The 57,671-nt window shown below is 63.2% G+C and carries 45 protein-coding genes, 1 tRNA gene, 2 rRNA genes and 1 pseudogene (2 of these 49 cut by a window edge); 29 read left to right on the top strand and 20 right to left on the bottom strand.

Annotation, left to right across the window (positions count from 1 at the left end; translation table 11 throughout):
• The 3 genes from NKL06_RS21010 to NKL06_RS21000 all read right to left on the bottom strand — a co-directional run.
• Nucleotides 1-403: the beginning of a carbohydrate ABC transporter permease gene (locus NKL06_RS21010; RefSeq protein WP_023692024.1), read on the bottom strand. It extends 503 nt beyond the left edge of the window; only the first 403 of its 906 coding nucleotides appear in the window; the start codon lies at nt 401-403; its stop codon lies beyond the left edge, outside the window.
• A 68-nt stretch (nt 404-471) separates the two neighbouring features.
• Nucleotides 472-1,788: an ABC transporter substrate-binding protein gene (locus NKL06_RS21005; protein ID WP_023669849.1), complete on the bottom strand. Its 1,317-nt coding sequence runs from the start codon at nt 1,786-1,788 to the stop codon at nt 472-474.
• 359 nt (nt 1,789-2,147) lie between these two features.
• A complete protein-coding gene (locus NKL06_RS21000; protein WP_023692026.1) occupies nt 2,148-2,831 on the bottom strand; it encodes a TetR/AcrR family transcriptional regulator in 684 nt (227 codons plus the stop codon).
• Nucleotides 2,832-2,942: 111 nt separating this feature from the next.
• Here NKL06_RS21000 and NKL06_RS20995 point away from each other — a divergent pair, with 111 nt between their 5' ends.
• The 3 genes from NKL06_RS20995 to NKL06_RS20985 are packed head-to-tail and all read left to right on the top strand — an operon-like array spanning nt 2,943 to nt 5,425.
• Complete coding sequence (locus NKL06_RS20995; RefSeq protein WP_023692027.1) at nt 2,943-4,139, top strand: Tm-1-like ATP-binding domain-containing protein; 1,197 nt, start codon at nt 2,943-2,945, stop codon at nt 4,137-4,139.
• A gap of 10 nt (nt 4,140-4,149) precedes the next feature.
• Nucleotides 4,150-5,004, top strand: a complete 855-nt coding sequence (locus NKL06_RS20990; RefSeq protein WP_023692028.1) for a phosphoenolpyruvate hydrolase family protein — start codon at nt 4,150-4,152, stop codon at nt 5,002-5,004.
• Between the two features lie 4 nt (nt 5,005-5,008).
• Complete coding sequence (locus NKL06_RS20985; RefSeq protein ID WP_023669853.1) at nt 5,009-5,425, top strand: cupin domain-containing protein; 417 nt, start codon at nt 5,009-5,011, stop codon at nt 5,423-5,425.
• 170 nt (nt 5,426-5,595) lie between these two features.
• On the opposite strand, the gene NKL06_RS20980 is transcribed toward NKL06_RS20985, so the two are convergent.
• Nucleotides 5,596-6,786, bottom strand: coding sequence for a M24 family metallopeptidase (locus tag NKL06_RS20980; protein ID WP_023692029.1), 1,191 nt, complete (start codon nt 6,784-6,786; stop codon nt 5,596-5,598).
• 363 nt (nt 6,787-7,149) lie between these two features.
• Here NKL06_RS20980 and NKL06_RS20975 point away from each other — a divergent pair, with 363 nt between their 5' ends.
• From NKL06_RS20975 to NKL06_RS20950, 6 genes are all read left to right on the top strand, one after another.
• A complete protein-coding gene (locus NKL06_RS20975) occupies nt 7,150-8,754 on the top strand; it encodes an ABC transporter substrate-binding protein (protein ID WP_031210410.1) in 1,605 nt (534 codons plus the stop codon).
• A 110-nt stretch (nt 8,755-8,864) separates the two neighbouring features.
• Nucleotides 8,865-9,851, top strand: coding sequence for an ABC transporter permease (locus NKL06_RS20970; RefSeq protein WP_023692031.1), 987 nt, complete (start codon nt 8,865-8,867; stop codon nt 9,849-9,851).
• Nucleotides 9,848-10,678, top strand: a complete 831-nt coding sequence (locus NKL06_RS20965) for an ABC transporter permease (RefSeq protein ID WP_023807171.1) — start codon at nt 9,848-9,850, stop codon at nt 10,676-10,678. The genes NKL06_RS20970 and NKL06_RS20965 overlap by 4 nt, the downstream gene beginning before the upstream one ends.
• A complete protein-coding gene (locus tag NKL06_RS20960) occupies nt 10,675-11,685 on the top strand; it encodes an ABC transporter ATP-binding protein (protein WP_023692032.1) in 1,011 nt (336 codons plus the stop codon). Before NKL06_RS20965 ends, NKL06_RS20960 begins: the two co-directional genes overlap by 4 nt.
• Entirely contained in the window at nt 11,682-12,458 is a 777-nt protein-coding gene (locus NKL06_RS20955) for an ATP-binding cassette domain-containing protein (RefSeq protein WP_023692033.1), read from the top strand. The genes NKL06_RS20960 and NKL06_RS20955 overlap by 4 nt, the downstream gene beginning before the upstream one ends.
• 58 nt (nt 12,459-12,516) lie before the next feature.
• A complete protein-coding gene (locus tag NKL06_RS20950) occupies nt 12,517-13,029 on the top strand; it encodes an L-2-amino-thiazoline-4-carboxylic acid hydrolase (protein WP_023692034.1) in 513 nt (170 codons plus the stop codon).
• Between the two features lie 10 nt (nt 13,030-13,039).
• Here the strand turns inward: NKL06_RS20950 and NKL06_RS20945 are convergent, their stop codons facing one another.
• From NKL06_RS20945 to NKL06_RS20925, 5 genes are read right to left on the bottom strand one after another with little or no spacing between them, the layout of a single operon-like run.
• Nucleotides 13,040-13,822 (bottom strand): DeoR/GlpR family DNA-binding transcription regulator, encoded by a 783-nt coding sequence (locus NKL06_RS20945; protein ID WP_023692035.1) that lies wholly within the window; start codon nt 13,820-13,822, stop codon nt 13,040-13,042.
• A 2-nt stretch (nt 13,823-13,824) separates the two neighbouring features.
• A complete protein-coding gene (locus NKL06_RS20940; RefSeq protein WP_023692036.1) occupies nt 13,825-14,628 on the bottom strand; it encodes an HAD-IIB family hydrolase in 804 nt (267 codons plus the stop codon).
• Nucleotides 14,629-14,635: 7 nt separating this feature from the next.
• Nucleotides 14,636-15,928 (bottom strand): iron-containing alcohol dehydrogenase, encoded by a 1,293-nt coding sequence (locus tag NKL06_RS20935; RefSeq protein WP_081725345.1) that lies wholly within the window; start codon nt 15,926-15,928, stop codon nt 14,636-14,638.
• Between the two features lie 14 nt (nt 15,929-15,942).
• Nucleotides 15,943-17,400 (bottom strand): xylulokinase, encoded by a 1,458-nt coding sequence (locus tag NKL06_RS20930; RefSeq protein WP_023692038.1) that lies wholly within the window; start codon nt 17,398-17,400, stop codon nt 15,943-15,945.
• Complete coding sequence (locus NKL06_RS20925; protein ID WP_023692039.1) at nt 17,400-18,077, bottom strand: beta/alpha barrel domain-containing protein; 678 nt, start codon at nt 18,075-18,077, stop codon at nt 17,400-17,402. The genes NKL06_RS20930 and NKL06_RS20925 overlap by 1 nt, the downstream gene beginning before the upstream one ends.
• Before the next feature lie 237 nt (nt 18,078-18,314).
• Between NKL06_RS20925 and NKL06_RS20920 the strand changes: the two genes are divergently transcribed.
• The 5 genes from NKL06_RS20920 to NKL06_RS20900 all read left to right on the top strand — a co-directional run bounded on the left by NKL06_RS20920 (nt 18,315) and on the right by NKL06_RS20900 (nt 22,697).
• Complete coding sequence (locus NKL06_RS20920; protein WP_023692040.1) at nt 18,315-19,628, top strand: ABC transporter substrate-binding protein; 1,314 nt, start codon at nt 18,315-18,317, stop codon at nt 19,626-19,628.
• A gap of 67 nt (nt 19,629-19,695) precedes the next feature.
• Nucleotides 19,696-20,625, top strand: coding sequence for a carbohydrate ABC transporter permease (locus NKL06_RS20915; protein WP_155927090.1), 930 nt, complete (start codon nt 19,696-19,698; stop codon nt 20,623-20,625).
• Between the two features lie 10 nt (nt 20,626-20,635).
• A complete protein-coding gene (locus NKL06_RS20910) occupies nt 20,636-21,469 on the top strand; it encodes a carbohydrate ABC transporter permease (protein WP_352580843.1) in 834 nt (277 codons plus the stop codon).
• A gap of 11 nt (nt 21,470-21,480) precedes the next feature.
• Complete coding sequence (locus NKL06_RS20905) at nt 21,481-22,536, top strand: ABC transporter ATP-binding protein (RefSeq protein ID WP_023692042.1); 1,056 nt, start codon at nt 21,481-21,483, stop codon at nt 22,534-22,536.
• Nucleotides 22,533-22,697, top strand: coding sequence for a hypothetical protein (locus NKL06_RS20900; RefSeq protein WP_023726413.1), 165 nt, complete (start codon nt 22,533-22,535; stop codon nt 22,695-22,697). Before NKL06_RS20905 ends, NKL06_RS20900 begins: the two co-directional genes overlap by 4 nt.
• Nucleotides 22,698-22,719: 22 nt before the next feature.
• On the opposite strand, the gene ggt is transcribed toward NKL06_RS20900, so the two are convergent.
• Genes ggt through NKL06_RS20875 form a run of 5 tightly spaced genes read right to left on the bottom strand, consistent with a single transcriptional unit; the run spans nt 22,720 to nt 29,267 of the window.
• On the bottom strand, nt 22,720-24,306 hold the full coding sequence (gene ggt / locus NKL06_RS20895) for a gamma-glutamyltransferase (protein WP_023692044.1): 1,587 nt from the start codon (nt 24,304-24,306) through the stop codon (nt 22,720-22,722).
• A 35-nt stretch (nt 24,307-24,341) separates the two neighbouring features.
• Nucleotides 24,342-25,643: an NAD(P)/FAD-dependent oxidoreductase gene (locus NKL06_RS20890; RefSeq protein WP_031207726.1), complete on the bottom strand. Its 1,302-nt coding sequence runs from the start codon at nt 25,641-25,643 to the stop codon at nt 24,342-24,344.
• 2 nt (nt 25,644-25,645) lie between these two features.
• The gene (locus NKL06_RS20885; RefSeq protein WP_023692046.1) at nt 25,646-27,028 is read right to left on the bottom strand and encodes a glutamine synthetase family protein; all 1,383 of its coding nucleotides are present in this window, start codon (nt 27,026-27,028) and stop codon (nt 25,646-25,648) included.
• 6 nt (nt 27,029-27,034) lie between these two features.
• Complete coding sequence (locus NKL06_RS20880) at nt 27,035-28,318, bottom strand: glycosyltransferase (protein ID WP_023672942.1); 1,284 nt, start codon at nt 28,316-28,318, stop codon at nt 27,035-27,037.
• Between the two features lie 10 nt (nt 28,319-28,328).
• Complete coding sequence (locus NKL06_RS20875) at nt 28,329-29,267, bottom strand: GntR family transcriptional regulator (RefSeq protein WP_023685712.1); 939 nt, start codon at nt 29,265-29,267, stop codon at nt 28,329-28,331.
• Nucleotides 29,268-29,501: 234 nt separating this feature from the next.
• Between NKL06_RS20875 and NKL06_RS20870 the strand changes: the two genes are divergently transcribed.
• From NKL06_RS20870 to NKL06_RS20830, 9 genes and pseudogenes are all read left to right on the top strand, one after another.
• Entirely contained in the window at nt 29,502-30,566 is a 1,065-nt protein-coding gene (locus tag NKL06_RS20870; RefSeq protein ID WP_023685711.1) for a polyamine ABC transporter substrate-binding protein, read from the top strand.
• Between the two features lie 94 nt (nt 30,567-30,660).
• A complete protein-coding gene (locus tag NKL06_RS20865) occupies nt 30,661-31,503 on the top strand; it encodes an ABC transporter permease (protein WP_023672945.1) in 843 nt (280 codons plus the stop codon).
• Between the two features lie 186 nt (nt 31,504-31,689).
• On the top strand, nt 31,690-32,481 hold the full coding sequence (locus NKL06_RS20860; protein WP_023672946.1) for an ABC transporter permease: 792 nt from the start codon (nt 31,690-31,692) through the stop codon (nt 32,479-32,481).
• Nucleotides 32,478-33,551 (top strand): ABC transporter ATP-binding protein, encoded by a 1,074-nt coding sequence (locus tag NKL06_RS20855; protein WP_023692047.1) that lies wholly within the window; start codon nt 32,478-32,480, stop codon nt 33,549-33,551. Before NKL06_RS20860 ends, NKL06_RS20855 begins: the two co-directional genes overlap by 4 nt.
• Before the next feature lie 9 nt (nt 33,552-33,560).
• Nucleotides 33,561-34,835 (top strand): glycosyltransferase, encoded by a 1,275-nt coding sequence (locus NKL06_RS20850; protein WP_023672948.1) that lies wholly within the window; start codon nt 33,561-33,563, stop codon nt 34,833-34,835.
• Entirely contained in the window at nt 34,832-35,086 is a 255-nt protein-coding gene (locus NKL06_RS20845) for a cupin domain-containing protein (RefSeq protein ID WP_352580839.1), read from the top strand. Before NKL06_RS20850 ends, NKL06_RS20845 begins: the two co-directional genes overlap by 4 nt.
• A gap of 116 nt (nt 35,087-35,202) precedes the next feature.
• Nucleotides 35,203-35,544, top strand: a complete 342-nt coding sequence (locus tag NKL06_RS20840) for a cupin domain-containing protein (RefSeq protein ID WP_023672950.1) — start codon at nt 35,203-35,205, stop codon at nt 35,542-35,544.
• Nucleotides 35,545-35,567: 23 nt separating this feature from the next.
• Nucleotides 35,568-35,911: pseudogene (locus tag NKL06_RS20835) on the top strand (cupin domain-containing protein).
• 20 nt (nt 35,912-35,931) lie between these two features.
• The gene (locus tag NKL06_RS20830; protein ID WP_023692049.1) at nt 35,932-37,440 is read left to right on the top strand and encodes an aldehyde dehydrogenase family protein; all 1,509 of its coding nucleotides are present in this window, start codon (nt 35,932-35,934) and stop codon (nt 37,438-37,440) included.
• A gap of 55 nt (nt 37,441-37,495) precedes the next feature.
• On the opposite strand, the gene NKL06_RS20825 is transcribed toward NKL06_RS20830, so the two are convergent.
• On the bottom strand, nt 37,496-38,044 hold the full coding sequence (locus NKL06_RS20825; RefSeq protein ID WP_031197668.1) for an invasion associated locus B family protein: 549 nt from the start codon (nt 38,042-38,044) through the stop codon (nt 37,496-37,498).
• Between the two features lie 262 nt (nt 38,045-38,306).
• On the opposite strand from NKL06_RS20825, the gene NKL06_RS20820 reads away from it, so the two are divergent.
• From NKL06_RS20820 to NKL06_RS20800, 5 genes are all read left to right on the top strand, one after another.
• Nucleotides 38,307-50,645 carry a hypothetical protein gene (locus NKL06_RS20820; RefSeq protein WP_156939138.1) on the top strand — a complete coding sequence of 4,113 codons (12,339 nt, stop codon included), beginning with the start codon at nt 38,307-38,309 and terminating at the stop codon, nt 50,643-50,645.
• Nucleotides 50,646-50,762: 117 nt separating this feature from the next.
• A complete protein-coding gene (locus NKL06_RS20815; protein ID WP_023672955.1) occupies nt 50,763-51,269 on the top strand; it encodes a phage tail protein in 507 nt (168 codons plus the stop codon).
• Between the two features lie 12 nt (nt 51,270-51,281).
• Nucleotides 51,282-51,803, top strand: coding sequence for a phage tail protein (locus NKL06_RS20810; protein ID WP_023672956.1), 522 nt, complete (start codon nt 51,282-51,284; stop codon nt 51,801-51,803).
• 9 nt (nt 51,804-51,812) lie between these two features.
• The gene (locus NKL06_RS20805; RefSeq protein WP_023686661.1) at nt 51,813-52,340 is read left to right on the top strand and encodes a phage tail protein; all 528 of its coding nucleotides are present in this window, start codon (nt 51,813-51,815) and stop codon (nt 52,338-52,340) included.
• A 10-nt stretch (nt 52,341-52,350) separates the two neighbouring features.
• Nucleotides 52,351-52,878 (top strand): GNAT family N-acetyltransferase, encoded by a 528-nt coding sequence (locus NKL06_RS20800; protein WP_023833000.1) that lies wholly within the window; start codon nt 52,351-52,353, stop codon nt 52,876-52,878.
• Nucleotides 52,879-52,893: 15 nt separating this feature from the next.
• Here NKL06_RS20800 and NKL06_RS20795 read toward each other — a convergent pair whose 3' ends face one another.
• Together NKL06_RS20795 and NKL06_RS20790 are read right to left on the bottom strand one after the other, a co-directional pair.
• A complete protein-coding gene (locus tag NKL06_RS20795; RefSeq protein WP_023672959.1) occupies nt 52,894-53,472 on the bottom strand; it encodes a 2OG-Fe(II) oxygenase in 579 nt (192 codons plus the stop codon).
• A gap of 72 nt (nt 53,473-53,544) precedes the next feature.
• The gene (locus NKL06_RS20790) at nt 53,545-53,814 is read right to left on the bottom strand and encodes a DUF6916 family protein (protein ID WP_023672960.1); all 270 of its coding nucleotides are present in this window, start codon (nt 53,812-53,814) and stop codon (nt 53,545-53,547) included.
• A gap of 238 nt (nt 53,815-54,052) precedes the next feature.
• On the opposite strand from NKL06_RS20790, the gene NKL06_RS20785 reads away from it, so the two are divergent.
• Nucleotides 54,053-54,847, top strand: coding sequence for a SapC family protein (locus NKL06_RS20785; RefSeq protein WP_023685704.1), 795 nt, complete (start codon nt 54,053-54,055; stop codon nt 54,845-54,847).
• Between the two features lie 319 nt (nt 54,848-55,166).
• On the opposite strand, the gene NKL06_RS20780 is transcribed toward NKL06_RS20785, so the two are convergent.
• From NKL06_RS20780 to NKL06_RS20770, 3 genes are all read right to left on the bottom strand, one after another.
• Nucleotides 55,167-55,243, bottom strand: a tRNA-Met gene (locus tag NKL06_RS20780).
• A 257-nt stretch (nt 55,244-55,500) separates the two neighbouring features.
• A 5S ribosomal RNA gene (rrf, locus tag NKL06_RS20775) occupies nt 55,501-55,615 on the bottom strand.
• Between the two features lie 201 nt (nt 55,616-55,816).
• Nucleotides 55,817-57,671 (bottom strand): 23S ribosomal RNA (locus tag NKL06_RS20770); it runs 945 nt beyond the window's last position.

Below are 57,671 nucleotides of genomic sequence, written 5' to 3'. Positions count from 1 at the left end.
CGACGGCCATCGACAGCATCATCGGCAGCAGCAGCAGCGTTGTGATGAGACCCTTGAGGGGAATATCCCGGTTGAGCAGCATGGCCACGCCGAAGCCGACGAGCAGCTGACCCGCGACCGAGATGATGACGTACTTCGCGGTGATGGCGAAGTTGGACCAGACATAGGGATCGTTGAGCAGGTCGCGATAATTCTGCAGCCCGACGAAATTTGCCAGCGCGTTGGTCGACGCGCGGAAATCGGTGAAGGAATAGCCCAGCGAATAGATCAGCGGGAAAATGTTGAAGACGATCAGGAACAGGATCGTCGGGATTATGAAGAGGTTGCGGATCGACATGTCGCTCAAGCCGCGTGCAGCGGCCCGCGAGGAAGTGTCCAGCGTGGTGATCATCGTGGTCGCCAAGACCCTGCTCCCGTTTCGGAAAAAAAGAACGGAGGAGGCACGGATGCCTCCTCCGCGAGAAAAGCTGCTTATTGGCCGCGGCCGTATTTCTTGAACGTCGCGTTCCAGTCGCCTGCGAGCGCGTCCAGCGTTTCCTTGGCGGTGCCTTCGCCGCCGATCATGTAGGGATAGACGCGCTGGTTGAGCTGCTGCAGCAGTTCGGCATATTCCGGCACCGCCCAGAAGTCCTTCACCTTGAACATGGTCTCGTAGAAGGCCTTGTTGTACGGCGTGGCGTTCTGGAATTCCTCCGACTTGAGCACGGCGGCGCTGCAGGTGTAGCCGCCGAGCGCTGCCCACTTCTTCTGGGTCTCGTCCTTGATGAACCATTCAAGGAACTTCGTCGCCTCTTCCTGCTTCTTGGAGTAGGAGACGATGGAGATGCCCTGACCGCCGAGTGCGGCGAACTGATCGCCGTTCGGGCCTGGAGGATTGGCGAAGAAGCCGGTGTTCTTGGCGTTCGGGTTCGACGCCTCGTTGATCAGCGAGGGGAAGAACGCGAAGTAGTTCATGCTCATCGCGGCCAGGTTTTCGGTGATCGCCTGGTTGTCCTCGACGAAGAACGACTTGGCCCAGCCCGGAGGCGTGAACGTGTAGAGTTCCTTGTAGGCGTCGAGTGCGGCGATTGCCTTGTCGGAGTTGATGAAGCCGTCGACCTTGTAGGTCTTGTAGTCACCCAGTTCGCCGCCGAAGGAGAACAGCGCGTTTTCGAAGCCCATCGCCATCGCGTCATAGGAATTGTCGGTGTAGATGGCGATGCCGTATCGCTTCTGATCCGGCCGATAGAAGAACTCCGCGATGTCGCGCAGCGCCTTGAAATCCTTCGGCACGTCGAGATCGTAGCCGTACTTGGCCTTGAAGGCTTCCTTTTCCTTCGGGTCCTCGAACCAGTCCTTGCGATAGGACCAGCCGACAGCGTCGCCTTCGAGCGGGATCGCCCAGTACTTGCTGCTGCCGCCCGGATATTCGGCGTAATATTTCACCGTTGCCGGCGCCATCACTTCGCCAAGCTTGTGCTTGTTGAAGAAGTCGGTCAGGTCGACATAGTGGCCGCCGGTCGAGCCGGCGCCGAGCCATTGCGAGTCGCCGACGACCATATCATAGGCGTCGCCATGGGCGTTGAACTCGGTGAAAGCCTTGGTCTGGAAGTCGGACCAGGGCGTGGTTTCCACCGTGATCTTGACGCCGGTTTCCTTCTCGTACTCGTTGCCGAGTTCCTGCAGATAATTGGCCGGATCCCATTCCGCCCAAAAGATGGTGAGCTCCTTGTCCTGCGCGTAGACGGACGTTCCGCAGGCAAGTACTAAGCCGATACCAGCAAGCAGGCTGGTCATTGTCTTGCGCATAATGATTTCCTCCCTTGTGCGCATTCTACCTTGTCATGCGAGCCGGCGGTGAAGCCGGCCCTGGTAGTTCCTCCCGAGATCGCACCTTTCCGGTTCCAAGCCTCCTCGCTTTGCCGGAAATGGATCGCAGCTCTCACTTTTGATCCGCTTTTTCTGTCCTGATCTGGTATTACCAATTTTGGATAGCCGTCAAGCTCTTTCTTGGATCACCACCGGACCTTGTATAACCGGATTTTTCATGTATCCGACTGTTTTCCCTGAATTTTCCTACTCGTTGATATAGGAGAGCCTTGTTTCGGCACTGCCATCCCGGTTAACATCAATAGTGGGCATCCAAATCTGGTCGAACCAGATTGGCGCTATTTCGCCAATGCCGCTGTCGTGGCCGCATCGATTTCAGCCGTTGATTCCGCCACCGCGGCGCGCACAAGGGCGCCCGCCGCCCATTGCGCGACCGACCGCATGCCGCGGCTATCGAGCCCCCATATATCCTTCAGCACGATCAGCACTTCGACGCCGAACATCATCGACAGCGCCTGCGCCAGGCGCTTGAACTCGCGCGGCGGCAGCCGGCCCTTGAGCGGTGCGATGGCATCCTTCAGCAGCTGGACGCGATGTCCGCGCGTGAATTGCGGCTCGCCGCCCAGCGTGCCCGCCTGCCGCTGCGCCCACTGGTCGAGCGACAGTTTCAGCGCTGCCTTGAAAGTTGCCTCGAAAGCTTCGATGCGCGGCATGGCGGTGTCGAACAATTCGGCAACGCGCCGCCCGGCATCGGTGGACGTCGATTGCCAGGTCAGGATCGGCCCAAGCCCCTCATCAACCACCGCCTGCACCAGGGCTGCCTGGCTGGGGAAATAGCGATAGGCGGTGGCGCGCGACACTTGCGCCGCCTCCGCGACTTCGCTGACAGACGGGGTGACGCCCGCCTGCATCAGCCGCGTCGCCGTCTCCAGCATCAGCCGTTTTGTGCGGGCCCGCGGGCCGCGTTCGGCAGCCTCGTTGGCGTCGTCGTTCCCAGCGGCTTGTTGACGTGAGACTTCCATGTCAATACGATACGCGCGTCTCAAAAAATTGCAATGACCTTTGCCCACCGAAAGGCCGGCAAAGGGCGACAGGCGGCCCGGCGCCGGTCGGCCGGTGACGGGAGAAACGCGATGAAGCGCATCTACGTGGTGGGCACAGCCGACACCAAGGGCGAGGAACTTGCCTTCCTGGCGGATGCTATTGCCGCCACCGGCAGTTCGGTTGCCCGCGTCGACATCGGAACGCGCGGCGCCACCGTGCCGGTCGATATCCCGGCCAGCGAGGTCGCGGCGCATCATCCGGATGGAGCCAGTGGCGTGCTCGGCATCGATGATCGCGGCACGGCAGTGGCCGGCATGGGCGCCGCCTTCACCAGTTTCATTCAGTCGCGCGACGACATATCAGGCGTGATCGGCATTGGCGGCGGCGGCGGCACGTCGATCATCACTGCCGGCATGCGCGCGCTGCCGCTTGGGCTGCCCAAGATCATGGTCTCGACGCTCGCCTCCGGCGACACCGCGCCCTATGTCGACGTCTCCGACATCATCATGATGCCATCGGTCACCGATATGGCGGGACTGAACCGGCTCTCCCGCACGGTGCTGCACAACGCGGCGCAAGCGATCGCCGGCATGGCTGCCAAGCCGGCGCCGACTGCCACCGGCAAGCCGGCACTCGGGCTCACCATGTTCGGCGTCACCACGCCTTGCGTGACCGCCATCGCGGATCAGTTGCGCGCCAACTATGACTGCATGGTCTTCCATGCCACCGGCACCGGCGGCCGCTCGATGGAGAAGCTCGCCGATTCAGGGCTGCTCGCCGGCGTCATCGACATCACCACGACGGAAGTCTGCGACCTGTTGTTCGGCGGCGTGCTGCCGGCGACGGAGGACCGCTTCGGCGCCATCGCCCGCACCAAGCTGCCCTATGTAGGCTCGGTCGGCGCGCTGGACATGGTCAATATCTGGGCGCCGCCGACCATTCCCGAGAAGTTTAGGGGCCGGCTGTTTTACGAGCACAATACCAACGTCACGCTTATGCGCACCACGGCGGATGAATGCCGCGGTATAGGCGAGTGGATCGGCACCAGGCTCGCTCGCTGCGAGGGCCCTGTGCATTTCCTGATCCCCGAAAAAGGTGTCTCGGCACTCGACATCGAGGGCGGCGCCTTCTTCGACGCCGAAGCCGACGCCGTGCTGTTCGGTGCCATCGAGCGCACCATCAGGCCGAGCGCCACACGCCGGGTCACACGCCTGCCGTTGCACATCAACGATCCGGAATTTGCCAAAGCCGCAACCGCGGCCTTCCTCGACATCGCCAGACAGTGAGAGCCAACAAATGCCCGCAATACCGCGCAAAGACATATTGAAGAAGTTCAAGGCGATGATCGCCGACGGCGTGCCCATCGTTGGGGGCGGCGCCGGCACCGGCCTGTCGGCCAAGGCCGAGGAAGCCGGCGGCATCGACCTCATCATCATCTACAATTCCGGCCGCTACCGCATGGCCGGGCGCGGCTCGGCTGCCGGCCTGCTCGCCTATGGCAACGCCAATGAGATCGTCAAGGAAATGGCCTATGAGGTGCTGCCGGTGGTCAAAAAGACGCCGGTGCTGGCCGGTGTCAACGGCACCGATCCCTTCGTCATCATGCCGTTGCTGCTTGCCGAGCTGAAGACGATGGGCTTTTCAGGCGTGCAGAATTTCCCGACCATCGGCCTGTTCGATGGCAGCATGCGCCAGAGTTTTGAGGAAACCGGCATGGGCTTCGGGCTGGAGGTCGACATGATCGCCGAGGCGCACAAGCTCGATCTTCTGACCACGCCCTATGTCTTCAACCCCGACGAGGCGCGCGCCATGACAAAAGCCGGCGCCGACATCGTCGTTGCCCATATGGGGGTGACGACCGGCGGCTCGATCGGAGCCAAGTCGGCCAAGTCGCTCGACGACTGCGTGGTCGAGATCGACGTCATCGCCAACGCGGCGCGCTCGGCGCGCAAGGATGTCATCCTGCTTTGCCATGGCGGGCCGATCTCGATGCCGGACGACGCGAGATACATTCTCGACCGCTGCAAGGGCCTGCATGGCTTTTATGGCGCGAGTTCGATGGAACGGCTGCCGGCTGAAGCCGCGATCGCCAGGCAGACGGCGGATTTCAAGGCCGTCACGCCGCACGACCAGAAGAAAAAGAAGGGATGAGATCATGACCGACAAGAGCAAGGTGTTCGTATACCCGAAGGACGTGAGCGCCTTCGGCTTTGACTGGGGCAAGCTGTCGCTGACGGTGGCGCCTGAAGTGAATGGCGCTGAGCGCTTTTCCGGCGGTGTCGTCGACCTGCCCTCAGGCAAGGGCCATACGCGCCACAACCATCCCGGCGCGGAAGAGATCATCTTCGTCATCTCAGGCAATGGCGAGCAGATGGTCGAGGACGAGGAGGGCAATCCGGTCGTCGCCAAGGTCGGCCCCGGCTGCACCATCTATGTGCCGGAAAGCCGTTTCCATTCGACGCTGAATACCGGCGATGGGCCGATGCAGCTCTTCGTCGTCTATTCGCCGGCCGGACCGGAACTGGTGCTGCGGGAGCTGCCGGATTTCAGGCTGATCCCGGCGGGGAAGTAATCGCGAAGGCCCCCTTCATCCGGCCGCTTCGCGGCCACCTTCTCCCCGAGGGGGAGAAGAGGCAGAAGCCAGCGCCGGCGCAAACTCCTCTCCCCTCGGGGAGAGGTCGGATAGCCCCGAATTGCCCTTCGCAATTCGGATGGCAATCCGGGTGAGGGGGTAGCGCCGAGCTAGGCTATCCCACCTCTATTCCACCCCCGTGCCCGATCCCCAAACATCACATACCCCGCATCCGTCACCGCCAACGTGTCCTCCAACTTGATGAACCCCCGCGTCGGGTGAAGCATGGTCGTCTCCACCGACAGCACCATGTTTGTCTCCAGCGGCTTGGCGGCATAGGTGCCTTCATAGGTCACCGGATGGTTGGTCATCAGGAACGGCGCCTCATGCGTGATCAGGCCCATGCCGTGGGCGAAGAAATCCGTGTAGGGCGCGACCTTGGAGGCCTTCAGCACACCCTCGGCATGCGAAATCATGTCGCCGCCGATGGTGCCTGCCCTCACCTTCGAGAACGCCGCCTGCTGCACCGTCTCGACCTCGGCCAATAGATCCTCAAGCTCGGCATCCGGTTCGCCCAGAATGCCCATGCGGCAGAGATCGCCAATATAGCCGTGATAATTGCCGCCGGAATCGATCGACAGCACTTCGCCCTTTTTCCACGCCTGCGGTGACGCCGCGCGGTTGTGGCTGGCGCCCAACGTCAGCAGGCAATATTCGAAATGCGCGCCGCGATTGGTTTCCTCACGCCGCAGCTGCTCGATGATCTCCGCCTTGGTCGTGCCTTCATGCGCCCACCGGATGGTCGCCAACATGGAATCGGTGATCAGCTCGGAGGCGGTACGCAGCTTTTCCAGCTCGGCGTCCGTCTTGATGGCGCGCATGCTCTCCAGCATGCCGGTCGCGTCGATCAGCCTGGCATCCGGCAACGCCTTGCGGATCAGCGCATAGGCGTCCGACGGCAGGAAGGCCGGCTCGATGCCGAGGCGGGCGCCGGCCTTGCCGATCTTGCTGATGTGCTCGACCGCAAGATTGGCAGCATCGAGCGTGCCCCAGCAGGCGGCATGCAGCGTCCGCGTCCAGAACGGGTTGTTCTGGTGCTCGGCGCCTTCCATGCGGTTGCCGATATAGGCGGCATGACCGGGCCCGCCCTTTTCATAGAGGACGATAGGCAGGTAACGGCTATGGCCGATCGCATCCATGGCGGCAAAGAAGATGAACTTGTAGCCGCCAAGCAGATACTGCGTGTTGTGCTTGGAGGTCGCGAGCAGAACATCGATGCCGGCCTCTTCCATCAGCCGGTCGACCCTCACCTGATCGAACGGGATATTGCTGACGGCGCTCTTGCCCGGGGCGATGTTCATCTTTCTCTCCGTGATATCAGTGGGATCGCCGGCCGTACTGCGTCCAATCCCTTGGCTTCGATCAAATCTGCACCATTTCGTTAACTCTGGTCCAGCCAGAAACAGGTTAAATTGCTTCGGCAGGCTGTCACCACTCGTCATTGCTGCACACTAAGGCAATCTGGTCCTACCAGAATTCCAGAATGAAAGGGCCACCTCTAAAACTGGTCCAGAGGACGAAAATTTCAAAGCCAAGCAAAGATGCGCCAATTCCGTCTCTGGCGAAACCCTTGGCAAGGGCCATAATCGCCGCCAGGATGCTGGCGGGTGCCGCCAGATCCGAGGGGTGCGCCCATCTGGTCGCGGAGAGGACGGAGGTTGATCATGTCGGATATTTCCAGACGCACGCTGCTTGGCGGCTCAGTTTTACTGCTGGCCTCCACCGCCATGCCCACATTCAGCTGGGCGCAGACGCCGAAGAAGGGCGGCCGCCTGGTGCTTGCCGCCGATTCCGAGCCGCGCAACCTCAATCCGGCCATCGTCGCCTCCAACGGCGTCTTCTTCATCTCCAGCAAGATCGTCGAAACGCTGGCCGAAGCCTCGTTCGAAGGCAAGGACGGACTGGAACCCCGCCTTGCGCTCTCCTGGGAAGGTGCTGCCGATGGGCTGTCGGTGACCTTCAAACTGCGCGACGGCGTCAAGTGGCATGACGGCGAGCCGTTCACCTCGGCCGACGTCGCCTTCTCCGCGCTGCAGATCTGGAAGCCGCTGCAAAATCTCGGCCGCACCGTGTTCAAGGATCTGGCCAGCGTCGACACCCCTGACGATCTGACCGCCGTCTTCAAATTCGCCAAGCCAACGCCGTTCCAGCTGATCCGCAACGCGCTGCCGGCGCTGTCAAGCGTGGTGCCGAAGCACATCTACGAGGTCGGCAAGATCGAGGACAACCCGGCCAACAATGCACCCATCGGCACCGGACCGTTCAAGTTCGGCGAATACAAGGCCGGCCAGTATTACAAGCTGACCAGGAATGCGGATTACTGGGCCAAGGACGAGCCGTATCTCGACGAGATCATCTACCAGGTGCTGCCCGACCGCACGTCGGCTGCAGCGGCGCTCGAGGCCGAAGAGATCCAGCTCGCCGCCTTCTCCGCCGTGCCGCTCGCCGATCTCGACCGCATCTCCAAGGTGCCGGGCCTGAAGGTCATCTCCAAGGGCTATGAGGGGCTGACCTATCAGCTTGTCGTCGAGATCAACCATCGCCGCAAGGAACTGGCCGACGTGAAGGTCCGCCAGGCGATCGCGCATGCCATCGACAAGGATTTTGTCGTCAAGACGGTGTTCCTCGGCTATGCCGCTGCCGCCACCGGCCCGGTGCCGAAGAACGACCCGCAATTCTACACCGCCGACGTGCCGACCTATCCCTTCGACGTCGCCAAGGCCAACGCCCTGCTCGATGACGCGGGGTACAAGCGCGCCGATGACGGCAAGCGTTTTGCGCTAAAACTCCTGCCGGCACCCTATTTCAACGAAACCAAACAGTTCGGCGACTATCTGCGCCAGGCGCTGGCGGCAATCGGCATCGACGCCGTGATCGTCAACAACGACTCGGCCGCGCACATCAAGGCCGTCTACACCGACCACGCCTTCGACCTCGCCGTCGGCCCGCCGGTGTTCCGCGGCGACCCGGCGATCTCGACCACCATCCTGGTGCAGAGCGGCATTCCCGACGGCGTGCCGTTCTCCAACCAGGGCGGCTACAAGAACGCCGCGCTCGACGCGCTGATCGCCAAGGCTTCGGAGACGCTGGATACGTCAGCGCGCACCGACCTCTACAAGGAATTCCAGAAACAGGTCGCGGCGGACCTGCCGCTGATCAACGTCGCCGAATGGAGCTTCATCAGCGTCGCGCGCGATACCGTGGGCAACATCGCCAACAACCCGCGATGGGCGGTGTCGAACTGGGCGGACACCTATCTGGAATCGTGACACATTTGCGCGGATGAAAGTTCGCAAAGAAATTGGTGTGAAGGCATGGCGTAGGGCCGCGTTTCGTCACACCGCACCTCTCCCGACTGGCGCAGCGCTATGCCTTTCCCATGACCCGCGCCCTCACCCTCATCCGCCGTCGCCTCGTCGGCAGCATCTTCGTGCTGCTGATCGTCATCATCGGCACATTCCTCCTCCTGGAAGCTGCCCCCGGTGACGCGGTCGACGCCTACATCGTCTCGACCGGCGGCGACGCCGGCATGATCGAATTGCTGCGTCATCGCTGGGGCCTCGACCAGTCCGAGCTGACACGGCTCGCGAACTATCTCTGGGCGCTGCTGCATTTCGACCTCGGCCAGTCCTTTACCTTCTCGCGGCCAATTCGCGATGTTATCCTGGAACGCCTGCCGACGACACTGCTCCTGATGGTGACCGCCACCGCGCTCTCCTTCGGGCTCGGCTCGGCGCTCGGCATCTATGCCGGCGCCAGACCCGGCAGCTTTCGCGACCGCTTCCTGTCGATCGGCTCGCTGGCGCTTTATGCCGTGCCGGGTTTCTGGCTTGGCCTGGTGCTGATCGTCGTCTTTGCCGTCGACCTGCGCTGGCTGCCGATCGGCGGCATCGAGAGCCTGGCCTCGGACAAGACCGGTTTTGACCGCGCCACCGACATCGCCGTCCATCTCATCCTGCCGGTTTCCGCGCTCGGCTTCATCTATCTCGCGCTCTATCTGCGCATGATGCGCGCCGGCATGGCCGAGGCGTGGCGGCAGGATTTTGTGCTCGCCGCCCGCGCCCGGGGGCTGTCACGCCGCCGCATCGTGCTCGCCCATGTCGCCCGCAACGCGCTCTTGCCGCTGGTCACCATGCTCGGCCTGCAATCGGCGCAGATGCTTGGCGGCAGCGTCGTCATCGAGAGCGTCTTTGCCGTGCCCGGCCTCGGCCGGCTGGCGCAGGAAGCGGTCGCCTCGCGCGACACGCCGCTGCTGCTCGGCATCATCCTCACCAGCGCCGTCCTCGTCATTGCCGTCAACCTTGCCGTCGACATTGCCTACGCCTTCCTCGACCCGCGCGTCGGCGCCAGCGAGGCCAGCGCGTGAGCGCGCTGCCGCGGTTCCTGCGCCGGCCGGAAGCGGTCGCCGGCGCGATCATCCTGGCGCTTCTGTTCGCCATGGCGCTGTTTGCGTCGCTGCTCTTCCCCGGCGACCCGCAGGCCATTGCCGGACCAGCACTGCTGCCGCCGTTCCAGGACTGGTCGCTGCCGCTCGGCACCGACCGGCTCGGCCGTGACGTGCTGGCCGAACTGTTCCACGGCGCCCGCACCTCGCTGGCGGTCGGCCTGGGGGCGGCGGCGGCGGCACTCTTCATCGGCGCGGTCGTCGGCACGCTGGCCGGCTTTGCCGGCGGCCTTGTCGACGAGGGGCTGATGCGCATCACCGATGCCTTCCAGACCGTGCCGAGTTTCCTTCTGGCGCTGGCCTTCGTCAGCGTCGTCGGGCCGTCGCTCGGCGTCGTCGTCACGGCAATAGCGCTTGGCGCCTGGACCGGACCGGCGCGTGTAGCGCGCGCCGAAGTGCTGTCGATCCGCGAGCGCGATTACGTCGCCGGCGCTCGCGTCATCGGCATGCATCCGCTTGAGATCGCTTTTCGCGAGGTGTTGCCCAACGCGTTGCCGCCGGTGCTGGCCTTGTCCTCGGTGATCGTGGCGGCCGCGATCCTCACCGAGGCAGCGCTGTCCTTCCTCGGTCTCGGCGACCCCAATCGCGTCACTTGGGGCGGCATGATCGCCGAGGGCCGCACTGTGCTGCGCACCGCGCCCTTTCTGTCGATCGTTCCGGGCATCGCCTTGGTGCTGACTGTGCTTGGCGTCTATCTCACCGGCGAAGGCGTGGTCGAAACGACGGCGGTGCGGAGGAGCCTGTCGTGACCGCACTGGCTGAGATACGCGATCTGTCTGTGCGCTATTTCAGCGATGGCAGCGAGGTAACGGCGCTGAAGGGGGTCAGCCTGGATGTTATTGCCGGCGAGCGGCTGGCGATTATCGGCGAAAGCGGTTCGGGCAAGAGCACGCTGGCGCTGGCGGTGGCTGGACTGCTGCCGGGGTCAACCAAGGTTAAGGGAAGGATCGATTGGTTCCTGAGATCGACAGGAGAGGCAGGCGTCAAGGCACCCCCCTCTGTCCTGCCGGACATCTCCCCCTCAAGGGGGGAGATTAAGCTCTCATCTGCGCTTTCGCCAATCACTGGCATTGCAGGAAGAGCGCTGGCCGCAAAGCTGCCAATCTCCCCCCTTGCGGGGGAGATGTCCGGCAGGACAGAGGGGGGTGTGACGGAACGCCGACCTCTCAAATTAACCGAACCCAGTACGCTCCCCCTTCCCGGTCGCGACATTGGTTTCGTCTTCCAGGACCCCTCCGCCAGCCTCGACCCCGTCATGACCGTCGGCAAACAGATCGCCGAAGTCGCCCGCACCCACCTCGGCCTCGACTGGCCACAAGCTTACGCCAAAGCCAAAACCCTGCTCCAACGTGTCCGGCTGCCCGACCCACAAACCGCCATGCGTGCTTTCCCGCACCAGCTCTCCGGCGGCCAGAAGCAGCGCGTTGCTGTTGCCGCGGCCATTGCAGCCGGTCCGAAACTGCTGATCGCCGATGAGGCGACCAGCGCGCTGGACACCATTGTGCAAGCCGAAATCGTCAGCCTCATTCGGCAACTGGTGGCGGAGGACGGCATGACGCTGCTGTTCATCAGCCACGACATCGCGCTGGCCGCCGAACTCGCAGAGCGTATCGCTGTATTCCGGAACGCCGAACTGATCGAACTCGGCCCGACGGAGCAAATCATAAACGCCCCGCGCCATGCCTATACGCGAACGCTGCTCGACGCCCATCTCGGCCTCGACGCCGATCCGCTGCTACGACGGGCGCCGGCATGAACTTGCTCACCGTCTCCGGTCTTACCAAGCGATACCGTCGTGGCGGCAAGGCCATCGCGGCCGTCGACGGTGTCTCCTTCGCCATCGAACCCGGCGAGACGCTGGCGCTGGCCGGGCCCTCCGGCAGCGGCAAGTCGACGATCGCGCGGCTGGTGCTTAGGTTGATCGAGCCCGACGTCGGCACCGTCCAGTTCGAAGGCGATGACTTTCTGCTCTTGAAGGGTGCGGCCCTGCGCACCAAGCGCGCGCGCCTGCAAATGGTGTTCCAGGATCCGCTCGCCGCGTTCAACCCGCGCGCCACGGTGGCTCGCGTGCTTGACGATCCCTTGCGCATCCATGCCATCGCTTCCCGCGCCGAGAGGCCGGCCCGCATTGCTGCCTTGCTGGATCGCGTCGGGCTGGCAGCCGATCTCGCCCCGCGCGCCATTCACGAAATCTCCGGCGGCCAGCGCCAGCGCGTCGCCATCGCCCGCGCCATTGCGACAAACCCGTCGCTGATCGTGCTCGACGAGGCAGTGTCGGCGCTCGATGTTTCGGTGCGCGGACAGATCCTCGAACTGCTGCTCGACCTGCAAGCCAGGGAACGGATCGCCTATCTCTTCATTTCGCACGATCTCGGCGTGGTCCGTGCGATCGCTCACCGCGTCGTCCTTCTCGACGCCGGGCGGATCGCCGAGAGCGGCGACGCCCGCACCATCATCGACGGGCCGCAATCGGCGGTCGGCAAGGCGCTGGTGGCGGCCGCGCCAAGATTGAACAGGATCCGGCCATGATCCCGCAAAGTGCAAACCCGTTTGCGGACAAGATCATGGTCAAAGGCAAGGACACATCATGACCGATCCCGAAGCAGCCAGAGCCGAAAAACTCTCGCGCGAACTCGATTTCGCCTTCCGCAACCGCGCCGATCTCTACCGCCTGTTTCTCGACGAGCTGACCGGCGAACTCGGCGCGGAAAAGGCCGAGGCGATCATGATCCGCACCATCGAGCAGCGCGGCAAGGAGGTGGCGGCCGCCGCCTTCGCCCGTTTCGGACCTAACGACGCGCCGGCCATCGGCGAGGCATTTTTGGCCGTCAGCCCGGATGGCGGCCTGATGTATCCGACCGATGTCGAGCGCGGGCCGGACCACATCGCCTTCAAGGTGAAGCGTTGTCCGCTGAAGGACGCCTGGGTCGAGGCCGGTGTCGGTGATGAAAAACTCGCCACGCTCTGCCGCATCGCCGGCGCTTTCGACCGTGGTCTGTTCGAGGCAACGGGCGTGCGCTTCGACAATGTCACCTGGACGCCGGGCCACGGCCCCGGCTGCTGCCACATCGCGCTGACCAACAGGGATGCCGCCGGATAGCCAATGCTGATCAGCCGGCGGCAAACACATGCAGCTCCGTGCCCGCCTGTTCGGCAGCAGTGCGCAGGTCGGCCTTCGGTTCGCTGTCGGTGACGATATCGGCAATGTCATCGAGCCCGCAGATGCGTTCGAGACTGCTGCGGCCAAACTTGTCGTGGGTCACCACCAGCACCGTCGACAATGAACGCGATATCATTGCGCGTTTAACGGCTGCGGCGCCCGAGATCATGTCGCTCGGACCATCGGCGCTTATCCCCGATGCCCCGATAATGGCGACGTCGGCATTGTAGCGGCGCAGGAACTCGACGGTGTCTTCGCCAAGCACGCTGCCTTCGCGGCTGTCATAGGTCCCGGGGCAAAGCAGCACGCGGAAGGTCGGATTGGCGCCGGCCACCGAGGCCACGCCGGTGGAATTGGTGATGATGGTCAGGTCGCGCTTCAGCTGCGAAAGGTTGCGCGCCACCTCATAAGTGGTCGAACCGCCATCGATCATCACGATCTGGCCCTTCTGGACCAGGCCCGCTGCGCCGCGGCCGATGCGGGCGCGCTCCTCGACCAGGGTCAGGCCGCGCTCCGAAATCACCGGCTCTGATGTCACCAGCGAGATCGTCGCACCGCCATAGGTGCGGTTGATCAGCCCGGCATCGCCGAGTTCGATGAGATCGCGGCGGATGGTCTCGCCGGCGACGCCGATGCGCCGTGCAAGTTTGGAGATGCGGATGGACGCCGACCGGCGCACTTCCGAAAGGATAAGCGCGTGCCGCTCCTTCTTCGTCAGTCGGCCCTGATCCATGATTATTCCATTCCCTTTGCAGCAATCAGTGCGTCGGCAAGCTCGGCAAACCCTTGCGCGCCGCGCCCGCTTGTGACGAAGGCAGGAGATGCCGGAAGTTCGCCGGCGAAGTCCAGCACATTAGCGACACCGACGCTGTTGGGGAAGAAGCCGAACATTGGCGCATCGTTTGGACTATCGCCGACGAAGACAATGCTGTCCTTGTCGTGGTCTATGTCTATACCAAAACAGTCGCGCAAGAATAGCCGGCTTGTTGACAGTTTGTCGTATTTGCCGAACCAGCCATTGACATGGATGGACGAGATTTTCGCCGCCGCTCCATAGCGCTGAAAGATAGCGACGATCTTCAGCACTTCAGATTTGGGCAGCGGCGCGACATCCTCGCGAAAATCGATCGCCAAATCGGCTTCGCGATAGGCCTGGTCAGCGGCGACCGCCGCACCCGGAATTTCCGCGAGCACGGCGCGTTCGATCTCGCGCAGGCGCGCCGCGTCAGCCTGCCTTTCCCCGGCACTCCTGGCATAGTGACGAACGATGCGCTTGGCAGTGCCGTCATAGCGGAAATAGAAAGCGCCGTTCTCGCCGATCACGCCATCGACCGGCCATTGCCGCGCGATCAGGTCGCACCAGCCGGCAGGGCGGCCGGTCACCGGCGCGACAAGGAAGCCGGCCTGCTTCAGCCGCTCGAGCGCCGCATAGGCTTTTGCCGGCAGCCGTCCCTTGTCGGTCAAGGTGTCGTCGATATCGGTCAGAACGACGGCGATGTTGCGCCGGTCTAGCGCGGTGAAGTCGGCAAGCGGACGCAGCACCCGCTCAGGCTCCCGCCGCAACCGTTTCGAGCGAGGCAGCCGCGACGTCGAGCATGGTGAACCTGTCGCGGATCAGCCGGGCATTGGCGACCGCCTCGTCGTAGAAGCCAGCCGGTATGGCAACCTCCTGCGGCGTGGTCGGCGCGCCGGCGGCGCGCAGTGCTGCCGCGATCTCGCGCGCCGGGCGTGCCACCCGCACCAGCCTTTCACGATGCGAGCGCCATTGCTTGGCCAGCATGGTGTTGATGGCGTTTGCCCGTTCGCGGTCCAGCAGCTTGGGCTTGAATGCCGCCCAGCAGGAACGTCCGAGCGTTTCGCCGAAGATCTCGATGAAGCGTTCTGGCGTATCCGCGGACGGCGCGAGCTGCAGCTCCGGCAGTGCCAGCACGCGCTCCTGCAGCCGCGCCATCGTCAACGTCGTCACCGCTATGTGTTCGCCGTGATGCGCCTCAGGCAATCCCTGGCCCCGCATGTCGATATAGTGGGCGATCAGATGTTCGCCCTGGCTGGCCGGATAAGAGCCGCCGCACAGTGTCATGCCGAGACCGGACATGACCAGCGTGCGCACCAGCACTTCCATCGCCTCAAGGTCGCCGGTCCCGAGTTCGCCGGCCTTGGCGATGAGCGCCTTCTCGTCCTCGGCCAGAAGCATGAACGGCGCCTGCCTGTAGGGCGTGCCGAGCAAAAGATGCGCCATCAGCCAATCGGTCTGCGCGGTCGGCCGCGCCATCGAATCGCCGAAGCCGGCAGCGATCAGCCGGTGCGGCGCTCGCGCCATGACATCGAGATCGAGGAAGACACCGACCGGCAGGCTCGCCGTCAGCGATTTCTTCAGGCCGTCCTCTGTGATTGCCGCAGACACCGAGGTGTAGCCGTTCATCGACGGCGCGGTGCCGAACACCGCATAGGGCTTTTGGGTCAGATGGGCGGCATATTTGGTGATGTCATTGATCGAGCCGGATCCGACCGCGACCAGACCGCTGGCGTCTTTCGTGCGGGCGATCACCGATCGCACGGCGTCCATGTCGGGATGCGGATGGCGCGGCAGGATGATCTTGTCGACATCGATCGAGCCGCGCAGCGCAATGGACACTCTCTCGCCGAGAGCCAGCCTTGTGTCGGGATCCATGACAACGGCGAGCCTGCGGCCGAGCGGCAGCGGCTTGACCAGCGCATCGGCTTCGTCGCCGAGACCGCGCCCTATGACGATGGTCTTCAGCGGCACCGACAGCATTCCCTGGCTATCCGGGTCAGGCAGCGTGCCGGCAATAAGGCGATCGAGCATTTGTCTGGACATAGGATGCAGTCCGGTCAGTCAGCATGAAGCGGGGTCAGGGCATCGAACAAGGTGCGATACCGGCGGTAACTTCTGTCGTAGGCGGCCTTGGCGGAAGGATCAGGGTCGATCGTCTCGATGTGGCCGGCCAGCCTTTCAGCCGCCTGCCGCACTGAGGAGGTAAGGCCGATGGCTGCGGCGGCAAGGATTGCCGCACCGATCGGCGAGGCATCGGCCGCACCCGCGATCTCGACCGGCCTGCCGCTGACATCTGCCCGGATTTGCCCCCACACCCGGCTGCGCGCGCCACCGCCTGAGAGCCGGATGCGCCCGGTTGTTATGCCGAGCTCGTCCAGCCGGTCGACAACGTCGCGCATGGCGAAGGCGCAGCCTTCCAGCACTGCGCGAGCGCAGGCCGCTTTGCCGTGGAAGGATGTCAGGCCGTAGAAAGCGGCACGCGCTTCGGCGATCCAGCGCGGCGCCATGGCACCGGACAAGGCCGGCAGGAACAGCAAATCGTCGCTGCCGGCAACCACCGCCGCCGCCAGTTCCGACATCGCCGCCGGCGAATCGACGCCGAAGGTTGTTAGAAACCACGTCACCGCGCCGCCCGAGAGCCATCCGGGGTTGGAGATGAAATAGCCGTCGCCGAGAAAGCCATGGGTCTCGACCAGGCCGCCGGGGTCGAGGCGAAGCGTGCCGGACACCGCGCCGACCACTTCGGCCGTGCCGAGATTGCAGGCGACGACACCGGGCACGACAACCCCGGCGCCTATGGCGGCCGAAAAATCATCGCCGGTGCCGACCGCCAGCAGCGTGCCCACAGGCAGACCGGTGAGCTCGGCGCCGGCGTGGGTCAAGGCGCCGGCGATCTCAGATGCATCGTCGATGCCGGGCAATTTGGTCGCATCGATGTCGAAGGCCGCCAGCAGATCGCCGGCATAGTTGTGCTCCTTCAGTCCATAGAGCATGGTTGTCGAGGCCAGCGCGTGATCGATGACGGCACGACCGCACAGCGCCGCGACCACGAACGATACCGGTTGATGCCAGAGCGCCACCCGGCGCGCTTCGGGCAGGTTGCGCGCGGCCCAGCGGATTTTCGCCGCCATATGGGTGGCGTCCAGAACGAGACCGGTGCGCTCACGGATGAAGTCCGGATCGATGCCGGCGATCTCTGCGACCGCGCGCCGGTCCATCCAGATGATGCACGGCGCCAGCGCCTCACCGCTGTCGTCGACCGCGACGCAGCCGTCGAGCTGGCCGGCAATGGCAATACCCTTGATATCGGACGGTGCAAGCCCAGCCTTGTCGAGCGCGCCGGCAATCGCCGGCTTGAGCGCGGCGAGCCACAGCGCCGGATTCTGTTCGGCCCAGCCGGGCGCCGGGAAGGCCGGTTGGTACAACACACCGGCCTCGCCACGCAGCTGCAATTCGTCATCGACAACAACCGCCTTCAGGCTTTGTGTGCCGAGATCGATGCCGATGACTGGCATTAGACGCGCTCGCAATCCGCGAGGACATCCCGCAATTGCGAGAGGATAGAACCTTTCGTCGGCGAATAGGAGCCATCGAAAATCGCTGTGCCAATGGTAAAAGCGTTGGCGCCGGCCAGCTTGATCGCCTTGAGCCGATCGGCTGATGCCACGGCGCCGGCGACAATCAGATGCCGCGACGGACCAAGCCCGCGCCGGGCTGCGCGCACCAGTTCGGCCGGGTCGGCCTCGGTGGCGCGATAGGCGAGGATGTCGCATCCCGCACAACCCTTCTCGGCGAAGGCCCGGCAGTCGGCCTCGACGTCCTCGGCCGAGCCGCCGAGCTTGGTTGGATGGCCGACCGGCCGCCCGGGAAAAGGGTAGTATTCGGTGCCGCTCCCCTCCAGCAGCGCCATGATCTCGTCGACCTGAGTACCACCGAGCAGGCGCTGGATGCCGAGATCCCTGGCGATGCGCGCGGAATTAAGGCAGGCCTCAGCCGTCGTCGAGACAACTTCCATGTAAGTGGTGGCGCCTGTCCGGCCAATGGCGACAGCGAGCTTGCGCAGCACATCCGGCGCGACGCCAATATCCTTGAAGCCGACATGCTTCAGGCCGACCGGCTCGATCAAATCGACCAGGTCGAGACAGTCCTCGACCGTGCGATCGTGGCGCGTCAGCATGAAGATGAAGTCCATCCGAAAGGTCCCTCGCCTGGTCGGGAAAGCCGGTTTGCTGCCGGTCTGTTAACACCTCCCAGCCATTTGTTGCAAGGTGCCACATTTTGATTTGCAGTACCACACATTTTATGACAGAACGGGCGCCGGCCCGCCAGGCACGACTTCTAGGGAGAGGGAAGAATGCTCAAGCCGCTGAGACGTACCGCGTCCAGACTGCTCGTCGCAGCCGTATTTGTGTGGCCCCTGACGTGGCAAGTGACACAAGCGGCCGCGTGGGATCTGAAAGAGGCGTCGAAACCCTATAGCGGCCAGACCATCCGCATGGTCGGCGAGGCGCTGCCGCCGCTCGAAGCGCTGAAGAAGATGGCGCCGGAGTTTGAAAAACAGACCGGCATCCATGTCGAAGTCGAGATGTACGAGCACTCGGAAGCCGTCAACAAGGTGCAGCTCGATCTCAACTCGCACCGCGGCCGCTACGACGTCATCATCCAGCCGCATCGCGAACTCGGCAAGTTCGCCACCAACAACCATCTGGTCGAAATCGCCAAGATGATGGCCGACCCGGCTTTGCGCGATCCGAGCTTCGAGCCGGAGAAGCAGCTCTACCAGACCGCCTGGCACGAAATCTCCTGGTATGACGGCAAGGAGTACGGCTTCCCCTTCACAGTGCTCAACATGTTCATGTGGTATCGCTCGGACCTGCTCGCCGATCCCAAGGAGCAGGCAGGCTTCAAGGCCAAGTATGGCAACGACCTCGCTCCCGCCAAGGACTGGAAGCAATACCGCGATATCGCCGAATGGTTCTATCGCCCCGACCAGGGTTTTTACGGCACCGCCCTGCAGGGCAAGCGCCATGAGGCGCTGTGGTATGAGTGGCTCAATTTCCTTTATTCCTTCGGCGGCGACGTGCTCGACGTGAAGAGCGGCTCGGCCTGCGGCCCGGTCATCGTCAACAGCCCCAAGGCCGTCGCCTCGCTCGAATATTACAAGAGCCTGCTGCAATTCTCGCCGCCGGACAGCCTCAACTATTTCTGGGATGATGTCATGGCGCTGATGCAGCAAGCCAAGGTCGCCGAGCTGATTATGTGGAACGACGCAACCTATGCCGTATCGGTCGACACCACGGCCTCCACCGTGGTCGGCAAGGTTGGCTTCGATCTCGTGCCGCAAGGCGACGGCGGCAAGATCGGCCAGGTCGAGGGCTGGACCTATCTGATCCCGGTCTATTCGAAGAACCAGCAGGCCGCCTTCCTCTTCGTCCAGTGGATGATGGGCTATGACCGCCAGCTCGAGCAGCATCTCAATGGCGGCGCTTCAGGTCGGCCCGATGTCTATGCTTCGGCGGAGGTGCAGAAGCTGCCCTATGCCAAGGCTTCGATGGAGGCCAACGAGCATGCGGTGCCGAAGGCGACGCTGCCGCAATCGGCCGAGATGACCGACATACTGGTGCGCGAACTGTCGTCCTACCTTGCCGGCGAAAAGGAGGCGCAGGCCGCCCTCGACACCGCCGCCACCGATATCTCGACATTGCTCGGTTCTTGCGCACCAATGACCTATCCGGCACGATAGGCCTTGAGATGTCGCGCAGAGGCTACCCGCACAAGCGGGTAGCCGTTCTTGTCCGCAGGAAACGCCCGTGACGAACCGCACTCCATCGCCGCGCGGAATGCCGCTTCTCGACCGTGGGGTGGGGCCGCTCTTGATGCTGCCGGCGACACTGCTCGTCGTCGTCTTTTTGGTCGGCCCGTTCTACTACATGGTCTACACCGCGCTGACCGACCTCAGCTTCGCCGACGCCAGCCATGCTGGCGCCTTCGTCGGTTTCGACAATTTCCGCAAGCTGATGCGCAACGACCCATTCTTCTGGGCATCGTTCCTGCTGACGGTGAAATTCGTCGTCATCGCCGTCGGCCTTGAGTTCCTGCTCGGCTTTGCGCTGGCCTTCCTGATCTTCCGCTTCGTCGCCAGCCAGCGGCTTCTCACCACACTGCTGCTCATCCCGATGATGATCGCGCCGGTCGCCGTCGGGCTGATCTGGCGGCTGCTGTTGCAGGGCGATTTCGGCATGCTCACCTTCTACATGCGCAAGGTCGGCCTGCTGGCGCAGAATTCGGCGGTGCTTTCGGCACCCGACCTGGTGTTTCCGACCATCGTCGCCATCGATGTCTGGCAGTGGACGCCTTTCGTCACCCTGATCATGCTCGCCGGGATGATGAGCCTGCCGCGCGCGCCGTTCGAGGCGGCGATGATGGATGGCGCCAAACCGTTTCAGATCTTTCGCGATGTCATGCTGCCGCTGCTGCGGCCCGTCATCGCGCTGGTGTTATTGCTGCGCGGCATCGATGCCTTCAAGGAGTTCGACAAGGTTTTCCTGATGACCGGCGGCGGTCCGGGAACGCTGACCGAACTGGTGTCGATCTACGCCTACCGCGTCAACTTCCGCAACTGGGACCTCGGCTACGGCGCCGCGGTCGCCTTCATGATCTATCTCGTCGTGCTGATCCTGTGCTCGGTCTTCTACAAGGCCGTCTACTGGTCGAGCCGCAAGCAGGTGGGGGCGTTTTGAGGGCGCTGCGATGATCGATCAGTCCACCAACCGCGCCTGGAAAAGCTTTGCCTGGGCGGTGTTGCTCGTCGCCGTCGTGGTGGCGCTGACGCCTTATGTCTGGATGGTGCTGGCGTCGTTCAAGAACCGCGTCGATCTTCTGTCTTCTGTGCCGAAATGGATTTTTTCGCCGACGCTTGCCAGCTATCCCGCCGTCTTCATCGACAAGGAATACTGGCCGCTGGCGATCAATTCGGTGCTGATCTCGGTGTCGTCGACCATACTCTGCATCGTCATCGGCGCGCCAGCGGCCTACGGCTTTGCCCGCTCCAATTTCCCCGGCAAGGAAGACCTGTTCTTCTTCTTCCTGACCACGCGCATGGCACCGCCGATCTCGATCGCCGTGCCGCTGTTCCTGTTCTTCACCTCGCTTGGCCTGATCGACACCATCTACGCCGTGGTGATCGCCCACACCTCCTTCAACCTGTCGCTCGTCGTCTGGATGATGCGCGGCTTCTTCGCCGAAATCCCCAGGGAGATCGACGAAGCCGCGATGATGGACGGCCGCTCGCGGCTCGGCGCATTCTTCCTCGTCGTCGCGCCGCTGGCCGCACCCGGCATCGGCGCCACAGCGGTGCTCTGCTTCATCCTGTCGTGGAACGAGTTCCTCTATGCCTTCATCCTCGTCGCTTTCGACGGGCGGCCGCTGACCGTCGGCATACCGGGGCTGGTGACGCCGCATGGCACGCTCTGGGGACAGGTCGCGGCAGTCGCGATCGTGGCAACGCTGCCGATCGTGCTTTTCACGTTCCTTGTCCAGAAACAGCTCGTCCGCGGCCTCACCTTCGGCGCGGTCAAGGGTTGAAGGGATCTTGTATGGCAATTGTTTTCGACGGCGTCACCAAGGCCTTCCCGGACGGGACGGTGGCGCTGCAGGCGCTCGATCTTGCTTTCGAGCCCGGCGAATTCCTGGTTCTGCTCGGCCCGTCCGGTTCCGGCAAGACGACAGCCTGCCGGCTGCTCGCCGGGCTGGAGCGGCCGACCGCCGGGCGCATCATGGTCGAGGGCCTCGATGTCACCGACCTGCCGCCGCGCCTGCGCGGCATGGGCATGGTGTTCCAGAACTATGCGCTCTACAGCCATAAGAGCGTCTACGAGAACATCGCCTATCCCTTGCGCATCCGAAAGATGCCGGCCGCCGAGCTTGACCGCTGCGTCCGCGCCATGGCCGAGCTGCTCGAAATCACCCGTTACCTCGACCGCCGCCCTTCGCAATTGTCGGGCGGCCAGGCGCAGCGCGTGGCTGTGGCCCGCGCACTCGTCTGGCAGCCGAGCCTCTGTCTGATGGACGAGCCGCTGTCCAATCTCGACGCCTTGTTGCGGCTCCACATGCGCACCGAGCTGAAGCGTCTGCATCGCGAGCTGAAAAAGACCTTCGTCTTCGTCACCCACGACCAGGAAGAGGCGATGACGCTGGCGACCAGGGTCGCGGTGTTGCGCGAAGGCGCACTGATCCAGTACGACGACCCGCGCGAGATCTATCGGCGGCCTGCCAATCGCTTCATCGCCGAATTCATCGGCCGTCCAGCGATGAACACGTTCGATGGCGATGTCCGCGCCGGCGTCTTCCACGCCAGCGGTTTCACTTGCCCGCTTCCGGGAAAGCCTGATGGTCCCATCGTGCTCGGCATTCGCCCGGAGCAGATCCAGCTTGTCGACGCGACTGCCGGCGACGCCATCCTGTTTGCCGTCGACGTCGTCGAACCGGTCGAGCCGGACGTGCTGATCTTCGCCAATAGCGAGGCCAACGCGCTGATCGTCAGGACTGTGAATGACGATCGCGCTTTCGATCCCGGCCAGCCGCTTTATCTACACTTTCCGCCGGCGGCGCTGCACACGTTCGATGCGGTTTCGGGAGCGCGGCTGCCGTGAGCTCGCTACTCGCTTTGGTGCCGCTCGCCGCCGCGGCACTTGTCTGGCGGCTGTTCTACAGCTTCAACCGGTCGCGGCGCTGGTTCTCGATGGGGGAACTCATCTTCTGGGACGCCATTGCACTGGTAATCCTGCAGCTTGTCTGGCTGATCTGGTTCTGAATGCGCATTCCAGTAACGCAGATCAGTAGCCCAGCGCACAACCGTCCTTGCGCGGATCGGAGGCACCGGTGAGCGTGCCCTTTTCCCAATCGATCAGCACCAGTTGGCCGCCGCCATGCGGCTCCTCGGCGATCGAAATCTGATGGCCGCGCTGACGCAGGCCGGCGATCGCCTCAGCCGGAATGCCGCGCTCGGCCAGCACGGCATTGTCCTTGTAGAACACCCGTGGCGCATCCAGTGCCTGCTGCGGGTCCATGCCGAAATCGATCATGTTGGTCAGCAGATGGACATGGCCGAACGGCTGGTAGCCGCCGCCCATCACCCCGAACGGCATCACCACCTTACCCCCTCGCGTCGCCATGCCAGGCATGATGGTGTGCATCGGTCGCTTGCGCGGCGCGATACGATTTGGATGGCCTTCCGTAAGGCGAAAACTGCTGCCGCGATTCTGCAGCACGACGCCTGTCTTGGGACCGACGACGCCGCTGCCGAAGGAACCGAAGGTCGAGTTGATGAAGCTGACCGAATTGCGGTCGCGGTCGACCACGGAGATATAGACGGTGTCGCTGCGCGGCAGCTCAAGCCGCGGCAGATGCGTCATGGCGAGCGCCGGATCGATGGCGGCGCGCAGCCGCTCCGCATAAGCTGCCGACAGCAGTTGTTCGACGGGGACCTGGACGAAATCCTGGTCGCCGATGAAAGTATCGCGGTCCTGGTAGGCAAGCCGGCCGGCTTCGATCTCGAGATGCAGCCGCTGGGCACTGTTCGGCTCCAACGAACCAAGGCTGAAGCCCGAAAGCACATTCAGCATGATCAGCGCCGTCATGCCCTGATTGTTCGGTGGCATCTGATGGATATCGTAGCCGCGATAGGACGTATTCACCGACGTGACGTAGTCGCCCTTGGTTGCAGCGAAATCGTCCAGCGCATGCAGCCCGCCCAGCGCGCCGAGACGCGCCACCAGATCACCGGCGACCTCGCCCTCATAGAAGCCGGCGCGACCTTGCTTCGAGATTATGCGCAAGGTTTCCGCGAGTTCCGGCTGCCGATGCACATCACCGGCCTGTGGTGCCCGGCCGTTCGGCAGGAAGATCCGCGCCGCATGTTCGTCGGCGGCGAGCAGGGCGACCTCGTCAGCCCAATCGAAGGCGACGCGATCATGAACGACATAGCCTTGTTCGGCATAGCGAATGGCCGGAGCCAGCGCGGCGTCGATGCCCTTCCTGCCGTGATCTTCAAGCAGCCGGCACCACGCGTCGATGGCGCCCGGAACGGTGACGGCATGCGGTCCGGTTCCAGGCAGTTCGCCATGGCCCCGCTCCAGAAACCAATCGGCATTTGCAGCAGCAGGCGATCGCCCCGAGCCGTTGAAGGCCAGCACCTCGCCCTCGCCTTTGGGGCTGTAGAGCACAAAACAGTCGCCGCCGATGCCGGTCGATTGCGGCTCGACGACGCCTTGCACCGCCGCAGCGCAGACAGCGGCATCCATGGCATTGCCGCCGGAGCGCAGCATGTCGATGGCGGCCAGCGTCGCCAGCGAATGCGATGTCGCCGCCATCGCTTCTGTCGCGCGAACCGGCGAGCGTCCGGGGAACTGAAAATCACGCATGCAATCCTCCGATGATCCACCCGCCGGTACTAACCTCAATGCTTGATACGGTCGCGCATCGCGTACCACAACATCCCCAGCACATAGAGCGGGCCCCGCAGCGCCGTACCGCCCGGGAACGGCATCGGCGTCAGCGTCGAGAACAGGTCCAGCCGCGAGGCGTCGCCCGTAATCGCTTCGGCCAAGAGCTTGCCCGACAGCGTTGACAGGATGACGCCCTTGCCGGAATAGCCATGCGCGAAATAGACCTCGCCATAGTGCCCGACATGCGGCAGCCGCGACGTGGTCACCGACACCAGGCCGCCCCAGGCATGATCGATGCGGCAGCCCTTCAGTTGCGGGAAGGTGGCCTCCATATGCGGCCGCACGAAGCCGGCAATGTCGGCCGGCGGCGATGGCGTGTAGCGCTCGCCGCCGCCGAACAGCAGCCGACCGTCCGCCGACATGCGGTAGTAGTTGACGACGAAGCGCGTGTCGGACACCGCGACATTGGCCGGGATGACATTGTGTTTGCCCTCCAGCGGTTCGGTGGCGACGATGTAGTTGCCGACCGGCATGATGCGGCTGTTGACGCGCGGCTCCAGCCCATGCAGCAACGCGTCGCCGGCCAGCACGACATGTTTGGCCCTTACCGACCCCTGCGCCGTCGAGACCCGGATCGAAGGCTCGCGCTCCAGCTTCACCGCGACGGAATTTTCGTGGATGACGACACCGGCCGCCACGGCGGCATGGGCAAGGCCGAGCGTGTAGTTCAGCGGATGCATATGGCCGCCGAGCGGCTCATACATCGCGCCATGATAGGGCGTGTCCACCTTGCCGCGTGCCTGCGCCGCCGACAGGATCTCGACGTCGCGGAACTTCATCACGCTCTCGAGGCATTTGGCCTCGTCTTCGAGATCCCTGAGGTCGGAGCCATTAACGGCACCGACGAGATGGCCGGTCAGCCGCAGATCGCAGTCGATGGCGTGGCGCTCGATGATGTCGAGCACCAGGCCCCGCGCCTCGAAGGCGAGGTCGAACAGCGCCTTCGCCCGCTCGGGGCCGTAGAGCTTGACCAGCCCCTTGGCGCCTTTGCGCAGGCCGGGGATCATCTGGCCGCCATTGCGGCCCGACGCGCCCCAGCCGATCTTGCCGCCTTCGAGCAGCACCACCTTCAGGCCGCGCTCGGCGGCATGAAGGGCGGCCGACAGCCCGGTGCAGCCGCCACCGACCACCACCAGATCGGCGCCGACATCTCCCACCAGCGCCGGATGGTCCGGCGCCGGATTGGCGGTGGCGACATAATAGGAATTGCCGATATCGAGGCTCGAATTGAAACCCGTTGAGCCGGAGGCCATGATCACACCTTCAGCAGCAAATGGTCGCGTTCCCAGCTCGTCACCACGCTCTGGAACAGGTCGAGTTCGACGCTCTTGACGCGCAGATAGGTCTGGAAAAAATCCTCGCCGAGCAATGCCCGCACCGGCTCGCAAGCAATGAAACGATCAAGCGCCTCCTCCATCGTTTTCGGCAGCGTGCTTTTGATCTTGTAGGCATTGCCCGAGGCCTCAGCCGAGCGCGCCAGCTTCTGCTCGACGCCGAGATAGCCGGCAAGCAGCGAACCGGCGATCGCCAGATAGGGATTGCAATCCGCTCCCGGCAAGCGGTTCTCTACCCGCCGGGCGGCGCGGCCACCTGCCGGCACGCGCAGGCCGCAAGAGCGGTTGTCATGCGACCATTCGATGTTGGCCGGTGCGCTGTGGTTCGGCCGGATGCGGCGGAACGAGTTCACGTTGGGTGCGAACAGCGGCATGATCTCGGGCACATATCTCTGCAGGCCGCCGATGAAATGGCCGAACATTTCGGTGTCTGCATCATCTCTGTCGGCAAACAGCGCGGCGCCTGTCGTTTCATCGACGACAGACATGTGCAGATGCATCGAGCTGCCAGCCTGCGCGGCGATCGGCTTGGCCATGAAGGTGGCGTGCATGCCGCTCTGCTGCGCTGCCTGGCGCGTCAGCCGCTTGAACAGCAGCACCTGGTCGGCGAGTGGCACCGCGTCGCCGTGCAGCAGATTGATCTCCAGCTGCGCGGTGCCCGATTCATGGATCAGCGTGTCGAGCGGCAGGCCGGCGGCTGCGGCATAATCATAGACGCGCCTTATCACCGGCTCGAATTCTTCCAGCGCCACCATGTCATAGGGATGCTGCGAGCCCTCGGCGCGGCCATTGGCGCCAACCGGTGCCGTCAGCGGCCGGTCGGGATTCGGATTGGGCGCGGTCAGATAGAATTCGACTTCCGGCGCCACCACCGCGCGCCAACCGCGCTTCCGGTAGAGATCGAGCACGGCGCGCAGCACATGTCGTGGCGAGGCCATCCAGGGCTTGCCTTCCATGTGGAAGGCGTCGGCGAAGACATAGGCTTTGCCAGCGCCACCGCCCGGCGCCAGGCACAGCGTCGACATATCAGGCACCATGCGCATATCCGGGTCTTGATAGGCAAAGCCTTCGTCGATCGAACCGGAGTAGCGGCCATCAATGCTGACCAGGAAAGCGCTGCTCGGCAGGTAAAGTGCGCGGTCTTCCAGCGCCTTGAGGAATTTTGCTGTCGGCAGCGCCTTGCCGCGCAGCACGCCATTCATGTCGGGCACCAGGCACTCGACCTCCGTGATGCCGTGCTGGGCGAGCCAGGCCTTGGGATCGTTGCCGGTGAAGAGAGCGGTGTTGGTATTTTTGTCCTGCATTTTGGTTCACGTACCTATGAGAGAGAGTATGGCTTGCGCGGCCACATCCGTTCCAGGGGTCAGCGCCATCTTGGCAGCATTGTCCCTGAGGCGGGCGCGCATCGCATCGTCGGCCAGCAGGCCGAGAATGGCTCTCTCCAATCCCCCTTCGGTCCAGGCGTCGCGGCCGATATGGTCGCCCACGCCCGTCTCTCCCGCGCGTTGCGCATTGTCATGTCCGTCCCAGCAATAGGGCATGATCAGCGACGGCACGCCGAAGCGCAGCGCCTCGCAAAAACTGTTGTTTCCTCCGTGATGAATAAACAGGTCCGACTTCGCCACCACCGAAGGCTGCGGAAACCAGGCGTCGAGATAGACATTGTCCGGCACCGCGCGGTAGGCGTCGCGCAGGCCGCCGGCATTGACGATGAAGCGCGCCGGCAGCCGGTCGAAGACGGCGAGCATGCGTTCGATCAGCCCGACATCCATCGCGCCGAGACTGCCGAAGCTGACATAGACCAGCGGCCCGCCATTGCGCGGAAACACCGGCACCTCGAACGGCCCTTCCGAGCGCACGCAGCCTTCGAGATAAACGAAGCGTTTGGGGTCGAGCGGCTCGGCCCGCTCACGCCGTACGATCGCTGGCGTCAGCAGCAGATTGAGGTCGGGTGATGTCTCGAGGAACAGGCCCTTGGGCAACGGCGCCAGGCCGGCATCCGCGCGAAAACGGTTGAAGCACTCATGCGCGGGTGCGGAGGCCGCGAGATAGCGCGCTTCGAACGCCGCACGTTGCGGGTCGTCGGCACCCATCCCCGAGAGATAGGGCGGCACCTCGGCATCCGGCAGTTCCGTCTCGGCACAGGAGACGACGCGCACCCACGGGCAGCCGGCGGCGGCGATCGCCGGGAACATGATGACGTTGTCGAGCACCACCGCGTCCGGCTTCAGCCGCGCCAGCAATTGGCGCAGCGGCGCCTCGGCGTTGACGGCGGTGTCGACGATCGCTTGCCAGGTCGGCGCGACATAGGTCTCGAGCTGGTCGATCGGGCTCAGCCGGAAATGCGGCAGGTGCCGGCGCACGAAGGCCTGCCAATAGCTCTGGCGGTCGCTGTCGCTCAGCGGCTCATCCGTCGGCAGATGGTATTCCTGGAAGCCATAGTCGGTAAAGACGCCGGAGAAGCCGGCATGGCAGATGAAGACGGGGCGAGCGCCCCGTGCGCGCAATGCCTGTGCGATACCGACGCAATTCAACGCGGCGCCGAAACTGGCTTCGGGAAACAGCGCGATGGTCGGGCTGGCTTTACGCGTCAATTATTCCTCTTCAATCCGGCCGGCTGATCATGCCGAACAGTGCGGGAGCTCCGCGGCTGGCTGCTTGCGGTCGCTGGCTGCGGGAGAGCCGCAGGTGGATGCGAAGCAGATCGGCAGCCACCTCATACTGCCGGCTTTCAAGATAGTCGAGTATGCCCGAGTGTTCGCGCAACGATTGCCGCAGCCGAAACACGTTGACGCCGGAATAGATGCCCGGCAGCCGGCGCAGGCGGAGATGATCGGCCAATGCATCCGACACAAAACGGTTGGCGCAGCCCTCGGCGATCATGCCATGAAAATCCATGTCCAGCCGCTGGAACTCGCGCGTGTCGAATGTCTCGTCCGGCAGCGCTGCAAGCGCTTCCATGCCTTGCCGCAACATTGCTGCCCGCGCCCCGTCCAGCCGAAAGCCTGGCGTCAGGATGGCCGCCGGCTCCAGCACCAGGCGGAACTCGTAGCTTTCGCCTTGCGCCTCCGGATCGTCCGGCGCGCGGCGAAACAACCAGGATTGCCCAGGCGCACGATCCAGAAGATTCTCGTCGGTCAGTTTGTTAAGTGCTTTTAGTACCGTCTTGCGATCAGCGTCGTAGCGTCGCATCAGCCCCGCGATGGTCACCGTCTGGTCCAACCGTCGCGCCGAGCGGTCGCGCAGGATGGCTTCGGCGAGCTCGTCTTCCTCCGCACTGGGTAGTTCGGCGGCAATGGCGGGCTGGGCGGCGAGGTCGACCGTCAGATGATAACCGCTGTCGGCCTCCCAGCGCACCACGCCCCGTTCCGCGAGCAGGCCGAGTGCGGCGCGTACGGGCGTGCGCGAGACATTGCACAGTGAGGCGATCTGCTGTTCGGGCAGGCGGGCGCCAGGCTCGAAGCCACGCTGCCGCGCCACATCCAGGATGCGCTGCGCCAGATCGAGATGGTTGGTGCGAGGTCGTCTGGCTACGGCTTGCATGACTTTTCTCGAATGCGAATGTGGCGCATTGGTCTGGCTGATCGCCGGAACAGGGACAATCGGCCAAATTCCTCCGTCGTTGACAGATTATGGATTGACGTACTTTTTTCTGCAATAGTACTGTCGGCACAATCGGCGAGAAAAGACCGAGGGAACAGGATCAAGGCAGGCGCGCGCGTCGCCGGCCTTGGTCCGGCAAATGATTTCGACGATCAAACCGAATGGGAGACTGCCATGACCGCTACCAGCCTGCGGCGCCGTGCGCTCAATACATCCTCAATCGCTCTCGGTCTCGCCCTGACGCTCTCGGTGCCGGCCGCCGCAGCCGACCTCGTTATTTCGAACTGGGATGGGTACATGGCACCCGACGCCATGGCCGCTTTCAAGACCGCCACCGGCGTTGCCGGCGAAGTGGTGGTGCACGCCACCAATGAAGAGATCATGGGCAAGCTGATTGCCGCCGGCGGCAAGGGCTATGACGTGGTCTTCGTCTCCTCGCCCTTCGCCGAAGTATTAAACAAGCTTGGCCTGACCGAGCCGATCGACCATGCCAAGATCCCCAACCTCGCCAACCTCTATCCCGAAGCGACCAAGCTGCCGCACGATGTCGGCAACGCTTTCTCCGTGCCTTACACCTGGGGCACGACGGGCCTCTGCTACCGCTCTGACCTTGTCAAGACGGCGCCCACGAGCTGGAGCGACCTGCTCGCCCCTTCCGACGAGATGAAGGGCAAGACCACCATGCTGGCGACCGATCGCTGGCTGCTGGCCGCCGGGCAGCTCGACAAGGGCTATTCGGTCAACGAGACCGACCCGGCCAAGATGGCCGAGGTCAAGGACCTCTTGATCTCCGCCAAGAAGACCCTGCTCGCCTATGACGACACCACCTTCTATTCCAAGCTGGTTTCCGGCGAGGCGCTGATGGTGCAGGCCTGGGACGGCTGGTGCAATTACGGCATCGCCGACAAGCCGGAGATCAAATACGTCATCCCTAAAGAAGGTTCGGACCTGTGGGTCGACACGATGGTGGTGATGAAGGCGTCCGAGCACAAGGACGACGCCTTCAAGTTCATCAACTTCATGCTCGACGCCAAGAACCACGCCTGGGCGGCGCAGAACATCGACTACAAGGTGCCGAACAAGCCGGCGATGGAAAGCCTGCCGGCCGACTTCCTGGCCAAATTCCCCAACATGGCGATGCCGGTGGCCGATCTCGTCAAGTTCGAGCAGTTGCGTGACGTCGGCGAAGCCCAGCGCGACTATTCCAAGATCGTCAGCGAGATCAAGGCCGCGCAGTAAGCGGCGCAGACTTCACGGCCGGCAGCACTTCTGCCGCCGGCCCTGAGCGGTACCCGAGAAATTGTCCCAGACCCGACTTCGTTCCTCTCTGCTGATGGCCCCGGCGCTGGTCTGGCTGACCGCGCTGATGGTGGTGCCATGCGCCCTGGTGCTGGCGCTCGCCTTCTTCCGGCGCGGCGTCTATGGCGGCATCGACTACACTTTGACGCTGGAAAATTTCGGGTTGGTCTTCGACCCGCTCTATGCCGGCATCTTCCTCAACTCAGCACGTATCGCCGGCACCGCGACCTTGATTGCGGTGGTGATTGGCTATGCCGCAGCCTATGCGATCGCGGCCGCACCGCGCCGGTGGCAGCCAATTTTCCTGTTCTTCGCCGTGCTGCCGTTCTGGTCCAACTATCTGATCCGCACCTATGCCTGGATCGTGCTGCTGAACCGCGAAGGGCTGATCACCCAGTTGCTGCGCTGGTTCGGCTACACCGGCGAACCGCCCTCGATGCTCTATACCGAAGGCTCGGTCATCGCGGGCCTCGTCTACAACTATCTGCCCTTCGTCATCCTCGCCTGCTACGCGCCGCTGTCGCGCCTCAACCCGGAACTGGCCGAGGCATCGCGCGATCTCGGCGCCTCCGCTGCCACCACTTTCCGACGTGTCATCCTGCCGCTGACCGTGCCCGGCATCGCTGCGGGTGCTGTCTTCGTCTTCGTGCTGTCGATCGGCAATTTCGTCACCCCGGCGCTGCTCGGTGGCGGCCGCTTCCAGATGATCGGCAACCTCGTTTACGACCAGTTCCTGACTGCCAATGACTGGCCGTTCGGCGCAGCGCTCGCCATGGCGCTGATCGCCATCATGCTTCTGGTGCTGATGGCGCAGGCGCTCGCCGCCGACCGCGCTGCGGGGCGTGCGGCTGAGGCAAAGGGTGACGCCGATGGCTGAGCGCTGCGCAATTCTTGCCTTCTCCCCGTTCACCGGGAGAAGGTGCCCCGAAGGGGCGGATGAGGGGCGGCGTCAACCTTTGCGACGCTCAGCGCTGCCCCCCGTCTGCCTGCCGGTATCTTCTACCCGTGAACAGGGAGAAGGACTCTGGTCGTTCGCTTGCCTTCCAATTGTCGGAGGCCGGCGATGACCCATTCCTTCACCCGTACGCTCGGCATGCGGACGATCCTCACCCTCGTCTTCGCCTTCCTCTACATCCCCATCGCCGTGCTGGTGGCGCTGTCCTTCAACGAAGGCGGATTGCCGACGGCATGGTCGGGCTTTTCGCTGAAATGGTATGCCTCGCTGGCCGGCAATTCCGCCATCCTTTCCGCTGCGCTCAACACGCTGATCGTGGCGTTGGTCTCCACGGCCATCGCCACGCTGCTCGGCACGCTGCTGGCCATCGGCATCGAGATGCGCCGGCAATACGGCAGGGGTCTCGAGGCGCTGATCTTCGCACCGATGATCATCCCCGACATCGTCCTGGCGATCGCTCTGCTGTCGTTCTTCTCCATGCTAAACCTGACCATGGGCCTGCACACCATCATCCTCGCCCATGTCGTCTTCAACCTCGCCTTCGTCTGCTCGGTGGTGCGCGCAAGGCTAAAGAGTTTCGACTGGTCGATCGTCGAGGCCTCCGCCGACCTCGGCGCCTCGGCTCTGACCACCTTCCGGCGTGTGACATTGCCGGTCATCGCGCCGGCAGTGATTGCCGGCGCTCTGCTTGCCTTCACGCTCTCGGTCGACGAGTTCATCATCGCCTTCTTCACCGCCGGTGCCGGCCGCGCCTCGACGACGCTGCCTATGCAGATCTACGCCATGATCCGCTTCGGCATCACGCCGGAGATCAACGCGCTGGCGACCATCGTCATGGCGGTATCCATCACCGCGCTGACCCTGTCGCAGCGGCTCAACCGTGGGATCATCGGCCAATGAGCGAACCGCGCACGCTGCTGGCCATTGATAACGTTTCGAAGAAGTTCGGCCGGGTCACCGCCGTCGACGGCATCTCGCTCGACATCCGCGAAAACGAGTTCTTCGCGCTGCTTGGACCCTCCGGCTGCGGCAAGACCACGCTGCTGCGCATGCTGGCCGGCTTCGAGACGCCAACCGACGGCCGCATACTGCTCGATGGCAAAGACATCGCCCGGACCCCGCCCAACAAGCGGCCGGTCAATCTGATGTTCCAGTCCTACGCGCTGTTCCCGCATATGAGCGTGCGCGCCAATGTCTCCTACGGGCTGGAGATGGAGCGCTTGCCGAAAGCTGAAATCCGTTCCCGCGTCGAGGCCATTCTGGCCACCACCGAGCTTGTCCCCTTCGCCGACCGTAAGCCTGAGCAATTGTCGGGTGGCCAGAAGCAGCGCGTCGCGCTCGCCCGCGCGCTGGTCAAACGGCCTCGGTTGCTGCTGCTCGACGAACCGCTGGGCGCGCTGGACAAGAAACTGCGCGGCGCCATGCAGATGGAGCTGAAGCGCCTGCAGCACGAAGTCGGCATCACCTTCGTCATCGTCACCCACGACCAGGAAGAGTCACTCGTCATGGCCGACCGCATGGCGGTGCTCAAGGACGGCCAGCTGCTGCAATGCGACACGCCGCACGTGATCTACGAGCATCCCACCGACCGTTTCGTCGCCGACTTCATCGGCGTGATGAATTTCGTACCGGGCAAGATGTCTGCGGATGGCGTGATCGCCGCGAACGGCGCGCGCATCACCGGCAAGGTTCCCGCCAAGCTCACACCCGGCGCTTCCGCTGTCGCTTCGGTGCGACCCGAGCGCATCCGGCTGTTCCCGTCAGCCGAGACCGCCAACCGCATCGCCGGCACGGTTGAGGCGCTGGCCTATCACGGGCTCGACCTGCAGCTGCATGTCCGCACGCCTCTGTCGCCAAAACCATTTCTGGTGCGCGTCACCGCCGATGCCGCCGACCGCCGGCCGGTCTCGTCGGGCGATCAGGTCGAACTCGGCTGGGACGCCGCCGATGTCAGAATTTTTCAGGAATAGGAGAGCTTGATGGCGCAGAAGACGATCGCGTTTTTTCCCGAAGCGGCCTACGGCCCGGCGCTCAATTCGGTCGGCATCGCGCAAGCCGTCGAGGCGCGCGGCCATAAGGCAGTGTTCCTGTCCGACCCCGGCTTTGTCGATGTCTACAAGGGTTACGGCTTCGAAGCGCATCCGGTGAACCTGTCGGAGCCGATGCCGCCCGAGCAGATGGCGAAATTCTGGGAAGACTTCATCAACGGCCACATCCCGAACTTCCGCAAATCGCCCTACGATCAGGTCGACAATTACGTGAAGGATTGCTGGACCGCGATTGTCGACAGCGCCAAATGGGCGCAGAAGGATTTGCCGCGAGTCCTGGCCGCCATCAAGCCTGATGTCATTTGCGTCGACAATGTCATCCTGTTTCCGGCCATCAAACAGTTCGGCAAGCCTTGGGTGCGCGTCATCTCCTGCTCGGAAAACGAGATCGAGGATGAGGACATCCCGCCGCATCTCTCCGGTTGCGGCGAGAACGACCATGTCGGCCACCAGCGCTATCGCGATCATTTCAATGCGGTGATCAAGCCCATCCACGACGACTTCAACGCCTTCCTCACCGCAAACAATGAAGCGCCATACCCGGTCGGTCAGTTCTTCGAGGCCTCGCCCTATCTCAATCTGCTGCTCTATCCCGAAGCGGCAAAGTTCAAACGCCGCCATCCGCTTGATACGACGAAATTCCAGTATCTCGAAGGCTGCGTGCGGCAGGAAAAGCCATACGCCGTGCCGACCTTCGCCGAGAACAATGACGGGCCGCTGCTCTATGTCTCCTTCGGCAGCCTCGGCGCTGGCGATGTCGATTTGTTGAAGCGCATCATCACAACACTGGGCAAGACCCGTTACCGCGCGCTGGTCAATGTCGGCGGCTACAAGGACCTGTACACGGATGTGCCGGACAACGTCATCGTCGAGAGCTGGTTTCCGCAGCCTTCAGTCATCCCGCAGGTCGATGCCGTCATCCACCATGGCGGCAACAACTCGTTCACGGAGTGCCTCTATTTCGGCAAGCCGGCCATCATCATGCCCTATGTCTGGGACGGCCACGACAACGCCACCCGCGTCCAGGAAACCGGCCACGGCTTCGGCATGCCGCGCTACGACTGGAGCGACGCCCAGTTGGTCAGCAGGATCGAGGCTTGCCTGACCGACCCCAAGATGAAGGCCAAGCTGGCGAAGACCTCGTCGCAGATGCGGGCACAGAACGGACCGGAAAAGGCCGCAGGGTTGCTGGAGAAGTTGCTGTGACCTCCTCCGCCCCGCACCTTTACCAAGCCTCCACCCGCACCGACCTCGTCGACTGGGGCGTCCAGTCCGACGCGCTCGACGGCGCGTCGCACTCGACCGGCAGGCTTGTCCACAAAGGACCCAACAACCAGCCGGAATCCGGCATCTGGGTCTGCACGCCCGGCCGCTGGCGGCTCTCGATTCCGCGCGACGAATTGTGCCATTTCGTCGCCGGCCGCGCGACGTACCGGTCGGATGCTGGGAGGTGGTAGAAGTCGCAGCCGGGACCGTGGTCATGTTCCCTGCCGGCTGGACAGGCGAATGCACCGTGCATGAGACCATGCGCAACGTCTACATGCTGGCTTGAACAGCAACGGAGCTTCCCAATATGCCGACACCGCACTGGCCAAAGGCCTCGACCGTGAAACTGGAGGACTGGGGCGGGGGCAGCAACACGCTTGCCGGCTCGCCGCGCGCCTCGGGCAGGATCCTCTCGCAGAACCCGGACGGCTCAAGCGAATGCGGCCTGTGGTCGTGCACGCCAGGCAGCCGCAAGGTTACCTTTGCCGCCGACGAGTTCTGCCATTTCCTGTCGGGCCGCGGGACCTATGTCCGCGAGAATGGCGAAGAGATCCCGGTCGAGGCCGGCATGCTGGTGTTCTTCCCCGCCGGCTGGGCCGGCACCTCCACCATCACGCAAACACTGACCAAGGCCTTCATGTGCCGCTGAGCACTTTTTTAAAGGAAATCGCCATGACCACGCCCATCATGCAATCCCCACTTGCCATCACCGACCTCGTCGACTGGGGCGTCATCCCGACCATGATCGAGGGCGTGTCCCACACCTCGGGCAAGCTGCTCTACAAGGGCCGGAGGGCCGTTCGGAATGCGGCCTGTGGGTCTGCACCCCCGGCAAATGGCACTGCCATGTCACCCGCGACGAGTTCTGCCACTTCCTCGAGGGCCGCTGCACCTATGTGCACGAATCGGGCGAGGTCATCCAGATCGAGCCGGACACGGCGGCGTTCTTTCCTCAGAATTGGAAAGGCGTCTGCACCGTCCATGAGACCATCAAGAAGGTCTACATGATCCGCTGAGCGGACCTGAAAGGATGACCATGCAATTCTCCGCTGACCGACCGGCTTTCTTCGTCAATCCGGACTACCGGCCGATGACCGGCACGGCAAAACCGGTGATCGATCCGGCGACGCTGGAGACCGTCGGCTCGATCTCCGCCGCAACGGACGGTGAGATCGATGCGGTGCTGTGTGCCGCAACCACGGCACAAGCCGCCTGGAAGAAGCTCGATGCCAAGAGCAGGGCCAAACACCTGCACGCCGTCGCCAACGCTATCGAGGCGGCAGACTTCACCCGCTGCGCAGAGCTGATGGTGCGCGAGATGGGCAAGCCTTATCCCGAAGCGATCGGCGAGATCGCCAATTGCGCACCGATCTTCCGCTACTACGCCGAGATGGCGCGCGACGATGCCGGCAAGATCGCCGGCACGACCCAGGCCGGTTCGTTCCAGTATGCGCGCTACGAGCCGTATGGCGTCTCCGTCCACATCATGCCCTACAACTTCCCGATCCTGCTGATGTGCTGGACCGTTGCGGCCTCGCTTGCCGCCGGCAATGGCTGCATCATCAAGCCGGCCGAAGCCACGACGCTGTCGACACTCGATTACATGACCGTGTTCCGCTCGCTGCCCGAAGGGCTGGTCTCCTGCCTGCCCGGCACGGCCGCCACCGCGCAGGCGCTGATCGCCTCCGAGCGCACCCACGCTGTCGCCTTCACCGGCTCGTTCGCCGCCGGCAAAGCCGTGGCAGTCGCCTGCGCCGAGCGCATGAAGCCTTGCGTCATCGAAGCCGGCGGCAGCGATCCGCTGATCATCAGCGAGCACGCGCCGCTGGAGGTGGCCGCTGCCGGCAGCGTCACCGCAGCCTTCCACCTGACCGGCCAGGTCTGCACCTCGGCCGAACGCTTCTTTGTCGTCGACTCGGTTCACGATCGCTTCGTCGAGCTGTTCGCCGAGGAGACGCGGGCGCTGCGCATCGGCAATGGCATGGACAAGACCGAGATCGGCCCGCTGGTCAGCGAAGCCGCCCGGGCGAAAGTGATGCGGCTGGTCGATGATGCTATCAGCAACGGCGCTATAGCCGTTGCCGGCGGGCGCATTCCGCCGGCGCACAACACTGGCTGGTTCTACGAGCCAACGATCCTGACCGGCGTCACCCCCGATATGGCGATCGTACGCGAAGAGTGTTTCGGACCGGTCGCCGCGATCTGCCGCGTCAAGGATTTCGACGAGGCGATCCGGCTTGCCAATGACAGCCCGTTCGGCCTCGGCGCCTCGGTGTTCACCACCGACCTCGCCGAGGCGCATGAGGCGGCCGAGCGGCTCGAGGCCGGCATGGTCTGGGTCAACAACCCGCTGATCGACAATGACGCCTTGCCCTTCGGCGGCTGGAAGGCATCAGGCCTTGGCCGCGAGCTGGGACGCCAGGGACTCGACGCCTTCCGACGCTCCAAGATGGTCATCATCGACCACAGACCGGCGATCCAGGACTGGTGGTACCCTTACCCCGACAGCTGGTTCCGCGAGACAGGCGGCCGCAAGCACGTGTGAGCCCGGCCAGTCCAAAACGTAAGCTGATGCTTACGCATCTGCCGAGATAGGCCGGCTATTTCAACGCTTGAAGCTTGTCGATCGCGGCAGTGAATCCGGCAAGCGAGACCGGAATGGTCACCGGCTTGCGCGTCACCGACTCCATGCCGATGTTCAGGTTGGTTCCCGATTTCATCGCCTTGACGAGGTCCGCCGACAAAGGGGTCGCGGCATAGGCGCCGTTCTGGTCGCTGGTCTGGATGGCGATGGTCGTCTTCTGCCCCTGGTCGATCTGGTACGAGGCGCCGGAAGGCAGGAACAGCCCGTGCGGCAAGGCCAGCAGCATGGCGAGGTTGCCGTTGCCATTGTCGCGGCGAACCGTAACGGTAAGAACGCGCTGCCCCGTCTTGGCCTCGGTAAGGTTTTGGGAGACCTGGCATTGAAGCTCGGTGCCGGCCGATCCGCTGGCGCAGTTTAGCGCCCACGGATTGCCTTCTGCAGGCTTCGTCTCGGCAGATTTGGTTGACTTCGGCTCTTCGGCAAGCACCGACCCTGCCGACACAACCAGCCATAGCGCGCCGACCCAGGCGGCCCGCCCACAAACGGTTCTCAGCAATGAAGCCACCCGATCCTCGTCGTGTCAGGGTTTCGCCGAGCGCGTTGATACAACAGCCGAGCCTGGCGGGGAAGCCAATACGGTACATGAGCGTCGGCTAAATTACTGTTGCTGGATTACCACAATAAACAACTTTGAAATCTTGTATGTGTAAAGCAAACGATCGATGCTCGCTATACACTGGGATTCGGATAGTATTATCGACGGAGCGTGTACTCGTCGGGGTTCGCAAGGGATGGAGACGACCGAGAAAACTCGGCAGATCAATGACATGGCGACGCACGGAAGAAGGTTCCGGGCGAATACCAAGTATCGCCGGTCAGGTTTTTCCAGACATCTCTGGAAGACGACTGCGCTGTCCACTCTGGCACTTGCCCTTTCCGGCATAGCCGCCCATGCCGGCGACACCGGACTGTGGCAGCCGCAGGTCCGCGCCATCATCGGCGCCAACAACAATGGCGGCAACACGGCGATCGAGGGTTTCCTGCCGCTGAAGCAGAACCTCGAATCCGTTCTCTTTCTCGATGTGCGCTCGAAATACGATTTCGACGACGGCTTCGGCCAGGACGTCGCCCTCGGCGTTCGCCGCATCGTCAATCCGGATCTGATGATCGGCGGCTACGCCTATCTCAACATCCAGAACCACGACAGTCACCAGTTCGTCGCCTCGACGCTCGGCCTCGAGGCCATCACCTCAAAATACGATGCGCACGTAAACGTCTATCTGCCGATCAGCGGCGACCGCAGCACGGCCGGGCAAGAGTCGAGCCTGTCGCTGGTCGGTCATCAGCTGATCGAGCAGATATCGGCCATCGCCCACCGCGATTACGCGGCCTGGGGCATCGAGGGCGAGGTCGGCGTTCAGGTGCCGCTCAACCTGCCCGAGAACCATTCACTGCGTTTCGATGTCGGCGCCTACCATTTCGGCGATCCCGACGGCGACGACGGCAGCATCACCGGCGCCAAGGCCGGCCTGGAATATTCCATCGGCGACGTCATCGGCAAAGGCACGTCGCTGACCTTCACCGGCGAGGTGCGCAACGACAACCGCGATGACACCCAGTTCGCCGGCAGCATCCGGCTGACGGTGCCGCTCAACGCTTTCGACAAGGGCTCGTCTTCGGCCGATGACGGCGCCGAGCCGGTCTATCCGGTCAGCCCCGGCCTGCGCAAACGCGTCAACGAGCGCGTGCGTGGCGATATCGGCGTTCGCATCGAGAGCCAGGACAAAGTTACCGGCACGTCGACGCGGGTGGCGATCAATGCCGCCACCAACACGGCATTCGGCCAGTTCTTCTTTGCCGATGGTGACAACGACGCGCTCGGCCTCGGCACGATCGGCGACCCGACCACGCTCGACAATGCGGTCGCCGGCGCCGGCGCGAACGGCGTCGTCGTCGCGCTCGGCGGCAAGGGCAACATTACGACAGCCGGTGTGACGCTCGCCAACGGCCAGACCGTCATCGGCGGTGGCGGGGGCGTCCAGGCGCGGCTCGTCGACGGCAGCATCGGCACCTACAATTTCGGCGGCTCCAACGGCACCCTCCAGGGCACCAACCCCGCCAACAACGTCCTGACGCTCGCCAATGGCAACACGCTGAGCGGCATCATCATCACCGGCGGCAAGGACGGCATCTTCGGCAACAACATCGCCGGCGCCACGCTGACCAACGTCACGGTCACCGGCACCGGCGGCCACGGCGCCGACTTCACCGGCACCTCGACCGGCGTCAATGGTTCGAACTTCACCGCGACCGGCAACGGCCTCGACGGACTGCATATCGAAGGCGACGGCACCTATAACTTCACCGGCACGACGCTGCTGCAGGGCAACGGCGACGACGGCCTGGATATAACCGGCCACGGCACCTACACTTTCGCCACCCTCAACGCGCTCGACAACAACGATGCCGGCATTACCGTGAAGGGCACCGGGGTCGCCGGCTCGATCACCATCAACGGCGGCCAGGTGTCGGGCAACAAGGCGCTCGGCGACGACGGGGTCGGTGTCTTCATCGATCCGATCACCGCCCATATCGTGCTGGATTCGATCACCCAGACCGGCGGCGCATCGGGCGTCGTGCTCGAGAATCTTTCGGGCAGCTTCACCGTCAACGGCGCGACGACGATCTCGAACACGACCGGACCGGCCATCGCGATCACGGATTCGCCGGCCGCGATCCGCTTCGGCGACATCGACATCACCAATCCCGGCACCGACGGCATGGTGTTTGCGGGCGCCAACACATCAATAATTGCCGGCAACATCGTCATTGCTGGCCTCGGCTCCGGCGTCGGCCTCGATTTCTCCGGCAGCCAGACGAATTTCACCGCGCAGTCGCTCAACATCACTGGCACAGGCGCCGCCGGCTCGATCGGCATCGATCTGTCTTCCCCGAGCGCGGGCGGGGCAACGATCGTCATCACCGATGGCGGCGCGATCGCCAATGTCGACACCGGCGTGCGCTTCGGCATTTCCGGCTCGCCGGCCAATTCGGCCAATGCCCAATTCAGTTTCGGCGGCGGCTCGATTGCCGGCATCACCGCCTCCCTCGACGCGCGGGGGCTCAACCAGACGCTCGGGCTCTATGCTTTCGGCTCGACGACCTTCAGCGGCCCGCAGCTGTTCGACCAGCAGAATGTGATTTTCGTCGGCGGCGTCGGATCATTGGGTGACGGCTCTTCCACGTCTAGTCTGCTTGCGATTAACCAGGCTGACCTTATCACCAACGGCACCGCGATCTTCGTGCTGGTCAATGACGGGACGCCCATCGACGCCTCTGGCGGCTTCTCGCTGAGTGCCGGACAGACAATGGCTTCGTTCGGCAACGGGCGTACTTTCTCGCTCGGCGGCATTCCCGTCAACGTCACCGGTGACAACGTCAAGCATGACCAGGTCGTCTCGGATCCAGGCGGCGCAGCCACGCTGACCAATACCGGCACCGGCGACGCCGTGACGCTGGCCAACAACACGTCGCTGCTCGACTTCAACATCGCCGGTGTGGCGAACGGCAATGGCGTGCATGGCAGCGGCGTCAGCAATGTCACGATGTCGGGGCTGAATGTTTCAGGCGCCAGCCTGAACGGCGTGCTGTTCGATGGCGCCATCAACAATGTTTCCGCCGACAATTTGAACTCAAGCGGCAATACCGGCAGCGGCCTGCTCATCGACAATGGTGGCGGAACTTACAGTTTCACCGGCACGACGACACTCTCGAACAATACCGGCCACGGCCTGTTCATCGTCAGCGGCGGAAACTATGGATTCGAGACGCTCGATGCAAAGGACAATGGCGGCTTAGGCATCTTCGTCAACTCGACGGGCGGCGGAAGCCTGACGACGACCGGCGGCACGGTTTCGGGCAACGGCCTCCAGGCCGTCTATGTCGTCACTTTCGGGCTTATCAACCCGATGGCGCTCAATGTCACGCTGGACATGGTGAGCCAGTCCGGCGGACAGAGTGGAATCGGCCTGGGCAACGTCGGCGGCAATTTCTCCGTTACCGGCACGACGACGACCTCCAACACCCTTTTCGACGGCATTTTCATCACAAACAGCGCCGCCACGGTTGATTTCGGCGGCGCGGCCACCATCACCCAGCCATCGCGCGACGGCATCTCGATCAACAACAGTTCCGGCGCCACCACGTTCGGCACGGTGACGATCAACCAGGCCGGCGTGAACGGGATCCTCCTCAATGGCAATTCCGGCGCGGTAACGTTCGGCGACGCCAGCATCGGCCAGCCGACCCAGAGCGGCATCGACGTCCAGGGCGCCAACGGCACGATCAGCTTCGCCAACATCGACATCACCGGCCTGCCCACAGGCAAGACCGGGCTCGACCTGTCGGGCAGCCAGTCGACCTTCACCGCCACGTCGCTCGACATTGCCGGAGCTGGCACTTCCAAGGGCATCGACCTTTCCGGCACCACCGGCGGCTCGGTGACGATCGGCACCGGTGTGATCTCCGCCGGCACCGGCGTCCAGATGGGCACCAACGGCGCGGCAGGCACCAGCGCAAACACGACCTTCTCGTTCGGCGCCGGTGTCGGCACCAGTTCGATCACCGGGACGACCGCCTCGCTCGACATGCGCGGCCTGCTAGCCGGCAACGGCACCTATGCCTTCAACGCCACCCATCTGGTCGGCCCGCAGCTGTTCGACACCGCCAACGTCATCTTCGTCGGCGCAGCAAACACCGGGACCGGCTCCGGCGCGAGCGTTGGCGACCTTATCAACGCCGACGCCGCCGACGGTCTGACGACCGACGCCAACACCATCTTCGTCCTTGTCAACAACGGCGCTGGAACCATCAACACCGATGCCGACGGCTTCACGCTTGCCGACGGCCAGCAGATCGTCTCCTTCGCCAACGGCAACACCGTCGCTCTCGGCGGGCCGCCGGCCAACGTCACCGGCGCCGAGGTGGTTACTTCGGGCACCCAGGTCGATCCGTTCGGCAATGGCGCCGCCACTCTCAACAACTCGGCCGGCAGCACCATCGATCTCGCCAACGGCAACCGCGTCGCCGACCTCAGCGTCAGCAATGCGGGTTCGGGCTCGGCGATCAACGGATCGAATGTAAACGCGGCCACCATCACCGGGGTGACGATCAGCAGCGCCGTAACCGGCATCGACCTGACCGGCGCAACGGGTGCGATCAACATCACCAACACGACGATGGGCGGCGTCAGCGGCACCGGCCTGCTGGCCAGCAACTTCGGCGGCACCGGCACCTTCAACAATTTGGATATCACCGGCGCCGGTATCGGCGTCAGCGTCACGGGCGGTTCCACGGGCACGCTGACCTTCGACAATGCGAGTTCGATCGCCGGCACGACGGGCACGGCGCTCAGCATTCTTGGAGCAACGCCTAACCTCACCTACAACGGCATCATCAATCAGACGAGTGCCGCGAGCGCGGTCATGATCAGCGGCATGACCGGCGGCTCCGCCACCTTCGCCGGCCAAATCACCGCCAGCACCGGCGCGGCCAACGCCATCGACCTGACCGGCAATGCCGGCGGCACGATCAATTTCACCGGCGGGCTCGACCTCACCACCGATGGCGGCCTTGCCTTCAGCGCCATCAATGGCGGCACGCTCACCGTCACCGGCACCAACACGACCGCATCTGGGCTCGGCCCTGTCGAAAACGGCATCCATCTCGGTGGCGCCGGCGGTTTGACCATCGGCGCAGGCGGCGTCATTTTCCACAGCGTCACCGTCGACGGCTCAGGCGGCGCCGTGCAGACCGGCATCCTCATCGAAAACACCAGCGGCGGCAGCGTCACCTTCGGCGCTGTCGACATCAATCGCGTCAATGGCGACGCCATCCGCCTCACCAACGTGGCCAACGCCGTTACCTTCAATGGCACGACGACGATCGACACGGTTGTTGGCGGTGGCCCCGGCTTCGTGGTGCAAGGCAGCGCCGCGACGGTCAATGTCAACAATCTGGTGACGACGCTGGTTTCGGGCGACGACGTCAGCCTGACCAACAACACCGGCACGATCAACATCGGCGGCACCATCACCGGTTCCGGCACCGGCAACGGCGTCGTGGTTTTTGGCGGCAGCGCCGCGATCACGGTCTCGGCCAACATCTCCAGCTCGGCAACAGCACCAGGCACGGCGGTCAAGATCGACGGCACCATCGGCGGCTCGGCCCAGTTCAGCGGCAGCGTCACGTCGACCGGCACCGGAAATCTGTTCGCCATCGGCTCGACATTGCCCCCGGCAGGCGGTGCGTTCAGCTTCACCGGCCCGACCCTGTCGGCAAGCGGTGGCGGCGGCGCGGTGGTCGGTGGCCTGATCGGCACCGCAACGTTGAATGTTACCACCCCGCTATCGATCACCAATGCCTTGGGCACCGGCCTGTCCGTCTCCGGTGTCGCGAGCACCGCATCGGCAACCTTCGGGGCGGTGACCGTGACGGGCGCCGGCGGCATCGGCATCAACACTGTCGGCAATGCCGGCCCGGTGACCTTCGGCACGACCCAGGTCACGCTGGGCACCACGAGCGGCACTGCCGGCATCAACTTCGCCGGCACCAACAACGATGTCAGCTTCGGCACGACCACCATCGACGATGTCGGCGCCAACCAGACCGGCATCGACTTCAGCGGCTCCTCGACGACGGCCGATTTCGGCCTGACGACGATCACCGGCCTGGGCGACCTGACCTCGCGCGGCATCGACCTGTCGTCGACCACCGGCAACAAGGTCATCACCTTCCTGCAGGGCTCGAAGATCGACAATGTCGGCATCGGCGTCGAATTGTCGTCCGGCCAGACCACGGCGACCTCCGCCAATGCCAACTTCACCTTCGGCGACGGCGATTCGACCGACGGGCTGGAATCCTTCATCATCGCCGCCGCCGGCGGCTTCACCGTCAACACGGTCGGTCTCGATCCGACGCTCGGCAACTACGATTTCGACGACGTGTTCTTCACCGGCAGCGCCAACCTCGCCACCGCGCCCGGTTCGATCACGCTGGTCTCGCAGTCGGGCGGCTTCATCGCCGCCGGCACGACCGGCAATCTCAGCATGGGCGTCAACACCATTTCGCTCGCCGCCGCCGATGCGCTGACCGGCACGCAGAACTTCGCCTTCGTCGGCACGATCAATCTCGGCGCCACCGCCTTCACGCTCGATTCCGGCCAGACGATCACCGGCTTCGGCAACAGCAATGTGGTTTCGACCGGCACGATCCAGCCGGCCAACGTCCAGGGCAATCTTGGCGCCACCGGCGGCAACATCACCGGCGACGAGGCCGTGGTCAGCGGGACGGCCAACCTGATGCAATTGCTCGGCGACAACGCCGTGCGCCACACCGCTTTCGACTTCAGCAGCGCGACCGGTGCCGCCTTCCTCATCGATCAGAGCGCGGTCGGCTTCAGCAATGCCAGCGGCATCACCATCGAAGGCGTGACGATCAGCAACGTCGCCGCTAGTCAGACGGCCATCCAGGTCGCCGGCCTCAACGGCAATCTGTCGATCATCAACAACAACATCAACGTTGCCGGCACGCTGATCGACGTCAACGGCGGCACCGGCACCATTTCGGTGTCGCGCGGCATCCTGCCCAACAGCGCCACTCCGGGAACGCTGACCGGTGGCGGCATCAATATCGCCAACCGCACCGGCGGCGCGGTGACCTTCACCGACCAGGTGACGATCACCGGCGGCAACGGCGTTTCGATTTCGGGCGGCAGCGCGGCAGCTGCGGTCAACTTCAATGGCGGCCTCGACATCACGACATCGTTGGCCACCGGCCTCAGCCTTTCGGGACTGAATGGCCTCACCGTCGCCAATGCCGGTTCGACGACGATCAACGCCACGGGCCAGACCGCGCTGTCGCTGCAAGGCACACTCGGCGCCGGCGGTGTCAATTTCGACAGCATCACCTCGAGCGGCGCCACCAGCGGCATCATCCTCAACGGCGTCACCGGGGCGGTGAATGTCTCCGGCGCAACCAGCATCACCGGCACCGGCAGCTTCGGCATCGACGTCACCGGCGCCAACACCGGCACGTTCACCTTCAACACGGTGACGGTGAACAACGTCGCGACGACCGGCGGCGGCATCAACTGGGTCAGCGGCAACCTCAACATCGCCGGCCTCGCCAACATCGACACGAGCAGCGGCGTCGGCTTCTCGCAAAGCGCCGGCACGGTGAACTTCCTCAACGGCCTGACCATCGATACCACCAGCGGCACCGGCATTGTCGGGACCGGTGGCGTTATGGGCATCACCGCTTCCGCTGCAGCCCAGACGGTAAATTCGACCAGCGGCCAGGCGATCAACCTCATCAACGTCGCCGCCAGCATTGCGCTCGACTCGACCTCGTCGGGCGGCGGCACCAACAATGTTGGCCTGGCCAATGTCACCGGAACAGTCAGCCTCGGATCCGGCGCATTGAGCGGCGCTTCGGGCGTCGCATTCCTGCTCAATGGCAGTGCTGCGACCGTCAGCTATGGCGGCACGGTCACCAAGACCACCGCCGGCAAGATCGTCGACATCTCCGGCGTCACCGGCGGCACGGTCACACTGTCCGGCGCGCTCAGCGCCACCGGCGGTTTCGACAATGGTATCTATGTCCACGGCAACTCCGGCGGGACCATCACTCTCAGCGGTGGCACGAAGACGCTGACCACTGGCGCCAATACGGCGGTCGACTTGACGACCAACACCAGCGCGACGATCAACTTCGATACGGGTGGCCTGGTGATTACCACCACCTCCGGCACGGGCTTCAACGCCAGCGGCGGTGGCACGGTCAGCGTCGGCGCGCTCCTCAGCGACAACAGCATCACCACGACTGCCGGCGGCACCGCGTTGAACCTCAATGGCGTTACGATTGGCGCTGAGGGCATGAATTTCGACAGTGTTTCGGCCACTGCCGCCGCAACCGGCATCTCGCTGACCAATATCGCCTCGTCGGGCGGCGGCGCCATCATTCTCGGCACGGTCAACCTGCAAGGCATCACCACGCGTGGTGTCGATGTTTCCGGCGCGCTTGGCGCGGCGCTGTCCTTCAACGATCTCGACATCGGCCTGAACAGCACCACGGGCGTGGCCTTCGATCTCAACGGTGCCACCATCAATGCGGCGGTGACGGCCAATGACTTCGATGTCACCAATGCCGCCGCCGCCGGCACCTCGATAGGCGTCGACCTGCGTGGCGCCACTGGCGGCCAGACGGTACGCCTCGGCGATGCCGTTGTCGGCGGCGCCAGCTCCAGCATTGCCGGCGTCAACACCGGCGTGTTCCTCAACAGCGCCACCAACCTCGCTTTCACCTATGGCGACGGCGAATCGGCGACCGACCAGCTCTCGACCATCGGCGCCAATGTAGGCATCGACGCATCCAGTGCGCCGGTTACCGGCACCTACAATTTCCAGGATGTGAACTTCCAGTCGGCTCCCGGCCTGGGCTTCGGAGTCGGCAAGGTCTATTTCGTCGGCGCGTCCGCGACCGGTGACGGCAGCGGTCGCGACCAGAACAATCTCGCGACGCTGGCCACCGCCGAAGCAGCAGCCGTGGCGACGGACATCCTGGTTCTCGTCAACGATGGCGGCACCATCACCGCGGCAGGCAGCAATGGCAACGACACGCTGGCTCTCGCCACCGTCGAGCAGGTGCGCGGCTTCGGCAACGGCAACATCAATCTGGCGCTGACGGTGCCCTCCACCATCCAGCTCGCCAGCAACAGCATCTCGATCATCGACCAGACGCCCAATGGCGCCGCGACGCTGACGACGAGCGCCGGCAACAATGTCATCACGCTCGGCGCCAGCGGCAACATCATCGACGGCTTCATCCTGAATGGCAGCCCGGCGGGTGCCGCGCGTGGCGTCAAGGACAATGGCGCGGGTGCTGCGAATACCGTCATCAGCAACATGACCATCAGCAATTTCGCCACGCAGGGTATCGAGATTACCCCGTCGAACAGCACGACGATCAACAACGTTACTTTCTCCGGCAACGCCAGCGATGTGTGGCTGAACGCGTCCAACACCACCATCACCAACGTCACCAGCACCGGCGCCACCGGCATTGCCTTCAGGCTCGACAACACCGTCGGCACGACGACGCTGACCAACGTCAACATCACCACCGCAGCGACCGGCACCGGCATCGCCTTCGGCGGCGCGTCGGGCGCTGGCGGCACGATTGCCGGTATCAATGTCGATATATCGGGCGGCAGCGGCCTTTCGGTGACCGGCGGCAACGCGGTGATCAGCTTCGACGGCGCCAGCTCCATCATCAGCACGTCGGGCGCGGCGGCCACGATCTCGACCCGCGCTGGCGGCAGCTTCACCTTCGCCGGCTCGGTGATCGCCAACGGCGCTGCGAGCGGCATCAGCATTTCCGGCGCGACGGCGGCCAATACGGTGAGCTTCACCGGTACGGTCGATCTCGGCACCACGACGCCGATGACCGGCACCGCAGTCGCAATCAACAACGGCGCCACGGCCTCGACCGTCAGCTTCGCAAACCTCGACATCGTCACAAGCGGCACCACCGGATTCAGCGCCAGCAATGGCGGCACGGTCAATGTCACGACCGGCACGGTGAGCTCCACTTCCGCGCAGGCGGTCAACCTCAACGGCATCGCCACCACCGGCATCAATTTCACCTCGACCAATTCGACCGGCGGCACCAACAACGTGTCGCTGACCAATGTCACCGGCGCCGGCACTGTCAGCCTCGGCTCCGGTGCGCTCGGCGGCGCGACCGGCGCGGCCTTCCTGGTCACCGGCGGCTCGGCCAATGTCAGCTATGCCGGCTCGGTCACCAAGACCACGGCCGGAAACGTCGTCAGCATCTCCACCCGTACCGCCGGCACCACGACATTGTCGGGCACTCTCAGCGCCACCAGCGGCGTGGCCAACGGGATCCTCGTCAACGCCAACACCGGCGGCACGATCAACTTCTCCGGCGCCAGCAAGATACTGACCACCGGAGCCAACAATGCCGTCGACCTGACGGCGAACACCAACACGGCGGTCAACTTCACCGGCGGCGGCCTAGCCATCACCACCACCTCCGGCACCGGCTTCAACGCCACGAGCAACGGTACTGGCACCGTGACCGTTATCGGCTCGGGCAACACGATTTCGACCGGCAGCGGCGTCGCGGTCAACCTTGACAGCGTTGCTATCGCGGCGGGCGGCGTGACCTTCGCTTCCACAAACAAAGGCGCCGGCGGCACCAGCGCCGTCATCCTCGATTCCGTCACCGGTTCGGGAGCGATCGACCTCGGCACCGGCGCGCTGGTGGGCGGAACAAGCGCCGTGATCCGTATCGGCGATGGCCTAGGCACCGCCAACAGCGGCGGCACGGCGGCGTTCACCTATGCCGGCGCGATCACCAGCGGCAGCACCGGCCAGGCGGTCAACATCCAGGATCGCGCCCTGACCGCCGGCAACATCACCCTGTCGGGCAACATCACGCATAATGCGGCGGGCCAGATCGGCATCCTGCTGGACGACAATGTCGCCGGCATCATCACCTTCTCCGGCGCGTCGAAATCGATCACCTCGACCACGGCGGCTGGCGTCAGCCTGAGCGACAATGCCGGCGCGACGATCAACTTCACCAATGGCGGGCTGGTCATCGCCACGACCAGCGGCGCCGGTTTCAGCGCCACCGGCCCCGGTCCGGCAGCCACCACCGGCGGCACGATGACGGTGCAGGGCACCGGCAACACCATCGTGTCCGGCACGGGCACGGCCCTTAATGTCGCCAACACGACGATCGGCGCCGGCGACGTGACGTTCAGGAGCATTGCGTCCAATGGTGCAGCCAACGGCATCGTGCTCAACAACACCGGCACCAGCGGCAATCTGGTGGTGACCGGCACCGGCGCGACGGGGGGCAGCGGCGGCACGATCCAGAACTCGACCGGCGATGGCGTCAGCCTGACCGACACTCAGGATGTCAGCCTGAGCAACATGATTATCAGCGACAATGCGGGCAACGGCATAAAGGGCCTGCGCGTCAACGGTGTGGTGCTCAACGGTCTGACCCTGAACAGCAATGCCGATGCCAACACCGAGTCCGGAATCCTGTTCAACGAACTTACCGGCAACGCCTCGCACGTCACCACGTTCACCAACCTCACGGTCTCCAACTCATTCACCCATAACGTGCAGGTCATCAATTCCGGCGGCACGTTGGCGAACCTGGTGGTGAGCGGCGGCACGTTCTCGAACAACGGCGCCTCAAACAATGCCGGCAGCGACTTCATCTTCGAGGCGGACGGCGCCGGTGTCGCCGGCGCGCCGACGATGACGCTGACCGTCGACGGCGCAACCTTCACCGGCAACAACGCCTATCCCGGACCGGGAGTCATCCCTGGAACCGGTCTGTTCGTCATTGCCAATGACGGCACCGTCAACGCTCACATCGGCGAGACCACGGGAAATCTATTCAACAATCTGAACAACGGCATCAACCTTACCCAGAGCAGCAATTCCGGCGCCGGCACGGGCGGCAATCTGAATTTCACCGTCCGGAACAACACCGTCACCAACAGCGACTCGACGGCCATCAACGTGTTCAGCAGCGGCGACCTCGCACGGACGCTTGACGGCACAATCGCCAACAACGTCATCGGTACGCAAGGCGTAGCAACCTCGGGATCGCGAACCGGCAACGGCATCAGGGTTGGGCATGAAAGCCTCGGCGTCGCCAAGGTGCTGATCGACAACAACATTATCCAGAGCATCGGCGTCAACGGCATAAGCGGTGGCGACAGCGTCTCGATCACGCAGCTCGTGCAGCCGGGCACCGTGCACGCGACGGTCACCAACAACACCATTCGCGACAATGCCGACAGCCGCGGCATCACGGTCACCGCCACATTTGCCGGCGCTATCATCAATGCCGACGTTCATGCCAACACCATCACCAACGTCAACAACGCCAATGCCATCCGCTTCCTCGCGGACGGCCTCGGCGGCGCCGACGGCACGATCAACGTACCGCAGGCGAGCGAGGCCGGTATCGAAACCATCAATGGCGGGGCAACGGCGCTGACGGACACCCGGACGTTCTTCAACCAGCCGCTGCCACTGCTGCCTGCCGCGACACCGTAGTCAGCAACCTTGGATTCGTCCTAGGAAATATATTTTATGAATCTGATATCGACTTGTTGTCTTACTTAGGCATAATACAAGAATTCAGACAGTAAGCGGCCAACGGAGGGGACGGGGATGAGTGAGCCTTATTTAGGTGAAGTCAAGATCATTTCCTGGAACTATGCACCGCGCGGCTGGGCATTTTGTAACGGCCAGTTGTTGCCGCTTAACCAGAACCAGCCATTGTTCTCACTTCTTGGCACCAGGTACGGCGGCAACGGCCAGACAAATTTTGCCCTTCCGGATATGAGGGGACGTGCGCCGGTTCATACGGGCGGCCCTATCGGTGCAATTGTCGGCGGCCAGGGCGGCGAAGAGTTTCACACGCTCACGCTCGGCGAAATGCCGACACACAACCATTTCGTCAACGCATCGAACACTGCCGGCAACGTCAACAATCCATCCGGCGCGCTGTTGGGGGCGAACGCCAGCCCGATCTATCAGCCGCCTGGCAGCGCGGTGGCTATGGCGAAGGAAAACATCACTTTCGTCGGTGGCGGCCAGCCGCATGAGAACAGATCGCCCTATCTCGTCTTGAATTTCATCATTGCCCTGCAAGGCATATTCCCGTCGCGAAATTAAGAGGACGCTTCGATGAGCCAACCTTTTGTCGGCGAGATCAGGATGTTCGGTGGCAATTTCCCTCCGAATGGCTGGGCGTTCTGCCAAGGCCAGTTGATGCCGATCTCCGAGAACGAAACTTTGTTCAATCTGATCGGTACGACTTATGGCGGCGACGGGGAGGAAACATTCGCCCTGCCCAACCTCGCATCCCGCATCCCCGTCCATGCTGGCAAGGGCCCGCTGGTCAGCCAGACCTATATCATCGGAGAACTGGGCGGGGTCGAATCCGTCACTGTTTCAACCCAACAAATGCCGAACCATTCCCATACCTGGACCGGTTCGTCGAATATCGCCAAGAATCCGGGTCCGTCCGGCGGTGTCTTGGCGACATCGAGCCTGCTGACGCCCTATGTGGGTATCGCACCTGATGGCAACATGGCCGCCGGAGCCATTTCGCCGGCCGGCGGCAGCCAGCCTCACGACAATATGGTGCCGTTCCTCGCCGTCAGTTTCATCATCTCGCTATTTGGCATCTTCCCCCAGCAAAGCTAGAGACTTGCCATGACCAATCCGTTCGTCGCCGAAATTCGAATTTTTGCCGGAGATTTCGCCCCGACGGGGTGGGCGACCTGCGATGGCCAGCTCCTGCCAATCTCGCAGAATACGGCGCTGTTTTCGCTGCTGGGCACAGTTTACGGCGGCGACGGCAAGTCGACCTTCGCGTTGCCGAATATGGCTGGCTCCGCGCCCATGGGGCAAGGACAGGGCAATGGCTTGTCGGAGCGGTTTCTCGGCGAGACGGGTGGCGAAACGTCCGTCACCCTTCTGCAAACGGAAATGCCGCAACATAATCATTTTGTCGCGATATCCACCGAGAGTGGCGCCCAGGGAACTCTTACCGATGCGGTTGTTCTGGGGAAGTCGGGGGGCGGAACGCTTTATCAGAACAACACTTCGCAAAATCTGGTCCAGATGGACCCCCAGGCACTGAGCATAACGGGCAGTACGTTGCCTCACAACAACCTGCCTCCCTATCTGGCGATGACGTTCATCATTGCCATGCAAGGCGTTTATCCGGCGCGTCCGTAAGCGCCACTCCATGATCCAGCTTCCGATTGTGGACAACGGGCCTGTTATATTTTGCTGGGTGCGCGCGGCGCGGATTGATCTGACGTTCCGCCCGATGGCGGACGCCGATCTGCCGTTCCTGTCGGCGCTCTACGCCTCGACCCGCGCCGAAGAACTTGCCGTCACGCCGTGGAGCGACGCGCAGAAAACGGCGTTCCTCGACATGCAGTTTCAAGCGCAGCACGCGCATTACCAGAAATACTATCCCAACGCCGACTGGCTGGTGATCGAGCAGGCAAGGCAAGATATCGGTCGCCTGTATATCGAGCGCTCGGCGAGCGAGCATTGCATCATAGATATCGCCTTCCTGCCGGCGCATCGCGGCAAGGGGTCTGGCGGTGCGTTGCTCGCCGATCTCATCGATGAGGCCGCCGCCGTCGGCAAGTCGGTCTCGATCCATGTCGAGAAGAACAATCCAGCGCGGCGGCTCTACAAGCGCCTCGGCTTCACCGTTGCCGAGGACAAGGGCGTCTACGACCTGATGATCCGTTCGCCGTAAGGGCCGTGCCGGTCGTCACGTGCCGCGATACCAGGAGACGATGGTGAAACGTTCGTTGCACGTGACCGGGGTGACTTCATGCGTCGTTTCCGAGCGAAAGGCGACGAGAGAGCCCGGCAATGCCGGCATGGCAATGCGCAGGTCCGGGCCGCTGTAAGGCCCATGCAGGACCAGCGAGCCGCCTGCATAGCTTTCTGGCGAAGGGTTGTCCGATTGACGGTTGAGAAAGATCACCACCGAGATCTTTCGGAACCGCGACTCGTCGTGAATGAGCGGCGTGTTGCCATCCTGGTGCGGCACAAAGAAATCGCCTTGCCGATAGTGAAGGAACTGAGGTTTCTCGACCTGGCCGAGCAGCAGCCCGAAATGCCGCTCCAGAGCCGCCTTCTGCTGCGCCAACAGGGCACTCACTCGCTCTTCAGTGGCCTGCGAAACATCGGCGCGCACGGTTTTTCGGATCTCCGGCCATGCCATCTTCTGGTCGGCACGCCCCAGCAGGCCGGCCGGACGGCCCAAGGCCGCCCGAATTTCCGCGCACAGTGCGCTACACGCCGCTCCGTCAAATACGTCCGCAATCTCGATATAGTCGATCATATGTCGAGCCGCCGCGCTGCCAAATCGCCCTGATGGCCGGAGCGTCCCCGTGGCCGATCCGGTCGAAAAAAATCAGTTGAATACCGCCTCGTAAAGCCGCCCTGCCTCATCGGCAGCGATCGGCACGATGAAGATCTCATGGGCGCCGCTTTTGCCGTTGAACCGATAGATAGCCTGCGGCAGCGCCGCGTCGCGCGGCCCCCTGAACAGCAGCGTGAAGCCACCGCCGTCGCGCGGGCTGTTGGCAATGGGCTGCACCGCGCTCAGTTCCATCGTGAGCGTCTGACCGCCGGCTTCGACGGAAAAGCTCTGCCCCTGCTCGAAATCCGAAAGCGATGCCATGCGCCTGCCCTGGTTCGTCTGTCTTTCAGACGGCTCTCTTGAGATGTCTATCCCGTCAGCCAATCTCGCCGCTTCATGGCGTGCTGTCTATAGAGCTCGATCTCCAGAAGTACAAAAGAGCACGATCAAACAAACAGATAGATTTATCTTGGCCACGTAGGGTGAAGCAGCCGTCAACGCGTTGCGCACCGGCAGCCACTGGCCTAAACCGGAATGGTATAAGAGGAGAACACTAGGGATGACTGACGCGAAAACAGACACGGCCCCGGCCGGAAGCACCGCGACCAACGCGCTGCCGCTGTTCTACAAAAAACCCGAGGCGCTCAATCCGCTGCGGCACGGCTCACTCGGCCTTACGGCGCGGGCCGATTTCTCCTTTGCCCGCACCGCGCACGCCATCCCCGTCGTCGCATCGGAAATGCCGGCGGCGATGCGCTCCTATCCGATCGTTTTCATTGGCGACGCCAAGGCGCCTGTCATCATCACCGGTCTGCGCCAGGACCAGAACCTGTTCGTAGGCGCCGACGGCAAATGGGCGGAGCCGCATTACATTCCCGCCTATGTCCGCCGTTACCCCTTCATCCTCGCCGATGAATCGAAAACGACCGGCCGCCTGACGTTGTGCATCGACCGTGCCAGCGAACGCGTCGTCGAGCAGATGCCTTCGTCCAAGGACAGCGACGAGATCGCGCCCTTCTTCGACGGCAACGAGCCGGCCGAGGCCTCGAAGCAGGCGCTCGCCTTCTGCAGCCAGTTCCAGACCGACTTCAATGCGACTCGCGCCATGATCGACAAGATCGATGCGCACGGCCTGTTCGCGCCGCGGCAGAGCAAGGTGACGCTGGAGGGCGGCGAGACCCTCAACCTCACCGACTTTCAGGTGATCGACGAGCCGGCCTTCAACAAATTGAGCGACGAGGCGTTTCTCGATCTCAGGAAATCCGGCGCGCTTGCGCTGCTCTATTGCCATCTCGCCTCGAGCAACAGCTGGACCTCGCTGGTCTTCCAGGCGTCATTGCGGCGAGCTGGCTGACGCGGCCCGCGACGAAAAGCTTCGGCAAGGCGCGGGTTGTTTAAATCAACGGTTCGCGCCTTCGTACGACGATCTCTCCGCCGCTCGAATCATGCTGTTGTCGTGCAGATCGCTTGCCATGACGGGCTGGCGAACTCCCAATGCTCGACGTGTAGCTCTCGCCGAAATGCGCCGAGGCGGCATCACCCCCCGGTTCGCGGACCTGTCAATAAAGTCGAGCACGCCAGCCTTGCTGCCCTCCTCGATCGTTGAATAGCCGGTCGCGGCCATCGATCACGGTCCGAACGCAAAAAGCCCGCGTGAAGCGGGCTTTTTTTGTTGGTTGCGGGGACAGGATTTGAACCTGTGACCTTCAGGTTATGAGCCTGACGAGCTACCGGGCTGCTCCACCCCGCGTCACCTCCAGGGCAAGCTCTTGCTTGCTCCGGACTCTCCAGGGCAAGCTCTTGCCTGCTCCGGATCTGAAGCAAGCGTTTGCTTGCTTATCTGGACGTAAGCCTGGGCCTATGAACAGGATGGCTTACAGATAGGTATATGGCTGACCAAATGAAAGGGCCGCTTGCGCGGCCCGTGATCCCTTGGCGGGCCTTTTCGTAGAGAGAAGATTCAGTTTCATCCGGTTTGCGGATGAGAGTTCAACGTGCGTTTTGCAGACCTGGCAGCGACCTACTCTCCCGCGTCTTGAGACGAAGTACCATCAGCGCTGGAGCGTTTCACGGCCGAGTTCGGAATGGGATCGGGTGCAGCCGCTCCGCCATAACCACCAGGTCGGCAAAACGCACGTTATATCGAGAAGCTGTTTTTTCGTGCCAAGGCGACGTTTGTGTCTAGCTAACGGACAAAGTCCGCAAGCGCGACTGCGCGTCGCCGGTTTTCCGGCGCCCTCGCGGAGCATAGGCCCTGTTAAGGGCCGCTCATGCGTGAGCGCTGGTCAGATCATCGTGTTCACGATGAGCATAAGGAATGAGAACGATCAAGCCGATCGAACTATTAGTACCGGTAAGCTTCAAGCGTTGCCGCTCTTCCACACCCGGCCTATCAACGTGGTCGTCTTCCACGGTTCTCAGGGAATACTCGTTTTAAGGTGGGTTTCCCGCTTAGATGCCTTCAGCGGTTATCCCGTCCGGATATAGCTACCCTGCTATGCGGCTGGCGCCACAACAGGTCCACCAGAGATCCGTCCATCCCGGTCCTCTCGTACTAGGGACAGATCCTTTCAATATTCCTACACCCACGGCAGATAGGGACCGAACTGTCTCACGACGTTCTGAACCCAACTCACGTACCGCTTTAAATGGCGAACAGCCATACCCTTGGGACCTGCTCCAGCCCCAGGATGCGATGAGTCGACATCGAGGTGCCAAACAACCCCGTCGATATGGACTCTTGGGGGTCATCAGCCTGTTATCCCCGGCGTACCTTTTATCCGTTGAGCGATGGCCCTTCCACGCGGGACCACCGGATCACTATGACCGACTTTCGTCTCTGCTCGACTTGTCAGTCTCGCAGTCAGGCAGGCTTATGCCATTGCACTCAGCGAACGATTTCCGACCGTTCTGAGCCCACCATCGCGCGCCTCCGTTACTCTTTAGGAGGCGACCGCCCCAGTCAAACTACCCACCATACATTGTCCCGGACCCGGATAACGGGCCGCGGTTAGACATCCATAGTAATAAGGGTGGTATTTCAAGGGTGGCTCCACCTGAGCTGGCGCCCAGGCTTCAAAGCCTACCACCTATCCTACACATGCCACTACGAATGCCAATGTAAAGCTATAGTAAAGGTGCACGGGGTCTTTCCGTCTAACCGCAGGAACCCCGCATCTTCACGGGGAATTCAATTTCACTGAGTCTATGCTGGAGACAGCGGGGAAGTCGTTACGCCATTCGTGCAGGTCGGAACTTACCCGACAAGGAATTTCGCTACCTTAGGACCGTTATAGTTACGGCCGCCGTTTACTGGGGCTTCGATTCAGAGCTTGCACCCCTCCTCTTAACCTTCCAGCACCGGGCAGGCGTCAGACCCTATACGTCGTCTTGCGACTTCGCAGAGCCCTGTGTTTTTGATAAACAGTCGCTACCCCCTGGTCTGTGCCACCCTCCTCTACTTGCGTAGAAAAGGGTCACGCTTCTTCCGAAGTTACGCGTGCAATTTGCCGAGTTCCTTCAGCATAGTTCTCTCAAGCGCCTTGGTATACTCTACCTGACCACCAGTGTCGGTTTCGGGTACGGTTTATAAGGAGGAGCTATTTCCTGGAACCGCTCCGCTGCCCGTTCAATCCGATAAGATTGGACAACTTGTGCGATCCGTCACTACCTCCAAGCCCACGAATATTAACGTGGTTCCCATCGACTACGCGTTTCCGCCTCGTCTTAGGGGCCGGCTAACCCTGCTCAGATTAGCTTTAAGCAGGAACCTTGGTCTTTCGGCGGGGGAGTCTCTCACTCCCCTTACGTTACTCATGTCAGCATTCGCACTTCTGATACCTCCACCACCCCTCACGGGTATGGCTTCGTCAGCTTACAGAACGCTCCGCTACCGCTTGGCCCTTGCGGACCAAACCCTAAGCTTCGGTGTATGGCTTTAGCCCCGTTACATTTTCGGCGCAAAGACCCTTATTTAGACCAGTGAGCTGTTACGCTTTCTTTAAATGATGGCTGCTTCTAAGCCAACATCCTGGTTGTTTTGGGATCCTCACATCCTTTCCCACTTAGCCATAACTTGGGGACCTTAGCTGTAGGTCAGGGTTGTTTCCCTTTTCACGACGGACGTTAGCACCCGCCGTGTGTCTGCCGACTAGTACTCCCAGGTATTCGGAGTTTGG

The sequence above is a fragment of the Mesorhizobium sp. C268A genome, assembly GCF_040324475.1.
Lineage (GTDB): Bacteria > Pseudomonadota > Alphaproteobacteria > Rhizobiales > Rhizobiaceae > Mesorhizobium.
Note: the sequence above shows the minus strand (reverse complement) of the source record. Positions and strands in the feature narration are given on the sequence as shown.

Coding starts and splice junctions, on each gene's coding strand:
- NKL06_RS21005 (WP_023669849.1), bottom strand. CDS start 1,788: ATGCGCAAGACAATGACCAGCCTGCTTGCTGGTATCGGCTTAGTACTT.
- NKL06_RS21000 (WP_023692026.1), bottom strand. CDS start 2,831: ATGGAAGTCTCACGTCAACAAGCCGCTGGGAACGACGACGCCAACGAG.
- NKL06_RS20995 (WP_023692027.1), top strand. CDS start 2,943: ATGAAGCGCATCTACGTGGTGGGCACAGCCGACACCAAGGGCGAGGAA.
- NKL06_RS20990 (WP_023692028.1), top strand. CDS start 4,150: ATGCCCGCAATACCGCGCAAAGACATATTGAAGAAGTTCAAGGCGATG.
- NKL06_RS20985 (WP_023669853.1), top strand. CDS start 5,009: ATGACCGACAAGAGCAAGGTGTTCGTATACCCGAAGGACGTGAGCGCC.
- NKL06_RS20980 (WP_023692029.1), bottom strand. CDS start 6,786: ATGAACATCGCCCCGGGCAAGAGCGCCGTCAGCAATATCCCGTTCGAT.
- NKL06_RS20975 (WP_031210410.1), top strand. CDS start 7,150: ATGTCGGATATTTCCAGACGCACGCTGCTTGGCGGCTCAGTTTTACTG.
- NKL06_RS20970 (WP_023692031.1), top strand. CDS start 8,865: ATGACCCGCGCCCTCACCCTCATCCGCCGTCGCCTCGTCGGCAGCATC.
- NKL06_RS20955 (WP_023692033.1), top strand. CDS start 11,682: ATGAACTTGCTCACCGTCTCCGGTCTTACCAAGCGATACCGTCGTGGC.
- NKL06_RS20950 (WP_023692034.1), top strand. CDS start 12,517: ATGACCGATCCCGAAGCAGCCAGAGCCGAAAAACTCTCGCGCGAACTC.
- NKL06_RS20945 (WP_023692035.1), bottom strand. CDS start 13,822: ATGGATCAGGGCCGACTGACGAAGAAGGAGCGGCACGCGCTTATCCTT.
- NKL06_RS20935 (WP_081725345.1), bottom strand. CDS start 15,928: ATGTCCAGACAAATGCTCGATCGCCTTATTGCCGGCACGCTGCCTGAC.
- NKL06_RS20930 (WP_023692038.1), bottom strand. CDS start 17,400: ATGCCAGTCATCGGCATCGATCTCGGCACACAAAGCCTGAAGGCGGTT.
- NKL06_RS20925 (WP_023692039.1), bottom strand. CDS start 18,077: ATGGACTTCATCTTCATGCTGACGCGCCACGATCGCACGGTCGAGGAC.
- NKL06_RS20910 (WP_352580843.1), top strand. CDS start 20,636: ATGATCGATCAGTCCACCAACCGCGCCTGGAAAAGCTTTGCCTGGGCG.
- NKL06_RS20905 (WP_023692042.1), top strand. CDS start 21,481: ATGGCAATTGTTTTCGACGGCGTCACCAAGGCCTTCCCGGACGGGACG.
- ggt (WP_023692044.1), bottom strand. CDS start 24,306: ATGCGTGATTTTCAGTTCCCCGGACGCTCGCCGGTTCGCGCGACAGAA.
- NKL06_RS20890 (WP_031207726.1), bottom strand. CDS start 25,643: ATGGCCTCCGGCTCAACGGGTTTCAATTCGAGCCTCGATATCGGCAAT.
- NKL06_RS20885 (WP_023692046.1), bottom strand. CDS start 27,028: ATGCAGGACAAAAATACCAACACCGCTCTCTTCACCGGCAACGATCCC.
- NKL06_RS20875 (WP_023685712.1), bottom strand. CDS start 29,267: ATGCAAGCCGTAGCCAGACGACCTCGCACCAACCATCTCGATCTGGCG.
- NKL06_RS20870 (WP_023685711.1), top strand. CDS start 29,502: ATGACCGCTACCAGCCTGCGGCGCCGTGCGCTCAATACATCCTCAATC.
- NKL06_RS20865 (WP_023672945.1), top strand. CDS start 30,661: ATGGCCCCGGCGCTGGTCTGGCTGACCGCGCTGATGGTGGTGCCATGC.
- NKL06_RS20860 (WP_023672946.1), top strand. CDS start 31,690: ATGACCCATTCCTTCACCCGTACGCTCGGCATGCGGACGATCCTCACC.
- NKL06_RS20855 (WP_023692047.1), top strand. CDS start 32,478: ATGAGCGAACCGCGCACGCTGCTGGCCATTGATAACGTTTCGAAGAAG.
- NKL06_RS20850 (WP_023672948.1), top strand. CDS start 33,561: ATGGCGCAGAAGACGATCGCGTTTTTTCCCGAAGCGGCCTACGGCCCG.
- NKL06_RS20840 (WP_023672950.1), top strand. CDS start 35,203: ATGCCGACACCGCACTGGCCAAAGGCCTCGACCGTGAAACTGGAGGAC.
- NKL06_RS20830 (WP_023692049.1), top strand. CDS start 35,932: ATGCAATTCTCCGCTGACCGACCGGCTTTCTTCGTCAATCCGGACTAC.
- NKL06_RS20820 (WP_156939138.1), top strand. CDS start 38,307: ATGGCGACGCACGGAAGAAGGTTCCGGGCGAATACCAAGTATCGCCGG.
- NKL06_RS20815 (WP_023672955.1), top strand. CDS start 50,763: ATGAGTGAGCCTTATTTAGGTGAAGTCAAGATCATTTCCTGGAACTAT.
- NKL06_RS20810 (WP_023672956.1), top strand. CDS start 51,282: ATGAGCCAACCTTTTGTCGGCGAGATCAGGATGTTCGGTGGCAATTTC.
- NKL06_RS20805 (WP_023686661.1), top strand. CDS start 51,813: ATGACCAATCCGTTCGTCGCCGAAATTCGAATTTTTGCCGGAGATTTC.
- NKL06_RS20800 (WP_023833000.1), top strand. CDS start 52,351: ATGATCCAGCTTCCGATTGTGGACAACGGGCCTGTTATATTTTGCTGG.
- NKL06_RS20795 (WP_023672959.1), bottom strand. CDS start 53,472: ATGATCGACTATATCGAGATTGCGGACGTATTTGACGGAGCGGCGTGT.
- NKL06_RS20790 (WP_023672960.1), bottom strand. CDS start 53,814: ATGGCATCGCTTTCGGATTTCGAGCAGGGGCAGAGCTTTTCCGTCGAA.
- NKL06_RS20785 (WP_023685704.1), top strand. CDS start 54,053: ATGACTGACGCGAAAACAGACACGGCCCCGGCCGGAAGCACCGCGACC.